This window comes from Kitasatospora sp. NPDC028055, from assembly GCF_040637885.1.
Classification (GTDB): Bacteria; Actinomycetota; Actinomycetes; order Streptomycetales; family Streptomycetaceae; genus Kitasatospora.
This window is the reverse complement of the sequence record NZ_JBEZXE010000035.1, coordinates 1-54,562: the sequence shown is the minus strand read 5'-3', so window position 1 is coordinate 54,562 and position 54,562 is coordinate 1. Positions and strand designations below refer to the sequence as shown.

The 54,562-nt window shown below is 72.0% G+C and carries 55 protein-coding genes and 3 pseudogenes (1 of these 58 cut by a window edge); 32 read left to right on the top strand and 26 right to left on the bottom strand.

Features of this window, described 5'->3' with window-relative positions; translation table 11 throughout:
• A protein-coding gene (locus tag AB0F71_RS28400) for a hypothetical protein (RefSeq protein WP_360239775.1) crosses the window boundary here: on the top strand, window positions 1–149 show its 3' portion. 358 nt of this gene lie to the left of the window's left edge; only the last 149 of its 507 coding nucleotides appear in the window; its start codon lies beyond the left edge, outside the window; the stop codon is at window positions 147–149.
• 4 nt (window positions 150–153) lie between these two features.
• On the opposite strand, the gene AB0F71_RS28395 is transcribed toward AB0F71_RS28400, so the two are convergent.
• Window positions 154–3,033, bottom strand: a complete 2,880-nt coding sequence (locus tag AB0F71_RS28395) for an FAD-binding and (Fe-S)-binding domain-containing protein (protein WP_360239772.1) — start codon at window positions 3,031–3,033, stop codon at window positions 154–156.
• 390 nt (window positions 3,034–3,423) lie between these two features.
• On the opposite strand from AB0F71_RS28395, the gene AB0F71_RS28390 reads away from it, so the two are divergent.
• Both AB0F71_RS28390 and AB0F71_RS28385 read left to right on the top strand, forming a co-directional pair.
• Window positions 3,424–3,795, top strand: coding sequence for a hypothetical protein (locus AB0F71_RS28390; protein WP_360239769.1), 372 nt, complete (start codon window positions 3,424–3,426; stop codon window positions 3,793–3,795).
• Window positions 3,792–3,992 (top strand): hypothetical protein, encoded by a 201-nt coding sequence (locus tag AB0F71_RS28385; RefSeq protein WP_360239766.1) that lies wholly within the window; start codon window positions 3,792–3,794, stop codon window positions 3,990–3,992. The genes AB0F71_RS28390 and AB0F71_RS28385 overlap by 4 nt, the downstream gene beginning before the upstream one ends.
• Window position 3,993: 1 nt before the next feature.
• Here the strand turns inward: AB0F71_RS28385 and AB0F71_RS28380 are convergent, their stop codons facing one another.
• The 3 genes from AB0F71_RS28380 to AB0F71_RS28370 form a co-directional block, all read right to left on the bottom strand.
• Window positions 3,994–4,998, bottom strand: coding sequence for a glycosyltransferase family 2 protein (locus tag AB0F71_RS28380; RefSeq protein WP_360239763.1), 1,005 nt, complete (start codon window positions 4,996–4,998; stop codon window positions 3,994–3,996).
• A gap of 246 nt (window positions 4,999–5,244) precedes the next feature.
• Window positions 5,245–5,901, bottom strand: coding sequence for a transglycosylase SLT domain-containing protein (locus AB0F71_RS28375; protein WP_360239760.1), 657 nt, complete (start codon window positions 5,899–5,901; stop codon window positions 5,245–5,247).
• Between the two features lie 725 nt (window positions 5,902–6,626).
• Window positions 6,627–7,952 (bottom strand): amino acid permease, encoded by a 1,326-nt coding sequence (locus AB0F71_RS28370; protein WP_360239918.1) that lies wholly within the window; start codon window positions 7,950–7,952, stop codon window positions 6,627–6,629.
• A gap of 403 nt (window positions 7,953–8,355) precedes the next feature.
• Here AB0F71_RS28370 and AB0F71_RS28365 point away from each other — a divergent pair, with 403 nt between their 5' ends.
• Both AB0F71_RS28365 and AB0F71_RS28360 read left to right on the top strand, forming a co-directional pair.
• Window positions 8,356–9,387 (top strand): Ku protein, encoded by a 1,032-nt coding sequence (locus AB0F71_RS28365; protein ID WP_360239757.1) that lies wholly within the window; start codon window positions 8,356–8,358, stop codon window positions 9,385–9,387.
• 49 nt (window positions 9,388–9,436) lie between these two features.
• Window positions 9,437–9,718, top strand: coding sequence for a hypothetical protein (locus AB0F71_RS28360; protein WP_360239754.1), 282 nt, complete (start codon window positions 9,437–9,439; stop codon window positions 9,716–9,718).
• Window positions 9,719–9,802: 84 nt separating this feature from the next.
• Here AB0F71_RS28360 and AB0F71_RS28355 read toward each other — a convergent pair whose 3' ends face one another.
• Entirely contained in the window at window positions 9,803–11,191 is a 1,389-nt protein-coding gene (locus AB0F71_RS28355) for an NADP-dependent succinic semialdehyde dehydrogenase (RefSeq protein ID WP_360239751.1), read from the bottom strand.
• Between the two features lie 123 nt (window positions 11,192–11,314).
• Window positions 11,315–11,596, bottom strand: coding sequence for a DUF6158 family protein (locus AB0F71_RS28350; protein ID WP_360239748.1), 282 nt, complete (start codon window positions 11,594–11,596; stop codon window positions 11,315–11,317).
• 160 nt (window positions 11,597–11,756) lie between these two features.
• On the opposite strand from AB0F71_RS28350, the gene AB0F71_RS28345 reads away from it, so the two are divergent.
• From AB0F71_RS28345 to AB0F71_RS28330, 4 genes are read left to right on the top strand one after another with little or no spacing between them, the layout of a single operon-like run.
• Window positions 11,757–12,350, top strand: coding sequence for a metalloregulator ArsR/SmtB family transcription factor (locus AB0F71_RS28345; RefSeq protein ID WP_360239745.1), 594 nt, complete (start codon window positions 11,757–11,759; stop codon window positions 12,348–12,350).
• A complete protein-coding gene (locus tag AB0F71_RS28340; RefSeq protein ID WP_360239742.1) occupies window positions 12,347–13,672 on the top strand; it encodes an MFS transporter in 1,326 nt (441 codons plus the stop codon). The genes AB0F71_RS28345 and AB0F71_RS28340 overlap by 4 nt, the downstream gene beginning before the upstream one ends.
• 47 nt (window positions 13,673–13,719) lie before the next feature.
• Entirely contained in the window at window positions 13,720–14,718 is a 999-nt protein-coding gene (locus AB0F71_RS28335) for an adenosine deaminase (protein ID WP_360239739.1), read from the top strand.
• 56 nt (window positions 14,719–14,774) lie between these two features.
• On the top strand, window positions 14,775–15,851 hold the full coding sequence (locus tag AB0F71_RS28330; RefSeq protein WP_360239736.1) for a hypothetical protein: 1,077 nt from the start codon (window positions 14,775–14,777) through the stop codon (window positions 15,849–15,851).
• Between the two features lie 17 nt (window positions 15,852–15,868).
• On the opposite strand, the gene AB0F71_RS28325 is transcribed toward AB0F71_RS28330, so the two are convergent.
• The 5 genes from AB0F71_RS28325 to AB0F71_RS28305 all read right to left on the bottom strand — a co-directional run bounded on the left by AB0F71_RS28325 (window position 15,869) and on the right by AB0F71_RS28305 (window position 20,074).
• Window positions 15,869–16,429, bottom strand: coding sequence for a vitamin K epoxide reductase family protein (locus AB0F71_RS28325; protein ID WP_360239915.1), 561 nt, complete (start codon window positions 16,427–16,429; stop codon window positions 15,869–15,871).
• A 95-nt stretch (window positions 16,430–16,524) separates the two neighbouring features.
• On the bottom strand, window positions 16,525–17,319 hold the full coding sequence (locus tag AB0F71_RS28320; protein ID WP_360239733.1) for a thioredoxin domain-containing protein: 795 nt from the start codon (window positions 17,317–17,319) through the stop codon (window positions 16,525–16,527).
• 188 nt (window positions 17,320–17,507) lie between these two features.
• Complete coding sequence (locus tag AB0F71_RS28315) at window positions 17,508–18,167, bottom strand: hypothetical protein (protein ID WP_360239730.1); 660 nt, start codon at window positions 18,165–18,167, stop codon at window positions 17,508–17,510.
• Between the two features lie 63 nt (window positions 18,168–18,230).
• Window positions 18,231–18,728, bottom strand: coding sequence for an SRPBCC family protein (locus tag AB0F71_RS28310; protein WP_360239727.1), 498 nt, complete (start codon window positions 18,726–18,728; stop codon window positions 18,231–18,233).
• 737 nt (window positions 18,729–19,465) lie between these two features.
• Complete coding sequence (locus tag AB0F71_RS28305; protein WP_360239724.1) at window positions 19,466–20,074, bottom strand: TetR/AcrR family transcriptional regulator; 609 nt, start codon at window positions 20,072–20,074, stop codon at window positions 19,466–19,468.
• 110 nt (window positions 20,075–20,184) lie between these two features.
• On the opposite strand from AB0F71_RS28305, the gene AB0F71_RS28300 reads away from it, so the two are divergent.
• Both AB0F71_RS28300 and hutH read left to right on the top strand, forming a co-directional pair.
• Entirely contained in the window at window positions 20,185–21,351 is a 1,167-nt protein-coding gene (locus AB0F71_RS28300) for a macrolide family glycosyltransferase (protein WP_360239912.1), read from the top strand.
• A gap of 97 nt (window positions 21,352–21,448) precedes the next feature.
• Window positions 21,449–23,032 carry a histidine ammonia-lyase gene (gene hutH, locus AB0F71_RS28295; protein ID WP_360239721.1) on the top strand — a complete coding sequence of 528 codons (1,584 nt, stop codon included), beginning with the start codon at window positions 21,449–21,451 and terminating at the stop codon, window positions 23,030–23,032.
• 28 nt (window positions 23,033–23,060) lie between these two features.
• Here hutH and AB0F71_RS28290 read toward each other — a convergent pair whose 3' ends face one another.
• Entirely contained in the window at window positions 23,061–23,498 is a 438-nt protein-coding gene (locus tag AB0F71_RS28290) for a hypothetical protein (protein ID WP_360239718.1), read from the bottom strand.
• Between the two features lie 251 nt (window positions 23,499–23,749).
• Here AB0F71_RS28290 and AB0F71_RS28285 point away from each other — a divergent pair, with 251 nt between their 5' ends.
• Window positions 23,750–24,619 (top strand): MurR/RpiR family transcriptional regulator, encoded by an 870-nt coding sequence (locus AB0F71_RS28285; RefSeq protein WP_360239715.1) that lies wholly within the window; start codon window positions 23,750–23,752, stop codon window positions 24,617–24,619.
• Window positions 24,620–24,789: 170 nt separating this feature from the next.
• Complete coding sequence (locus AB0F71_RS28280; RefSeq protein ID WP_033350007.1) at window positions 24,790–25,113, top strand: hypothetical protein; 324 nt, start codon at window positions 24,790–24,792, stop codon at window positions 25,111–25,113.
• Window position 25,114: 1 nt separating this feature from the next.
• Here AB0F71_RS28280 and AB0F71_RS28275 read toward each other — a convergent pair whose 3' ends face one another.
• Window positions 25,115–25,684 (bottom strand): Uma2 family endonuclease, encoded by a 570-nt coding sequence (locus AB0F71_RS28275; RefSeq protein ID WP_360239712.1) that lies wholly within the window; start codon window positions 25,682–25,684, stop codon window positions 25,115–25,117.
• Between the two features lie 172 nt (window positions 25,685–25,856).
• Here AB0F71_RS28275 and hutU point away from each other — a divergent pair, with 172 nt between their 5' ends.
• The 4 genes from hutU to hutI are packed head-to-tail and all read left to right on the top strand — an operon-like array spanning window position 25,857 to window position 31,289.
• Window positions 25,857–27,527: a urocanate hydratase gene (hutU, locus tag AB0F71_RS28270; protein WP_360239709.1), complete on the top strand. Its 1,671-nt coding sequence runs from the start codon at window positions 25,857–25,859 to the stop codon at window positions 27,525–27,527.
• Between the two features lie 17 nt (window positions 27,528–27,544).
• Window positions 27,545–28,726, top strand: coding sequence for an allantoate amidohydrolase (locus AB0F71_RS28265; RefSeq protein WP_360239909.1), 1,182 nt, complete (start codon window positions 27,545–27,547; stop codon window positions 28,724–28,726).
• Window positions 28,723–30,078 (top strand): formimidoylglutamate deiminase, encoded by a 1,356-nt coding sequence (locus AB0F71_RS28260; RefSeq protein WP_360239906.1) that lies wholly within the window; start codon window positions 28,723–28,725, stop codon window positions 30,076–30,078. The genes AB0F71_RS28265 and AB0F71_RS28260 overlap by 4 nt, the downstream gene beginning before the upstream one ends.
• Before the next feature lie 35 nt (window positions 30,079–30,113).
• Window positions 30,114–31,289 carry an imidazolonepropionase gene (gene hutI / locus AB0F71_RS28255; RefSeq protein ID WP_360239706.1) on the top strand — a complete coding sequence of 392 codons (1,176 nt, stop codon included), beginning with the start codon at window positions 30,114–30,116 and terminating at the stop codon, window positions 31,287–31,289.
• A 107-nt stretch (window positions 31,290–31,396) separates the two neighbouring features.
• Here the strand turns inward: hutI and AB0F71_RS28250 are convergent, their stop codons facing one another.
• Together AB0F71_RS28250 and AB0F71_RS28245 are read right to left on the bottom strand one after the other, a co-directional pair.
• Window positions 31,397–31,546, bottom strand: a complete 150-nt coding sequence (locus tag AB0F71_RS28250) for a hypothetical protein (protein WP_360239703.1) — start codon at window positions 31,544–31,546, stop codon at window positions 31,397–31,399.
• Between the two features lie 87 nt (window positions 31,547–31,633).
• Entirely contained in the window at window positions 31,634–32,227 is a 594-nt protein-coding gene (locus AB0F71_RS28245) for a DUF6461 domain-containing protein (protein ID WP_360239700.1), read from the bottom strand.
• 106 nt (window positions 32,228–32,333) lie between these two features.
• Here AB0F71_RS28245 and AB0F71_RS28240 point away from each other — a divergent pair.
• Both AB0F71_RS28240 and AB0F71_RS28235 read left to right on the top strand, forming a co-directional pair.
• Window positions 32,334–32,465 (top strand): annotated as a pseudogene (locus AB0F71_RS28240) (imidazolonepropionase); the annotation flags it as partial.
• A gap of 150 nt (window positions 32,466–32,615) precedes the next feature.
• Window positions 32,616–33,155: a hypothetical protein gene (locus tag AB0F71_RS28235; RefSeq protein ID WP_360239697.1), complete on the top strand. Its 540-nt coding sequence runs from the start codon at window positions 32,616–32,618 to the stop codon at window positions 33,153–33,155.
• A 59-nt stretch (window positions 33,156–33,214) separates the two neighbouring features.
• Here AB0F71_RS28235 and AB0F71_RS28230 read toward each other — a convergent pair whose 3' ends face one another.
• The 3 genes from AB0F71_RS28230 to AB0F71_RS28220 form a co-directional block, all read right to left on the bottom strand.
• Entirely contained in the window at window positions 33,215–33,412 is a 198-nt protein-coding gene (locus tag AB0F71_RS28230) for a DUF397 domain-containing protein (RefSeq protein WP_360239694.1), read from the bottom strand.
• Window positions 33,413–33,473: 61 nt separating this feature from the next.
• On the bottom strand, window positions 33,474–33,674 hold the full coding sequence (locus AB0F71_RS28225) for a DUF397 domain-containing protein (protein WP_360239691.1): 201 nt from the start codon (window positions 33,672–33,674) through the stop codon (window positions 33,474–33,476).
• On the bottom strand, window positions 33,667–34,530 hold the full coding sequence (locus tag AB0F71_RS28220) for a helix-turn-helix transcriptional regulator (protein ID WP_360239688.1): 864 nt from the start codon (window positions 34,528–34,530) through the stop codon (window positions 33,667–33,669). Before AB0F71_RS28220 ends, AB0F71_RS28225 begins: the two co-directional genes overlap by 8 nt.
• Window positions 34,531–34,812: 282 nt before the next feature.
• On the opposite strand from AB0F71_RS28220, the gene AB0F71_RS28215 reads away from it, so the two are divergent.
• The 4 genes and pseudogenes from AB0F71_RS28215 to AB0F71_RS28200 all read left to right on the top strand — a co-directional run.
• Window positions 34,813–35,175 (top strand): ATP-binding protein, encoded by a 363-nt coding sequence (locus tag AB0F71_RS28215; protein ID WP_360239685.1) that lies wholly within the window; start codon window positions 34,813–34,815, stop codon window positions 35,173–35,175.
• Window positions 35,172–35,423 (top strand): hypothetical protein, encoded by a 252-nt coding sequence (locus AB0F71_RS28210; RefSeq protein ID WP_360239682.1) that lies wholly within the window; start codon window positions 35,172–35,174, stop codon window positions 35,421–35,423. The genes AB0F71_RS28215 and AB0F71_RS28210 overlap by 4 nt, the downstream gene beginning before the upstream one ends.
• A complete protein-coding gene (locus AB0F71_RS28205) occupies window positions 35,411–35,542 on the top strand; it encodes a hypothetical protein (RefSeq protein WP_360239679.1) in 132 nt (43 codons plus the stop codon). The genes AB0F71_RS28210 and AB0F71_RS28205 overlap by 13 nt, the downstream gene beginning before the upstream one ends.
• A 252-nt stretch (window positions 35,543–35,794) precedes the next feature.
• A pseudogene (locus AB0F71_RS28200) lies at window positions 35,795–36,334 on the top strand (NUDIX hydrolase); the annotation flags it as partial.
• A gap of 21 nt (window positions 36,335–36,355) precedes the next feature.
• On the opposite strand, the gene AB0F71_RS28195 reads toward AB0F71_RS28200, so the two are convergent.
• Window positions 36,356–37,501, bottom strand: coding sequence for an XRE family transcriptional regulator (locus AB0F71_RS28195; protein ID WP_360239676.1), 1,146 nt, complete (start codon window positions 37,499–37,501; stop codon window positions 36,356–36,358).
• A 430-nt stretch (window positions 37,502–37,931) separates the two neighbouring features.
• On the opposite strand from AB0F71_RS28195, the gene AB0F71_RS28190 reads away from it, so the two are divergent.
• The 3 genes from AB0F71_RS28190 (at window position 37,932) to AB0F71_RS28180 (ending at window position 40,109) form a co-directional block, all read left to right on the top strand.
• Entirely contained in the window at window positions 37,932–38,102 is a 171-nt protein-coding gene (locus AB0F71_RS28190; RefSeq protein ID WP_360239673.1) for a hypothetical protein, read from the top strand.
• An 82-nt stretch (window positions 38,103–38,184) separates the two neighbouring features.
• Window positions 38,185–39,378 carry a cupin domain-containing protein gene (locus AB0F71_RS28185; protein WP_360239670.1) on the top strand — a complete coding sequence of 398 codons (1,194 nt, stop codon included), beginning with the start codon at window positions 38,185–38,187 and terminating at the stop codon, window positions 39,376–39,378.
• Window positions 39,312–40,109, top strand: coding sequence for an aldo/keto reductase (locus tag AB0F71_RS28180; RefSeq protein ID WP_360239667.1), 798 nt, complete (start codon window positions 39,312–39,314; stop codon window positions 40,107–40,109). The genes AB0F71_RS28185 and AB0F71_RS28180 overlap by 67 nt, the downstream gene beginning before the upstream one ends.
• Here AB0F71_RS28180 and AB0F71_RS28175 read toward each other — a convergent pair.
• From AB0F71_RS28175 to AB0F71_RS28165, 3 genes are all read right to left on the bottom strand, one after another.
• The gene (locus tag AB0F71_RS28175; protein ID WP_360239664.1) at window positions 40,097–40,924 is read right to left on the bottom strand and encodes a hypothetical protein; all 828 of its coding nucleotides are present in this window, start codon (window positions 40,922–40,924) and stop codon (window positions 40,097–40,099) included. The genes AB0F71_RS28180 and AB0F71_RS28175 overlap by 13 nt on opposite strands.
• 204 nt (window positions 40,925–41,128) lie before the next feature.
• Complete coding sequence (locus AB0F71_RS28170) at window positions 41,129–43,162, bottom strand: prolyl oligopeptidase family serine peptidase (protein ID WP_360239661.1); 2,034 nt, start codon at window positions 43,160–43,162, stop codon at window positions 41,129–41,131.
• Between the two features lie 267 nt (window positions 43,163–43,429).
• On the bottom strand, window positions 43,430–44,953 hold the full coding sequence (locus AB0F71_RS28165; RefSeq protein WP_360239658.1) for an oligopeptide:H+ symporter: 1,524 nt from the start codon (window positions 44,951–44,953) through the stop codon (window positions 43,430–43,432).
• Window positions 44,954–45,283: 330 nt separating this feature from the next.
• Between AB0F71_RS28165 and AB0F71_RS28160 the strand changes: the two genes are divergently transcribed.
• Both AB0F71_RS28160 and AB0F71_RS28155 read left to right on the top strand, forming a co-directional pair.
• Window positions 45,284–45,958, top strand: a complete 675-nt coding sequence (locus AB0F71_RS28160; RefSeq protein WP_030290974.1) for a response regulator transcription factor — start codon at window positions 45,284–45,286, stop codon at window positions 45,956–45,958.
• 63 nt (window positions 45,959–46,021) lie between these two features.
• Window positions 46,022–47,269 (top strand): ATP-binding protein, encoded by a 1,248-nt coding sequence (locus tag AB0F71_RS28155; RefSeq protein ID WP_360239655.1) that lies wholly within the window; start codon window positions 46,022–46,024, stop codon window positions 47,267–47,269.
• Between the two features lie 77 nt (window positions 47,270–47,346).
• Here the strand turns inward: AB0F71_RS28155 and AB0F71_RS28150 are convergent.
• Both AB0F71_RS28150 and AB0F71_RS28145 read right to left on the bottom strand, forming a co-directional pair.
• Window positions 47,347–47,643: pseudogene (locus AB0F71_RS28150) on the bottom strand (ester cyclase); the annotation flags it as partial.
• 136 nt (window positions 47,644–47,779) lie between these two features.
• Complete coding sequence (locus AB0F71_RS28145) at window positions 47,780–48,262, bottom strand: GtrA family protein (RefSeq protein WP_360239652.1); 483 nt, start codon at window positions 48,260–48,262, stop codon at window positions 47,780–47,782.
• Window positions 48,263–48,534: 272 nt separating this feature from the next.
• Between AB0F71_RS28145 and AB0F71_RS28140 the strand changes: the two genes are divergently transcribed.
• Genes AB0F71_RS28140 through AB0F71_RS28130 form a run of 3 tightly spaced genes read left to right on the top strand, consistent with a single transcriptional unit; the run spans window position 48,535 to window position 51,617 of the window.
• Window positions 48,535–49,779 (top strand): 5-(carboxyamino)imidazole ribonucleotide synthase, encoded by a 1,245-nt coding sequence (locus tag AB0F71_RS28140; protein WP_360239649.1) that lies wholly within the window; start codon window positions 48,535–48,537, stop codon window positions 49,777–49,779.
• A complete protein-coding gene (gene purE, locus AB0F71_RS28135) occupies window positions 49,776–50,312 on the top strand; it encodes a 5-(carboxyamino)imidazole ribonucleotide mutase (protein ID WP_360239646.1) in 537 nt (178 codons plus the stop codon). Before AB0F71_RS28140 ends, purE begins: the two co-directional genes overlap by 4 nt.
• A 33-nt stretch (window positions 50,313–50,345) precedes the next feature.
• Window positions 50,346–51,617 carry a dipeptidase gene (locus AB0F71_RS28130; protein ID WP_360239643.1) on the top strand — a complete coding sequence of 424 codons (1,272 nt, stop codon included), beginning with the start codon at window positions 50,346–50,348 and terminating at the stop codon, window positions 51,615–51,617.
• A gap of 10 nt (window positions 51,618–51,627) precedes the next feature.
• Here the strand turns inward: AB0F71_RS28130 and AB0F71_RS28125 are convergent, their stop codons facing one another.
• Together AB0F71_RS28125 and AB0F71_RS28120 are read right to left on the bottom strand one after the other, a co-directional pair.
• Window positions 51,628–52,041 carry a CoA-binding protein gene (locus tag AB0F71_RS28125; RefSeq protein ID WP_360239640.1) on the bottom strand — a complete coding sequence of 138 codons (414 nt, stop codon included), beginning with the start codon at window positions 52,039–52,041 and terminating at the stop codon, window positions 51,628–51,630.
• Between the two features lie 50 nt (window positions 52,042–52,091).
• Window positions 52,092–53,429, bottom strand: coding sequence for a UDP-glucose/GDP-mannose dehydrogenase family protein (locus AB0F71_RS28120; RefSeq protein ID WP_360239637.1), 1,338 nt, complete (start codon window positions 53,427–53,429; stop codon window positions 52,092–52,094).
• Window positions 53,430–53,648: 219 nt separating this feature from the next.
• Between AB0F71_RS28120 and AB0F71_RS28115 the strand changes: the two genes are divergently transcribed.
• Window positions 53,649–54,562 (top strand): acyl-CoA dehydrogenase family protein (locus AB0F71_RS28115; RefSeq protein ID WP_360239634.1); only part of this gene is annotated, 914 nt, incomplete at its 3' end.

Here is a 54,562-nt window from a genome sequence, read left to right as displayed (position 1 = left end):
CCGCTGAGTTGCTGCGGGACGAGGCCGCTGGGGGCTGGCGCTGGACGGGGGTCGGTGCCGACGGGACGCGCGGTGAGGCGGCCACCGGCCACCCGACCCGGGAGGAGGCCGCGGCGCACGCCGGGGCCTTTCTCGCCGAGCACGCGTAGGCACTCAAAGGGCTCGGGCGATCAGCTCCGCCAGGTGCAGGGCCCGTCGGCCGTCCGCGAGTTGGGCGATCTGGGTGCGGCAGCTGAAACCGTCCGCCAGTACCACCGTCTCCGGCCCGGCGGCCCGGACCTCGGGCAGCAGGACGCGCTCGGCGATCGCCTGGGACACCTCGAAGTGCCCGCGTTCGAAGCCGAAGTTGCCCGCCAGCCCGCAGCAGCCGGAGTCCAACACCCGGTTGTCCAGGCCCAGTCGGGCCTCGACCCGGCGGTCGGCGGCGCTGCCGAGCACCGCGTGCTGGTGGCAGTGGGTCTGGGTGACGGCCTCCAGCCGGACCCGGGGGAGCGGCGCCTGCGGGGCGTACTCGTCGATGAACTCGGCGAAGGTGCGCGTCCGTTGGGAGAGTGGGCGGCCGTCGGCGCCGAGCAGCCGGGGCAGGTCCTCGCGCAGGGTGGCGGTGCAGCTGGGGTCCAGGCCGACCACGGGGGTGTCGGCCGGGAGCCCGGTGGCCGTCAGGGTCGCCAGGCTGCGCCGCAACACCCGGCGGGCGGTGCCGAGTTGGCCGGTGGAGTACCAGGTGAGGCCGCAGCACACCGGCCCGTCGGGCAGTCGGACGTCGAAGCCCAGGTGTTCCAGCACCTCGACGGCCGAGCGCAGCACGTCCGGCTGGAGGTGGTCGGAGAAGGTGTCCGGCCACAGCAGCACCGGCCGGGCGCCCGCCGGGGCGGGGTGGGCGGCGCGGTGGCGCCGGTACCACCGGGTGAAGGTCTCGGGCGGGAGGACCGGCAGCACCCGGCGCCGGTCGATCCCGCCGAGCCGTTTGAGCAGGGCGCCGGCCCGGGAGCGGGCCAGCGTGTTGGCGGCCGCGGGTGCCAGCGCGGCCGCGCGCAGCCACAGCGGCAGCCAGCCCATCGAGTAGTGGGAGAGCGGGCGGGGCCGGTGCCGGTAGTGCTGGTACAGGAACTCGGTCTTGTAGGTCGCCATGTCGACGTGCACCGGGCAGTCGCTGGCGCAGCCCTTGCAGCTCAGGCAGAGGTCCAGGGCCTCCCGCACCTCCGCCGAGCGCCAGCCGTCCGCGATGGCCTCGCCGCGCAGCATCTCGGCGAGCAGCCGGGCCCGGCCCCGGGTGGAGTGCCGCTCCTCGCCGGTGGCCATGTAGCTGGGGCACATCACCCCGGTGGTCGGGTCCACGCACTTGGCGACGCCCACGCAGCGGTGCACCGCCTTGGTGAGGCTGCCGCCGTCCTGCTCGTACGGCAGGGCCAGTGGCAGCGGGCGGCGCGGGGCGGTGACGAAGCGCAGGTCGGCGTCGAGCGGGCGGGGGTCGACCAGGGTGCCCGGGTTGAGCAGGTTCTCCGGGTCCCAGATCCGCTTGAACTCGCCGAACAGGTCGATGACTTCGGGTGGGTACATGCGCGGCAGCAGCTCGGACCGGGCCTGCCCGTCACCGTGCTCGCCGGAGAGCGAACCGCCGTACGAGACCGCCAGGTCGGCCGCCTGCTCCAGGAACTCCCGGAAGACCGGGGCCCCGTGCGGCCGGTCCAGTGGGAAGTCGATCCGCAGGTGCACGCAGCCGTCGCCGAAGTGCCCGTACGGCACGCCGTGCAGGCCGTGCCGGCGCAGCAGGGCGCGCAGGGCGCGCAGGTAGTCGCCGAGCCGCTCGGGCGGGACGGCGGAGTCCTCCCAGCCGGGCCAGGCCTCGCCGCCGCCGGGCAGTCGGGTGACGATCCCGGCGCCGGCCTCCCGGACGGCCCACAGCTGGCGCTGCTCGACCGGGTCGGTGACCAGGGCGACGGTGGCCGCGGGCTCCCGGCGCACCGCGTCGGCCAGTCGGCGGGCCGCCTGGTAGGCCTCCAGTGCGGTGGCGCCGCCGGTCTCCAGGAACAGCCAGCACCCGCCGGCGGGCAGCCGGTCCAGGGCGGGCGGGCGCGGGCCGGCGGCGAGCAGGGCGGCGATCAGGTCGGCGGCCATGCCCTCGGCGGTGAGCGGACCGTACGGCAGCAGCGCGGGGACGGCGTCGGCGGCGGCGCCCTCGTCGGGGTAGCCGGCCAGCACCAGGGCGCGGGCCGGCGGGTCCTCGACCAGCCGGACGGTGGCGTCCAGCAGCAGTGCGCAGGTGCCCTCGGTGCCGGTCAGCGCCCGGGCCAGGTGGTGGCCGTGTTCGGGCAGCAGGGCGTCCAGTGGGTAGCCGGAGGTGCGGCGGGGCAGCTGTGGCATGCCCTGCCGGATGACGGCCAGGTTGCGGTCGGTGAACTCCTGGAGTTCGCGGTGCAGTTGGCCCGCCCGGCCGGGCAGTTGCGGCAGCGCCGCGCGCTCGGCGGCGGTGAGCCGCCCGCCGACGGTGAGTTCGGTGCCGTCGGCGAGCAGCAGCTCCAGCCGCTCCACGTTGTCGGCGGTGCGGCCCCAGGCGAGCGAGTGGGAGCCGCAGGAGTCGTTGCCGATCATGCCGCCGAGGGTGCAGCGGCTGTGCGTGGACGGGTCCGGGCCGAAGCGCAGCCCGTACGGCCGGACGGCGCGCTGGAGGTCGTCCAGCACGGTGCCGGGCTGGACGCGCGCGGTGCGGGCCTCGGCGTCGACCTCCAGCACCGCGCCGAGGTGGCGGCGGAAGTCCAGCACCACCGCGCCCGGGCCGATCGCCTGCCCGCCGATGCTCGTCCCGGCCCCGCGGGCCACCACCGGCACACCGTACTGCCGGCACAGCGCCAGCGCGGTGCGCACGTCGTCCAGGTCGGCGGGCTTGACCACCCCGAGCGGCAGGTGCCGGTAGTTGGAGGCGTCGTGGCTGTACACCGTGCGCTCGGCGGCGCCGAAGCGGACCTCCCCGCGCAGCACGGCGGCCAGTTCACGGGCCAGTTCGGCCCCGGGGACGGCGGACGGACGGCTCACCAGGGCCTCCCAGGAAGTGGACTCCGCCGATGATCGCAGCCGGGCCGCCGCACCGGTACCGGGCACGACGGGGGTACCGCCGACGGGGTGTCATGTGGCAGTCTCGGCAGTCATGATCGACGACTCCGTGGACCTCGCCGGCCCCGACGCCTACCTCGCCCGGCTGCCGATCGGCGAGCCCCAGGGCGTGTCTGACAATTCGCGTCGGATCAGCGTGCGGCGTTGGGGTGCGTGCATCGCAAGGCGGAGGAGGGAGTCCCTGCGGTGGGGGCACCTCCCGGCCGAAGGCTGGGGGCCATCGGCGACTGACGACAACGCGGCGAGGTGCGCTTGTGCCCTGGGGGTACCTCCCGGCCGAAGGCTGGGGGAGCGTCGCGCGCCCGGCGGGAATTGTCAGACACGCCCCAGGCCGTCCCCGCCGACGGCGCGCCGTCCTGGGAGATCTTCCCGTACGACGGCGAGCTGACCGTACGGGAGCTGCGCGCGCCCGAACTGCCCGAGCCGCCGCGCCACGGCGAGGAGGGGCCGGAGCACTGCCGGGAGTGCGCCCGCCCGGACTCCGACTTCCTCTGGACCGACGAGCACTGGCGCCTCGGCGGCGCCGACGTGCCGAGCGGCCTGCCCGTCACCCTGCTGCTGTGGCCCCGGGCCCACCACGACCTGCTGGACCTGCCGGTCGAGCTGTCCGCCGGGCTCGGCCCGATGCTCCAGCGCGTCGAGCGGGCCGTGCTGTCGCTCGGCGGCATCGGCCGGTCCACGTGAACCGCTGGGGCGACGGCGCCGCGCACCTGCACCTGTGGCTGATCGCCCGGCCCGAGGGCATGCGGCAGCTGCGCGGCTCCACCCTGCCGCTGTGGATGGACGTGCTGCCGCCGCTGCCCGCCGAGCTGTGGGCCGAGCGGGCCCGTCGGATCGCCGCCGCGATGGCCGCCGGGGGCGGAACCGCGCACGCCGGCTGAGCTACTTGCGGCCGGTGAGGGTGCCGCGGGCGATGTGGGAGAGCTTGGCGACCTCGAAGGCCGGGTAGGCGCCGCCGGCCAGCAGGGAGAACTTGATGCCCTCACGGCCGGCCGGCTTGCGGTGGCCGGGCGGCTGGAAGCGGCGGTGGTGCTCGGCGGCGCGGTGGAAGAACTGGGGGCGTTCGGCGCGGGAGACGCAGCCGGCGAGGTCGAAGACGAACAGGTAGTGCCGGATCATCCGGACGAACAGGGCGTCGCGGACCGCGTAAAGGTGGGGCTGGTCCTCCAGCAGGGCGAAGCTGCGCTCGTACTGCTCGAAGAGGTCGAACACGCTGCTGCCCGGCCCGCCGGCCGGGTGGACGGTCTCCCGGCGGCGCAGCTGGACGCACTCGCGGGCCAGGACGGCGGCCTTGCGGGCGCCGAGCAGCGCCGCGTGCACCACCGGGATCTCCTCGTAGCGGCCGTTGGGGAAGGCGAGCCCGAGCTCCTCCCAGTGGCCGCGGCGGATCAGCCGGTCCCAGATCAGCGGGGGTGCGCCGAACAGCTCGGGCCGGTCGAAGGGGGCGAAGGGCTCGGGGCCGGCCTCGGCGAGCAGGGCCTCGGCGCCGCCCGGCCAGTCGCGGTCGTTGTGGCGGCGGGAGTGGCCGAACAACAGGACGTCGACCGGGCCGGTCTGCCGGAGCCGGTCGGCGAGCGCCTGGAGGGCGTCCCGGGGCAGCAGATGGTCGGCGTCGAGGAACAGCAGGTGCTCGCCGGTGGCCCGCGCCGCGCCCGCGTTCCGGCTCACCCCGACCCCGACGGCCGCGTTCAGGTGCAGCACCGACACCCGGGGGTGCCGGGCCGCGTAGGCGTCGGCCAGCCCGCCCGCGGTCTCGGGGGAGCGGTCGGCGACCACGATCACCTCGACGTCGGCCAGGGTCTGGGCGAGCAGCGAGTCCAGGCAGTCGGCGAGCTGTCCGTGCTGGTCGTAGGCGGGGAGCACGACGCTGATCAGGGGTGAGGGCATGACGCCGGAGCGTAAGAGGGCGCGCGAACCGTGGCAAAGGGCTGACGGTGCGTAATTGCGAGCAATCAGTGGCAAATCGTACGAGCGTACGCCATATCTTCACGCCGCCTTCCGGACGCGTCCACGCCAGGTGGCGACAGGCCGGGCAGGACGCGCGCCGGGCCCGCGACGCGGGGTGCGTCGCGGGCCCGGGGCGGGTACGGCGGAGGGCAGGGCCGGGTCGGCCTATACCTTCCGCAACAAGCTTTAGTACCAGTGGTGGCTCTGCCAGAACGCCCAGGCGCCGCACGGGCTGCCGTAGCGCGAGTTCATGTAGTCCAGGCCCCACTTGATCTGGGTGGCCGGGTTGGTCTTCCAGTCGGAGCCGGCCGAGGCCATCTTGCTGCCCGGCAGCGCCTGGACCAGGCCGTAGGCGCCGGAGGAGGCGTTGACGGCCATCGGGTTCCAGCTGCTCTCGCGGGCCACGATGTTGCTGAAGCACTGCAGCTGGCCGGCGGGCACGATCTGGGCGGCGATCTGCTGCGGGGTGCCGGTCGGGGCGGCGAGGCTCTGGCGCTGCTGCGAGCGGGAGGCGGCGGCGTCGGCCTGGGCCTTCGCGTCCGCCTGGGCCTTCGCGTCGGCTGCGGCCTGCGCCTGGGCGTCGGCCTGGGCCTTGGCGTCCGCCTCGGCCTTCGTCTGGGCCTCCTGGGCCGCCTGGGCGTCCTGCTGGGCAGCGGCAGCGGTGTCGGCCTGCGCCTGGTCGGCCACCGGCTTGCCGTCCACCGAGACGGCGGCCGCGGGGGCGGCGGCCTCGGCGGTGTTCCCGGCCTGCGGGATGGCGAGCGCGGCGGTGGCGGCGCTCGCGACCACGAGGGTGGCGATGCCGGTGATCAGGGAGTTGCGGCGGGCATGGCTGAGCTGCATGGAGCGGGCGGTCCTTTTCCGTCGGGGGCCGTGCCGGGGCACTGGGCGCGGGGCATCGCACGGGCTCCGGGTGAGCGGGGCCCGCGCGGCCGTCCGGGACGGCCGTGGCGCCCCGGCCGAGAGCGGCGGGGCGGGCGGGCTGCGCACGGCGGACGGGGCCGGCCGGCGCTGCCTGGCGACGGGCCATTCTTGGCAGGGCCGGGGACGGGTGGCAAAGGGGCTCGCTACTACGACGAGTAGTGGCCGGGCGGGCGGTTGCCAGCCGGTGTGTCGGTGTGTTTGTGGCGCTTTGTCCGGTTTGGGTGTTCGGGGGTCGAGGGCTGGGGTGCCGACGGAAGGCGGGGCCGGAAGGCTCCATGGCCTGGGTTCTTCGGGGCGGACCCGGCGGCCGGGCGGGCGGTCGGGGTGCGGCGTTCGGTGCCCGGGGCGGTACGGGCGGAGCGCGACAACTATCCAGGACCGTAGATGCGAAACCCCCTGTGGGCGGGCTCACACGTTCGTGGTGCCGACATCGACGCAGCGTGACCGACCGGTTGCCGATCGCCGGTCGGGCGGCGGGCGACCGGCCAGCCCGGCCTCGTCCGCGCCCGGCCTCGTCCGCGCATGCACTCGTCCGCGGATGAACTCGTCCGGGCACGCACTCGTCCGGGCATGGAACGGCACCGGGCCCGGGAGCCTCCGCAACGGCTCCCGGGCCCGGCGTTCCCGCGCGGGGGCGGACGGGTTCAGGACCCCGCCGCCACCGCCGCCCGTCGGCGCCGGCGGCCCACCACGGCCGAGGCGCCGAGCACGATCGCCGCGGCCACCAGCGACAGGTACATCTGCTTGCGTCCGTCGCTGTCGGTGAACATGTACGCCACGACGAAGCCGATCATGCCGATGGCCACCCAGGTGAGATAGGGGTACAGCCACATCCGGACGGTGTGCCGCTCGGGCATCTCACGCTCGATGATCTTGCGCATCCGCAGCTGGGTCGCGCAGATCACCAGCCAGACGAACAGCGCGACCGCCCCGGAGGAGTTCAGCAGGAAGGCGAACACGGTGTTCGGCGAGGTGTAGTTGAAGAAGACCGCGATGAAGCCGAAGACCACCGAGGAGAGGATGGCCACCATCGGCACGCCGCGCGAGTTCACCGTGGCGAAGACCTTCGGGGCGTCGCCGCGCTGGCCGAGCGAGAAGGCCATCCGGGAGGCGGTGTACATCCCGGAGTTGAGGCAGGAGAGCACCGCCGTCAGCACGATCACGTCCATCACCTGGCCCGCGTGCGGGATGCCCACGTGGTCGAGGACGGCCACGTACGGGCTGTCCTTCACCGCGGCGGAGTCCCACGGCAGCAGGGTGACCACCAGCAGGATCGAGCCCAGGTAGAAGATCCCGATCCGCCAGATCACGCTGTTGGTGGCCTTGCTGACCGCCTTCTCCGGGTCCTCCGACTCGCCGGCCGCCAGGGTGACGATCTCGCTGCCCATGAAGGCGAAGACGACCGTGAGCATGCCGGTGAACACCGCGCCCACGCCGTGCGGCAGGAAGCCGCCGTGGCCGGTCAGGTTGCTGGCGCCGACCGCGTGGGTGTCCGGCAGCACGCCGAAGACGGCGAGGGTGCCGATCACCAGGAACGCGGCGATCGCCACCACCTTGATCCCGGCGAACCAGAACTCGAACTCGCCGTAGGAGGCGACCGAGAACAGGTTGGTGGAGGTCAGCACCGCCATCACGATCAGGGCCCAGCCCCACTGCGGCACGCCCGGCACCCAGTGGTTGAGGATCTTGGCGCCGGCCGTCGCCTCGACGGCGAGCACCACGACCCAGAAGAACCAGTACAGCCAGCCGATGGTGAAGCCGGCCCAGCGGCCCAGCGCGCGGTCCGCGTACGCCGAGAACGAGCCGCTCTGCGGGTCGGCCGCCGCCATCTCGCCGAGCATCCGCATCACCAGCACCACCAGCACGCCGGCCAGGGTGTAGGAGAGCAGGATGCCGGGACCGGTGGAGGCGATGCCCGCGCCGGAGCCGACGAACAGGCCGGCGCCGATCACGCCGCCGATCGCGATCATCGACAGGTGTCGGTTCTTGAGCCCGGCCTTCAGGTGGCCGTCGCCGCCGTGTCCGACCGGGCCGAGCTGGTGGGGGACCTGGGTGGTGTCCGCCGCCTGCTTGGTGGTGTCCGCACTCATGGAGGGTGCCTTCTGCCTTTCCAGCGCGGCATGACCCTCGGCTCGTCGTGCCGAAAGGTGGGGGACAGACCCGCGCATTGCGGTGCAACCTAACTTCTACGCCCGGGTATCGGAACAGCCGAGAGATAACTGTTCGCTCACCGGACACAAAAGGCCAGGTCAGAGCGGGTGGAGAAGTGGCGGGAAAGCCTCAAATCTGACGCAGCGTCACCCTGGCGGGAACCCGCCAGGGCCCTGCCGGAGCAAGTGGCCGATCCGGCCGATCGCGCGCACAGTGGGAACCATGCAGACCACCTGGAAGGGGACGATCAGCTTCGGACTGGTCAGCATCCCCGTCCACCTCTACTCCGCGACCCAGGAGCACGACGTCCCGCTGCACCAGGTGCACGCCAAGGACGGCGGACGGGTGCGGATGAAGCGGTACTGCGAACGGGAGGAGAAGGAGGTCCCGTACGCGGAGATCGCCAAGGGGTACGAGTCGCCCGACGGCCGGACGGTCACGCTCAGCGACGAGGACCTCGCCGACCTGCCGCTGCCCAGCAAGAAGATCATCGACGTGCTGGCCTTCGTGGACGCCACCGAGATCGACCCGCTGATGTTCTCCAAGGCCTACTACGTGGGCGTCGCCGACAAGGCCGCCGCCAAGCCGTACGCCCTGCTGCGCGACGCGCTGGTGGAGTCCGGGCAGATCGCCGTCACCAAGATCGCGCTGCGCACCCGGGAGTCGCCCGCGGTGCTGCGGGTGCACGACGGGACGCTGGTGCTCCAGACCTGCATCTGGCCCGACGAGGTCCGCCCGGCGGCCGGGATCGCGCCGGAGGAGGACGTCACGGTGCGGCCGCAGGAGCTCAAGATGGCGCGGTCGCTGATGGACACCCTCTCCGAGGACTTCGACCTCTCCCAGCTGCACGACGACTACCAGCAGGCGCTCCAGCAGGTGATCACCGCCCGGCTGGAGGGCGTCGAGCTCCCGCACGAGGAGGAGCCCGGCGAGGCGCCGGACAACGTGATCGACCTGATGGAGGCGCTGCGCAGCAGCCTCAAGCGGGCCAAGGGCGGCCGGGCGTCGGCGGCCACGGCCGAGGAGGAACCGGCGGAGGAGGAACCGGCCGAGGAGGAGCCGGCGCCCCGCAAGCGCGCCGCCGCGAAGCGGACGACCACCGCGACGAAGACCGCCACCGCGACGAAGACCGCGACGAAGTCCGCCACGGCGAAGAAGACCGCCGCCGGCGGGAAGGCCGCGGGCACCGGCAAGGCCACCACGGCGAAGAAGACCACCACCCGCAAGTCCGCGGCTCCGCGCAAGGCCTCCTGACCGCGCGGGCCGGCCCCTCCCCCTCACCCAGCACCGGAGGCGATCCCGAATGGACCTGCTCACCTACAAGGAACTCGAAACCGGGCCCGAGGCCCCGAAGAACCCGAGCCTGGGCCACCGGGCCTGGCGCTGGCTGCTCAGCCTCAGCCCCACCGTGGTGACCTTCATGGTCGCGCTCTCGATCGGCCTGCTCATGGTCGAGGTCCAGACGGAGTGGGACCCGATGATCGGGCTGATGGCCTTCTTCTGGCTGCTGACCTTCATCGCGCTGGTCGGCATGGTCGCCCGCTGGGCGACGCCCGGCCGGGGCAGGCATCGCACGGTGGCCTGACCCGACCGGCCCGAGACCGAGCCCGCGCCCGAGCCCGCACCCGCGCCCGGACCCGCACCGGAGGCGTCGCGGCTCCGGGAGGGATCAGCCGATCCACACCGTGGTGACGTTGCAGAACTCCCGGATGCCGTGCCCGGACAGCTCCCGCCCGAAGCCGGAGCGCTTGACCCCGCCGAAGGGCAGCGCCGGGTGGGAGGCGGTCATGCCGTTGAAGAACACCCCGCCGGCCTGGATGTCGCGGACGAAGCGCTCCTGCTCACCCGGGTCGGTGGTCCAGACGTTGGAACTGAGCCCGAAGGGCGTGTCGTTGGCGAGCGCCACCGCCTCGTCCAGGTCGGCGACCCGGTAGACGGTGGCGACCGGGCCGAAGGTCTCCTCCTGGTGGATCCGCATCGCCGGGGTGATGCCGGTCAGCACGGTCGGCTCGTAGAACCAGCCGGTGTCCCAGCCCATCGGGCGGTTGCCGCCGCACTCGACCCGGGCGCCGTGGGTACGGGCGTCCTCGACCAGTTCCTCCAGGTCGTCCCGGCCCTGGCGACTGGCCAGCGGGCCGACGTCGGTGGCCTCGTCCATCGGGTCGCCGATCCGCAGTGCGCGCATCGCCTCGGTGAAGGCGGCGGTGAAGCGGTCGTAGACGTCGGTGTGCACGATGAAGCGCTTGGCGGCGATGCAGGACTGGCCGTTGTTCTGCACCCGGGCCCGGATCGCGGTGGCGACCGCGGCGTCCAGGTCGGCGCTCGGCAGGACCACGTACGGGTCGCTGCCGCCCAGCTCCAGTACCGACTTCTTCACCTCGTCCGCGGCGGCGGCCGCGACCGCCCGCCCGGCCGGCTCGCTGCCGGTGAGGGTGACGGCGGCGACCCGGCTGTCCCGGACCACGCCCTCGACCGCGCCCGAGCCGATCAGCAGGGTCTGGAAGCAGCCCTCGGGGAAGCCGGCCCGGCGGAACAGCTCCTCGATCGCGAGCGCCGTGCGCGGCACGTTGGAGGCGTGCTTGAGCAGGCCGACGTTGCCCGCCATCAGGGCCGGCGCGGCGAAGCGGATCACCTGCCAGAACGGGAAGTTCCACGGCATCACGGCGAGCACCGGGCCGAGCGGGCGGTAGCGGACATACGCCCGGGAGGCGCCGCTGTCGGCCACGTCGGCGGGGGCCGGGTGCTCGTCGGCGAGCAGCGCCTCGGCGTGGTCGGCGTACCAGCGCATCGCCTTGGCGCACTTGGCGGCCTCGGCCCGGGCGGCGGCGAGCGGCTTGCCCATCTCCTCGGTCATGGTGCGGGCGAGCGCGTCCTGGTCCTGGTCCAGCAGGTCCGCCGCCCGGTGCATCAGCTCGGCGCGGACGGTGAACGGGGTGCTGCGGTAGCTGTGGAAGGCGGCTTCGGCGCGGGCCAACCGCTGCTCGATCCCGGCCGCGTCGAGCGGTTCGAAGGTCTGGATGATCTCCCCGGTCGCGGGGTTGACGCTGGCGATGGGCATGCGGGGCTCCCAATGGGGGTCGGGTCCGGTGCTCTGCCCTCACACCCTCCCCGACGCCCCGCCCCGGGGCGAGCCACCGCCGCCCGGCGTGTCCCGCCGGGTGCCGGCGGGTGCCGGCGGGTGTCACTCGGGCAGCGACTCCACGCGGGCGGCCGCCTCCCGGGCCCGGGCTCCGGCCCTGGTCCGGGCCGCGGTCACCTGGCGGAGCGGGAAGCGGTGCAGGTACTCGGCCTCCAGCTGGCCGGTCCGCAGGGTGTGCCGTTTCAGCGCCTCCTCCGAGCCGTACAGGAAGGTCTCGTGGCGGGTGCGGTGCAGTTGCTCCAGCTCGTGCAGCAGGGTGTCGTTGCCCAGTGCGTGCGGGGAGATGCCCGCGGGTCGGATGTGCGGGTCGTCGGCGTGCTGCATCGCGGTGCCTCCTCGGCGGAAGTCCCCTTCCTCCAGGGTGCCCGCCGACCGCCGCCGGTGCACGCGATCGTCCGGGGCGAACCGGATGGACAAGGGGAATTGTAGAAGCGGAATTGCAAAAGAGCTGTCGTACAAGAGCTCTTTTGGATACCCTCCCGGCATGAACGAGACGACGGACGAACCGCGCGGCGCCCGGGAGATCCAGGACTCCCGGGTGCTCGCCGCCCTCACCCACCCGCTGCGCCGCCGGTTGATCGACCTGCTCAAGGTCGACGGCCCGGCCACCGTCGGGAGGCTGGCCGAGCGCACCGGGCAGGCGGTGGGCAATGTCAGCCACCACCTCAAGGTGCTGGCCGAGAGCGGACTGATCGAGGAGGCGGCCGAGCTCGCCCGGGACCGGCGGGAGCGCTGGTGGCGGCTGGCCGACCGCGAACTCAGCTGGACCAGGGCCGACTTCGACGGCGACCCGGTCACCGAGGCGGTCGCCGAGGCGGCCGGATCGATCCTGCTGGAGCGCCAGGTCGAGCTGGTCCGCGAGTGGTCCGCGCGACGCGGCGGGTACGGCCCCGACTGGCGGGACGGCTGCTCGGTGGCCACCCAGGCCTGGCTGCGGCTCACCCCCGAGGAGGCCCGGGAGCTGGCCGCCGACCTGCACGAGGTGATCCAGAAGTGGGCGCGGCGGCCGGTGCCCGAGGACGGGCGGGAGCGCGAGACCGTCCTGGCCTTCGCCCACAGCGTCCCGGCGCGGCCGTGACCGCCACTCTCGCCCGGTCCGCCGCGGGCCCCGAACTCCGTTCGCGCTGGGGCCTGTTCGCCCAACGGGACTTCCGGCTGCTGTGGGCCGGGCAGACCGTCAGCCGACTGGGCAGCAGCGTCACCACCGTCGCGCTGCCGCTGGTCGCGGTGCTCACCCTGGGGGCCGGGCCGCTCGCCGCGGGCCTGCTGACCAGCGCGATCTGGCTGCCCTGGCTGCTGTTCGGCCTGCCGGCCGGGGTCTGGGTCGGCCGGGCGCCCCGGCGGAGCGTGATGATCGCCTGCAACCTCGGCTCCGCGGTGCTCCTCGCCAGCGTGCCGGTGGCGGGGTGGCTCGGCGTCCTCACCCTGGCGCAGCTGCTGGCCGTGGCCTTCCTCGGCGGGGTCTGCTCGGTGTTCTTCGACGCCGCCGACCAGGCGTACCTGCCCGAGCTGGTGGCCCCGGCGGACCTGATCGAGGCCAATGCCAAGCTCCAGGGCAGCGGTTCGGCGGCCGAGGTCGCGGGCCGCGGGCTGGCCGGGCTGGCCGTCCAACTCGTCGGCGCGGCAGCCGGGTTGCTCATCGACGCGGTGAGCTTCCTGATCGCGGCCGGCACCCTGCTGCGGATCCGCGCCCGGCCGGAGCCGGCGGATCGGGCGGAGAGCATGGAGCCGGCGGAGCAGGCGGAGCGGGCGGGCCTGCGCCGGCAGGTCCGCGAGGGGCTGTCCTTCCTGCTGCGCGACCCCTACCTGCGCGCCTTCCTCTGCTTCGGCGCGGCCGCGAACTTCGCGCTCATGGGCTACCAGGCGATCCTGGCGCTGTTCCTGGTCCGGGAGGCCGGGATCGCTCCCGGCTGGGTCGGCGCGCTCGCCTCCGCCGCCGCGGTCGGCGGGGTGCTCGGCGCGGCGGCGGCCCGCCCGCTGTGCGGCCGGCTGGGTACGGCCCGCGCGGTGCGGACCGTACTGCTCGGCGCCGTCCCGCTCGGGCTGCTGATGCCGCTGGCCGGGCCGGGGCTCGGCACGGCGCTGTACGTCCTCGGCGCGCTCGGGGTGGTCGCGGCCGTGGTGTTCTGCAACGTCGTGCTCGGCAGCTTCCGGCAGTCCTACACCCCGCCCGGGCTGCTCACCCGGGTGGCGGCCGGTTCGATGTTCGCCGTCCACGCCACCATCCCGCTCGGCGCCCTGGCCGGCGGCGCGCTGGGCGAGGCGATCGGCCTGCGGCCCACCATGTGGGTGATGACCGGCCTGCTCGTGGTGGCCGGTGCGCTGCCGCTGTTCTCGCCGCTGCGCACCCTCCGGGAGCTGCCCACGGCGCCCCCGAAGATCGGGGAGATCATAGGATGAATTCCGTATCTTCACGTCCAATCCCCGACAGCTCGGACAGATCGCACATGCCGCTTCCCAAGGCCGAACTCCACCTGCACATCGAAGGCACCCTCGAACCCGAGCTCGCCTTCGCCCTCGCCGCCCGCAACTCCGTCGACCTGCCGTACGCCGACACGGAGGACCTGCGGAAGGCGTACTCGTTCAGCGACCTCCAGTCCTTCCTCGACCTCTACTACGCGCTGATGGCCGTGCTGCGCACCGAGCAGGACTTCGCCGACCTCGCGGACGCCTACCTGGCCCGGGCCGCCGAACAGGGCGTGCGGCACGCGGAGATCTTCTTCGACCCCCAGGCGCACACCGCGCGCGGGGTGCCGCTCGGCGTGGTCGTGGACGGGCTGACCAGGGCGCTGTCGCGCAGCGAGCAGCGGTACGGCATCAGCACCCAGCTGATCATGTGCTTCCTGCGCGACGAGTCCGCCGACTCCGCCCTGGAGACCTTCGAGGCCGCTCGCCCGTACTTCGACCGGATCGCCGGCATCGGCCTGGACTCGGCCGAGGTCGGCAACCCGCCGGCGAAGTTCCGCGAGGTCTACCGCCGGGCCTCCGAGGCCGGGCTGCGCCGGGTCGCCCACGCGGGTGAGGAGGGCCCGGCCTCGTACATCACCGAGGCGCTGGACGTCCTCGGCGTGGAGCGGATCGACCACGGCCTGCGCTGCCTGGAGGACGGCGAACTCGTCGCCCGACTGGCCCGCGAGCAGATCCCGCTCACCCTCTGCCCGCTCTCCAACGTCCGGCTGCGCTGCATCGACACCCTCGCCGACCACCCGCTGCGGGAGATGCTGGACGCCGGCCTGTTGGTCACCGTCAACTCCGACGACCCGGCCTACTTCGGCGGCTACGTCGAGGACAACTTCCGCGCCGTCCGGCAGGCCCTGGCCCTCGACCAGGAGACCCTGCGCCGGCTGGCCGCCAACTCCTTCCGGGCCTCCTTCATCGACGACCGCCGCCGGGCCGAACTCCTCGCCGAGGTCGAGCGGTTCACCTTCGACCCGATCGACGGCTGAGTGGCGATCCGGGCAAACCCCTGATCCGGACGGGCTGGTCTCACTAGCCTGTCCGGGTGACCACTCCGCCGCCGGAGCACCCGGCCCAGTTCGGTCTGCTGGACCTGGCCGTCGACCTCTCCGTCCCGCAGGTGTACTCGGGCACGGACTTCACGGTCTACCTGCACGTCAAGAACCCGTTCTCGGTGCCGGTGTGGCTCGACGCGGTCGAGCTGAGCCTGCCGACCCAGCTGGAGTGGCGGGCGCCGGAGCCTCCCGCGAAAGCGCCGGAGGCCGCGGCCCCGGTGGTCCCGGAGGAGGAGCTCGAACGGTTGAGGGCCACCCTCCTGGACCTCCGGAGCCGGAGGCGGCGAGCGGTGCAGCGCCTGTCGCCGCAGCTGCCATCCGAGGAACGGCTGGCGGTCGAGGACGAGATCGCGGCGCTGGACGAGGCGATCGCGCGCCACCAGGCACGCCTCGACGGTGCCGATGACCAGCTCAACCTCCACGCCTACGGCAACTCGACGGTGTTCCTGCACGGGCGGGCCGGGCAGACCAACGTCCACGCCTACGACCAGACGACCCTGACCATGTACCTGAACCGGCCGGCCGAGCAGGAGCGCGTCCCACTGATCGGCTCACTCCCGCAGGGGGCGGCGCTGGAACCCGGGTCGACCGATGTGTGGACCATCCGCCTGGGCACCGGCCGCAGCCCGTTCTTCGTCCCGGCCAGCTACCGCCTGCAGTTCACCGTCGTCTACGGGCTGACCCCGCGCCAGGACACCGCACCGCCGCCCGGGGCGGAGCGCCGCAGGGTGCTCTCCAACACCACCGCGCTGACCGTCCCGCTCAAGGCCGCCCTGTGGAACGTGATGACCGGCGGGGTCACCGGCGGCCTGGTCGGCAGCGTCGCCCGCTCGCTCCAGGAGGCGCAGAGCCTCGGCGCGCTGGTCGAGCAGCACCTGGGGACGGCGATCGGCTCCCTCGTGCTGGCAGTCATCCTCAGCGGCGCGGCGATCGTGTTCGCCGCGCGGAAGTCGGAGGCGCCGTCCTTCGTCACGGTCGAGGACTTCTGGGGCGGCGTGCTGGTGGGCTTCCTGGTCGGCTACTCGGGCACCGCCGCGTTCGCCCAGCTCACCGGGGTGCCCAAGTAGCCTCGCGGTCCCGGGCGTCAGATCAGGGTGCTCCAGTAGTACCAGAACCGGTTGAGCACCAGCAGTGCGATCACCGCGTACCAGAGCGCCGGGACGACCCAGTGGTAGCGCACGGCCTCCCGCACCACCGTCCGCATCCTCGGCCCGACCGGGATCACCCCGGACCGCAGGTTGTGCAGGGTGGTGTACCAGAACAGCGGGATCATCGCGGCCCAGACCACCATGCAGTACGGGCAGAGCGCGTTGATCCGGTACAGCGCCTGGTACATCAGCCAGGTCACGAAGCCGATCCCGAAGACCGTTCCGGCCTGGAGGCCGAGCCAGAACCAGCGCCGGAACGACGCCCCGGCCAGCAGCCCGGCGCCGATCGCGATCACCACCCCGAAGGCGACCAGGCCGATCAGCGAGTTGGGGAAGCCGAAGGCCTCCGCCTGGTCGCTGCGCATGACCGAGCCGCAGCTGATGATCGGGTTGATGTTGCAGCTGGGGACGTACGACGGGTCCTTGAGCAGCCGGATCTTGTCCAGGGTGAGGACGGCCGAGGCGAACAGGCCGACCGCGCCGCCGAGCAGGAGCAGCCAGGCGAAGGGGCGGCTCGCGCCGAAGGTCCGGGTGGCGGGGGCGGGTGCGGCCGGGGCGGGCTTGGCGGGGGCGGGCGTGGGTGCGGAGTGGGTCACCCGGTCACCTGCTTGACCAGGGCGGTGAACTGCTCGGGCGAGACGGCCTTGCCGTTGGTCAGGACGTCCAGCTTCCTGCCGTCGAGCTTGACGGTCGGGGTGCCGGTGACGTCGCTGTTGTTGAACTCCTCGTTCACCTTGGCCGCCCACGGCGCGTAGGTGCCCTCCTGGACGGCCTTCACGAAGCCGTCGGTCTTGAGGCCGGGCACCTGGCCGGCCAGGTCCAGGAGGTGGTTGACGTCGCCGAAGTCGTCGCTGCGCTCGTCGGGCTGGTGGGCGTACAGCACGTCGTGGAAGGCCTTGAACTTGTCCACGCCCTCGTTCAGCGCGGCGCCGGCGGCGGCCAGTGCGGTGCGCGAGCCCTTGCCGCCGAGGTTCTTGTCCAGGAACGTCGCGAGGTGGTACTCGATCTTGTAGCTGCCGTTGTCGGCGAGCTGCTGGATCGTCTTGCCGGTGGTCGTCTCCAACTGCTCGCAGAACGGGCAGCGGAAGTCCTCGTAGATCTCCAGGGTGTGCGGCGCGTCGGCCTTGCCGTAGGTGATCACGGTGCCGTCGGTGCCGGTCGCGTTGGCGGGGACGACCAGCGGGCCGTCGGCCCCGGCCGTCGAGGAGGAACCGGAGGAGCCGCCGACGGCGAAGGCGACGCCGGCCGCGAGGGCGAGCACGGCGACGGAGGCGCCGCCGACCACCACCCGGCGGCGGATCCGGTCGGCGCGCTGGGCCTGGGCGCGGGCCTCGCGCATGCGCTCGGTGGCGTTGGTCTTTCGGTCGGTCTTACGGGTGTTGCTCATGGGGTGTCGTCCTGTGCTCTCGGGCGTACGGAAGGGCGGCGCGACCGGGCAGACCGGGTCGGCGCGGGGCGAGAGAGGACCGCTGGGCGAAGGGGGGGGCTCAGGTGCTCAGGTGCTCAGGCGTTGAGGCGCAGAGGTGCTGAGGTGCTCAGGCGTTGAGGTGCTGAGGCGCTGAGGTGCAGGGGTGCTCAGACGGTCAGGGCGAACACCGGCGGACCGCGCCGGACGGCCGGGCGCACCACCACGTCCTCGGCCGGGACCAGCACGCGGCTGGCCCGGGGGAAGGGCACCCGGATCACCGGACGGGCCGGGACGGGCGCGGCCAGCAGCCGCAGCCAGCGGGCGGCGGCGGGGAGGTGCCGGTGCAGGAACTCGCCCAGCATCCGGAGGGCCCGGGTGAGGCCGCTCAGCGCGGCGTCCGCGCGGCGCAGCCAGAAGGCCCCGGCCAGGGCGATCACGGTGTGCAGGAGGAGCAGCAGGACGACGCCCGTCTGCTCGGACACGCCGTGGCCGAGCAGGAACCCGCCGAGCGAGCCACCGCCGCAGAGCAGTGGGCGCAGGCCATCTCCGGCGTCGGGCGGCAGGGACGGGCAGGAGCGCTGGGCCAGGTCGAACAGGGCGCTGACGCCGAGCTGCAGGGGGAGGAACGCCGCCGCGATCGCCGGGTAGCCGCGTTCGCGGCCGGCCAGGGCGAAGGCCAGGACGAAGACGGCGGCCGAGGCCAGGCCCATCGTCCCGAGCGGCAGCGTACGGCCGGTGACCAGCACCTGGCCGAGCCCGGCGAGCAGCACGACCAGCGCGGCGAAGACCGCCGCGCGGAGCGTCCTGGTGACCGGGCCGATGTCCATGGCATCCGAGTCTGCCACAGGTTGAAACTGGAACGGCCCTGCTGAGCTGGGCTTATGTGGTTCTTACGGGGTGTGGGGGTGGCCGTTGGGGAGGGAGGTGGGGGCGCCGTCGGGGTGGGTGTCGTTGGTGTGCACCCGGGCTTCGAGCAGGTCCCGGAAGTGTTCGAGGTCCCCGCGTACCGTGCGTTCGATCGCTCCGGCCTGGGCGAAGCCGCGGGGGCCGCCGAACTCCTGGTGCACGGCCTCCGGGTCGTACTCCACCCGGATCTGCAGGCGGGTGTGCCGGGGGTCCAGGGGCAGCAGGGCGAAGGCGCCCCTCAGGTGGACGGAGTCCAGGGTCCGCCAGGCCATCACCCGGCCCCGGCCGCGGTCGGTGATCTCGGTGTCCAGGGACCGTTCGGTGTCGCCGACCCGGACTCCTAGGTGGGCGAGGTTGCGGCCGTGGGGGTGGGCGGTGCGGACTCCGTCGAGGAAGCGGGGGTACTCGTGGACGCGGTGCAGTTGCTCCCAGGCGGCGAGGACGGGGGCGGCGATGTCGATCTGTTCCTCAAGGGTGGTCATGGGGGGGCCTCCGGAACCAGCCTGCGCCTGGTTGGGGGGTGGGGCAAAGGGGGCCGCTGCGCGGGGCTGGGGTGGGGGTGTGGGCTTTCGGGAGGGTGGGTGACGCCGGGGGCGGTTCCGGGGGTGGGCGCTCCGGGGGCTGGGTGATTTTCCGACCGCCGACTCTCATCGATGAGTGCTGGGCGCCGTTGGCGGTCTGAAAATCACCCGTCACGCCCCTCTCCGCACCCACCCCCTCCACCGCCCCCTCCCGCAGCGCGTCCCTCTCGCCTGGGGTGGGTGGGGAGGTGGGTGGGTGGTGGGGGTGGGTGGGTTGGTGTGGGGGTGGGTTGGTGCGGGGTGGGGTGGGGTTTTGGTGCGGGGGGTGGGTGCCGGGGTGGGGGCGGGTGGTGGGAAGGTGGCGGGGGTTTGAAGGGGAGTGGGGGCGACGGTGGGCGGACGGTTGGTGGGTGCGGTGGTGGCCGGGGTGTTGGTTGTGGGGGGTGGGGTGGCCTCGCCGGCTTCGGCTGTGCCGGTGGTGCGGCCTACGGCGTCGGCGGGGGTGGGGGTCGGGCGGGGGCATTCGGTGCGGACCGGGTTGAGGGCGCATCAGATCACCGAGCACTCCGCCGCTGTTTCGCGGCACAAGCGGAAGGTGCGGCGCAGTGTGGTCGGGCGGGCGCTCGATGCGGCGTTCGGGTGGGTCGCCCTCGTCGTGGTGGGGGTGCTGGTGGCTGTGGTGGTGCTGGTGTACGTGCTCAGGCGTCGGCGGCAGGTGGGTTGAGGGCCCGTAGGGCGGCGTCGACCAGGCGGTCGGCGTGCTCGTGGGTGAGCGGGCCGAGCCGGTACTGCCAGCGGTAGTAGATCGGGCCGTAGAGCAGTTCGACGGCGAGGTCGAGGTCAGCGTGGGGGGCGAGTTGGCCGGCCTCGCGGGCGGTGCGGAGGCGGTCGCGGGTGACCTCCAGCAGGGGGTCCAGCAGGCGGGTGCGGTACTCGGCGTGCAGCGCCGGGTCGTTGAGGATCTCGGCGATGATGGCGCGGTAGGAGCGGTCGGCGCCCGGGTCGGTGAGTTCGTCGCTGGTGGGGCGCAGGACGGCGCGTAGGTCGGCGGCGAGGTCGCCGGTGTCGGGGAGCGCCAGGCCGCCCTCGTGCTGGTTGACGGCCAGGAAGGCGTCGAAGACGACGGCCCCCTTCGAGGGCCACCACCGGTAGATGGTCTGCTTGCCGACGCCGGCCCGGGCGGCGATCGCCTCGATGGTCAGCTTGCCGTAGCCGATCTCGGCGATGAGTTCGATGGTGGCGGCGAGGACGGCGGCGCGGGCGCGCTCGCTGCGGCGGGCGGGGTCGGGGGCGGTTCTGGAGGCCATGGAAAAAGTCTAGGCGAGATGGCGAGACGAGACGTATTGTCTTGGAAGCGAGACGGGACGTCTCGTCTTGTTCTTTGGAGGTGACTGTGAACCGCCCTGCACACATCCTGATGGTCTCCGTCCCGGCGCACGGACACGTCAATCCCAGCCTCGCGGTGATCACCGAGCTGGTCGCCCGGGGGCACCGGGTCAGCTATGTCAACGACCCGTCCTTCCGCGGGATCGTCGAGTCCACCGGCGCGGAGTTCGTCCCCTATCCGAGTGCGTTGCCGCTCGCGGACGACCCGGCCGGCTGGCCGGATGAGCCGGTGGCGATCCAGGACGTGTTCCTGGACGACACGCTGGCGATGTGGCCCGTGCTGCTGGAGGCGTTCGAGGGCGACCGGCCCGACCTGGTGCTCTACGACATCGCGGGCTTCGCCGGGCGGGCGTTCGGCGAGCGGCTGGGGGTGCCGGTGGTGCAGCTGTCCCCCTGCTTCGTCGGCTGGGACGACATCGAGGGGGACCTGGCCGAGGTCTTCGAGGCGATCCGCAACGGCCCCGGCGGCCCCGAGCACTACCGCCGGTTCGGTGAGTGGCTGGCCGGGGCCGGCGCGGTGGAGCGTGATGTGGAGGCCTTCAAGAACCGCCCCGAGCGGTGCATCGCGCTCGTCCCGCGTGCGCTCCAGCCCCATGCGGACCGGGTCGACGAGCGGCGGTTCAGCTTCGTCGGCCCCTGCTTCGGCGACCGCTCCCACCAGGGGCGGTGGGAGCGCCCGGCGGATGCCGAGAAGGTGCTGCTGGTCTCGCTGGGCTCGGCCTTCACCGATCGGCCGGCCTTCTACCGGGCCTGCGTCGAGGCCTTCGGCGACCTGCCCGGCTGGCACGTCGTGCTCCAGGTCGGCAAGCACACCGACCTGGCGGAGTTGGGGGACGTGCCGGACACCGTGGAGGTGCACCGGTGGGTGCCGCAGCTGTCGGTGCTCGCCCAGGCGGACGCCTTCGTCACCCACGCGGGCATGGGCGGCTCCAGCGAGGGGCTGTTCCACGCCCTGCCGATGATCGCGGTGCCGCAGGCCGTCGACCAGTTCGCCAACGCGGACGCGCTGGTGGCTCTCGGCGTCGCCCGTCGGCTGGACACCGAGGAGGCCACCGCGGCGGCGTTGCGGGCTGCGCTGATGGAGCTGGTCGGGGATCCGGCGGTGGGTGAGCGGCTGGCGGTGCTGGCCGCCGCGGCTCGGGCCGAGGGGGGTACGGCGCGGGCGGTGGACCTGATCGAGGCCGAGTTGAAGGGGTAGGGCGGCCCCCGGGCGTGCGGTCGGGATCGGGACGGCGGAGAATCCGGATGGCGAGCAGCTGTTGTCATATCTTCATTCACCTGGTGTGATTGTGTATATGGATATGCACAGTGCTGTGGCCCCCGACGCTCCGCTGGTCCAGGTCGGCAAGGCCGACGTCAGTGCGGAGGACGTGCTGGCCGTCGCCCGGGGCAACGCCCGGGTCGAGATCGGCCCCGACGCGCTCGCCGAGATGGCGGCCGCCCGCGCCCGGATCGACGCCCTCGCGGCCGAGCCGCGCCCCGTCTACGGTGTGTCGACCGGCTTCGGCGCCCTCGCCGTCCGGCACATCAGCCCCGAGCTGCGCGCCCAGCTGCAGCGCTCGCTGGTGCGCTCGCACGCCGCCGGGATGGGCCCGACGGTCGAGCGCGAGGTGGTCCGCGCGCTGATGTTCCTGCGGATGAAGACCCTGGCCTCCGGCCGTACCGGCGTCCGCCCGCTGGTCGCGCAGACCATGGCCGCCCTGCTCAACGCGGGCATCACCCCCGTGGTCCGCGAGTTCGGCTCGCTCGGCTGCTCCGGCGACCTCGCGCCGCTGTCGCACTGCGCCCTGGTGCTGATGGGCGAGGGCACCGCCACCGGCCCGGACGGCGAGGAGAAGCCGGTCGCCGAGCTGCTCGCCGCCGCCGGGATCGAGCCGGTCGAGCTGCTGGAGAAGGAGGGCCTGGCCCTCATCAACGGCACCGACGGCATGCTCGGCATGCTGGTGATGGCCATCGCCGACCTCCAGCGGCTGTTCACCACCGCCGACATCACCGCCGCGATGACCCTGGAGGCGCTGCTCGGCACCGACAAGGTGCTCGCCCCCGAACTGCACGCCCCGATCCGCCCCCACCCGGGCCAGGCGCTCAGCGCCGCCAACATGCTCGCCGTGCTCAAGGGCTCCGGCCTCACCGGCCACCACCAGGACGACGCGCCGCGGGTCCAGGACGCCTACTCGATCCGCTGCGCCCCGCAGGTCGCCGGGGCCGGCCGGGACACCCTGGCGCACGCCCAGCTGGTCGCCTCGCGCGAGCTCGCCGCCTCGGTGGACAACCCGGTGGTGCTGCCGGACGGCCGGGTGGAGTCCAACGGCAACTTCCACGGCGCTCCGGTCGCCTACGTGCTGGACTTCCTCGCCATCGCCGCCGCCGACCTCGGCTCGATCTCCGAGCGCCGCACCGACCGGCTGCTCGACAAGGCCCGCTCGCACGGCCTGCCGGCCTTCCTGGCCGACGACCCGGGCGTGGACTCCGGCCTGATGATCGCCCAGTACACCCAGGCGGCGCTGGTCAGCGAGAACAAGCGGCTCGCCGTCCCGGCCTCGGTCGACTCGATCCCGTCCTCCGCGATGCAGGAGGACCACGTGTCGATGGGCTGGTCGGCCGCCCGCAAGCTGCGCCAGGCCGTCGACAACCTCGGCCGGATCCTGGCCGTCGAACTGACCGCCTCGGCCCGCGCGCTGGAGATCCGTCAGCAGGCCGACTCGGCCGGCCGGATCGCCCCGGCCACCGCGGCCGCGATGGCCGCCGCCCGCGAGGCGGGGGTCGGCGGGGCGGGCCGGGACCGCTTCCTCTCGCCGGACCTGGAGGCCGCCGCCGCGCTGGTCGCCTCCGGGGACCTGGTGCGGGCGGTGGAGCGGGTCACCGGTCCGCTGGCCTGAGGTGTCCCGGGAGCGGGGCGGCCGGGGTTCAGTCCCAGTCGTCCCGCGACCGGCGGCCGTCCCGCTCGTCCCGGTCGCGGCGGTTGCTCAGCGCAGCCGCGAAGTTGACCCCGACGATGCCCGCCCAGCAGGCCAGCAGCCCGGCGAAGCCGCCGCTGGTGGGGTTGCTGGCGATCGCGGTCAGCGGGATGCCGAGGGCCAGCGAGATCACCGCCAGCCGGTTGCCGGGCCGGCCGGGTGCCCAGCCGCGGCGCGCGCGGTCCCGGTCCCGGCCGCGGTAGCCGGGCTCGTAGCCCTCGGCGTCCATCCGCGCGGCCACCGAGCGCTCCACCCGGGCGTCCAGGCGGGCGTCGAGGCGCTTCATGAAGGAGTCGAGGAGCGCGTCCTCGTAGTCCTTGCCGAGCTCCTTGCGGGCCTGCAGGGTGGCGTCGAGGTCGCGCCGCAGTTCGTCCTGGCGAGTGTCCATGCCAGTAGCGTGGCGCCGCCGCCCGGCCCGGTCCATCCGTTCGCGGGGGGAATCCGGGCGGGCTCAGGGAGAAATCAGGGTTACCCCGAGGCCGTGCCCAGGACGTCCGCTCTTCGGCGTGTGCCGTCCGGGGCCCCGTCCGAACCGTGGGACGTCTCATGAGGCGTCCCGTCGTACGAGACGTCTTTGCCAGCGGCGGCGCTCTGCTGCACAGTCGTCGTCCGAACCGCACGCATCCGGAGGTACCGCTGATGACCGCCACCGACGAGGCCGGCACCGTCGGCCCCTCCGCCCGGCTGCTCCAGCTGTTCGAGGGCCACCGGCTGACCCCCACCCAGCGGCGGATCGCCCACTCGCTGGTCCGGCACGCCAACGAGGCCCCGTTCCTGTCCAGCGTCGAGGTCGCCGAACTCGCCGGGGTCAGCCAGCCCTCCGTCACCCGCTTCGCCGTCGCCCTCGGGTACGACGGCTACCCGGCGCTGCGCAAGCAGCTGCGTGAACTCGGCGCCGGCGAGCCCGCCGCGCCCGAGACCCCGGACGACGCGGTGCGCAACGAACACCAGCAGGCCGTCCTCGCCGAGATCGCCCACCTGCGCCACCTCGCCGAGCTGCTCGCCGACCCCGAACCGATCACCCGGGCCGCCCGGCTGCTCGCCGCCTCCCGCCCGCTGCCGGTACTCGGCCTGCGGGCCGCCTCGGCCCAGGCGCGCGGCTTCGCGTACTTCGCGGCCAAGGTGCACCCGGACATCCGGCTGCTGGACGAGGGCGGCAGCATGCTCGCCGACCGGCTGGAACAGGCCACCGCGGCGGGCGCCACCGCGCTGCTCTGCTTCGCGCTGCCGCGCTACCCGCGGGAGTTGATGGACGCCCTGGTGGTGGCCCGGGACTGCGGGCTGACCGTGCTCACCGTCGCGGACAGCGCCTTCTCGCCGGTCGCCAAGCTCTCCGACCTGATGCTGCCGGCCGCCGTGGGCACCGGGCTGGTCTTCGACACTGCCTGCGCGCCGATGATGCTCGGCCGGGTGCTGCTGCAGAGCATGTGCGACGAACTCCCGGGCGCGGAGGCCAGGTTGGAGGCGATCGAGCAGTCCGCGGCGGCCCGGGGCCTGTTCCTGGAGTAGGGACAGGTTGGAGTAGGGACAGGCTGGTACAGGCGGGGCCCGGAGTAGGAACGGCCTGGAGTGGGCGCGGCCTGGAGTAGGAGCGGCCTGGAGTGGGCGCGGCCCGGAACAACGGCCGAAGGACTACTCGTCACGAAGCCGGGCATCCCCTAGTGCAGGGGGTGCCGCCCATGCGCGTGATCCACGAGATGAAGTTCGTCGCCCGCCTGGCCTCGGGTGCCGACGAATGGTCCTGCCCCGCCTGCGGACGCCGCGTCACCCTGCGGCGCCTGCCCGAACCCGAACTGACCGTCCTCGACCCGGGCGACGAGTCCGCCGTGCACGTCGGCGTCATCGAACCCGACGCCCGCGCGACCGCGGCCGCCGAGAAGTACGGCCTCGGCCCCGTCCAGAACATCCCCCGCCCGCCGTCCCCGCCCGCCCCCGACGCCGCCGACCGCCGCTGGCTCGCCGAGATCGGCATCGACTGGGACGGCGGCGACGCGGCGGCGTGACTCAGCGGCGAGGGGCGTAGAGCGGGAGGCCGGAGGTGTCCAGCTCGGCGGGCAGGGGTGCGGTCAGTGGGACGGGCTCGCCGTACTTGCCGTGCAGGACGCCCTGGTACTCGCCGTCGCGAGGGTGGGTGTAGAGCATCCAGGCGCCGTCGCGGGGGGTGAGTGCGAGGAAGGCGGCCACGCCTGCGGCGGCGTACCAGGCGGCCTTGGTGGCGACATGGCTGACCGGCGAGGGGCCGGGAGCCACCTCGACGGCGAGGGCGACATCGCGAGGATCGGCGAGCCAGCCGTCCTGCTGCTCCCATTCGACGGGCAGTACGAGCAGGTCGGGTGTCGCGTAGTCGTCCCCGTCTCCCGGCAGGGCGACGGACGACGTCTCGTACGCGCCGAGGCCCGGCAGACGTGCGCCGATCCGTTCGCGCAGGTGTCGCACTGTTCCGGCGTGTTTGCCGCGTCGGGGCGGCGACATCAACAGGATGCCCCCGATGATCTCGACACGGAGCCCGGTGCTCCCCTGGATCGCTTCCGCCGCGTCGCGAAGCTTCGCGGGTCGCACGGGGGTGGTGACCATCGCGTCCTCTGCTGGGCCGAGTGGCTGGTGTTCGCCCGGGTTCAGGCTAGCGCGCCAAGTCGGCCGGTGCCGTTGCTGATCGGATTGTTTCAGGGTCTGGTCGAAAGCCGGTTGTTTAGTTATATTCAGCCGAGCAGAACTTGAATGAATCCATCCGCAGGGAGGCCGGGACATGGTGCAGCAGCAGACGAGCGGGCCGCGCGAGGTGCGTGCGGCGCGCGGGACGGGGCTCACGACGCAGGGGTGGCAGCAGGAGGCTGCCCTGCGGATGCTGATGAACAACCTCGACCCCGAGGTGGCCGAGCACCCGTCGAAGCTGGTGGTGTACGGCGGCACCGGCAAGGCCGCGCGGGACTGGCGCTCCTTCGACGCCATGGTGAAGACGCTGCAGGGCCTGAAGCAGGACGAGACCATGCTGGTCCAGTCCGGCCGCCCGGTCGGCGTGATGCAGACCCACGAGTGGGCGCCGCGCGTGCTGATCGCCAACTCCAACCTGGTCGGCGACTGGGCCAACTGGGAGGAGTTCCGCCGGCTGGAGAGCCTCGGGCTCACCATGTACGGCCAGATGACCGCCGGCTCCTGGATCTACATCGGCACCCAGGGCATCCTCCAGGGCACCTACGAGACCTTCGCCGCCGTCGCCAACAAGCGGTTCAACGGCACGCTGGAGGGCACCATCACCCTCACCGCCGGCCTCGGCGGGATGGGCGGCGCCCAGCCGCTGGCCGTCACCATGAACGGCGGCGTGGCGATCTGCATCGACTGCGACCCGTCCCGGATCTCCCGCCGGATCGAGCACCGCTACCTGGACGTCGAGGCCAAGGACCTCTCCCACGCGCTGGAGCTCGCCACCGCGGCCCGCGACAAGCGGCAGCCGCTCTCCATCGGCCTGCTGGGCAACGCCGCCGAGCTCTTCCCGCAGTTGCTCGCGATGGACGCCCCGATCGACATCGTCACCGACCAGACCAGCGCCCACGACCCGCTGAGCTACCTGCCGCTCGGTGTCGACTTCGACGACATGGCGGACTACGCGGCCGCCAAGCCCGCCGAGTTCACCCAGCGCTCGCGCGAGTCGATGGCCCGCCACGTCGAGGCCATGGTCGGCTTCCAGGACCGCGGCGCCGAGGTCTTCGACTACGGCAACTCGATCCGCGGCGAGGCCCAACTGGCCGGCTACGACCGTGCGTTCGCCTTCCCCGGTTTCGTCCCGGCGTACATCCGCCCGCTGTTCTGCGAGGGCAAGGGCCCGTTCCGCTGGGCGGCCCTGTCCGGTGACCCGAAGGACATCCACAAGACCGACAAGGCCGTCCTCGACCTCTTCCCGGAGAACGAGTCGCTGCACCGCTGGATCAAGATGGCCCAGGAGAAGGTGCACTTCCAGGGCCTGCCCGCGCGCATCTGCTGGCTCGGCTACGGCGAGCGCGACAAGGCCGGCGAGCGCTTCAACGACATGGTCGCCTCCGGCGAGCTGTCCGCGCCGATCGTGATCGGCCGGGACCACCTGGACTGCGGTTCGGTGGCCTCCCCGTACCGCGAGACCGAGGCGATGCTGGACGGCTCGGACGCGATCGCCGACTGGCCGCTGCTCAACGCCATGGTCAACGTCGCCTCCGGTGCCTCCTGGGTGTCCATCCACCACGGCGGCGGCGTCGGCATCGGCCGCTCGATCCACGCCGGCCAGGTCACCGTGGCCGACGGTACGGCGCTCGCGGGCGAGAAGATCCGCCGCGTCCTCACCAACGACCCGGGCATGGGCGTCATCCGGCACGTGGACGCCGGCTACGACCGGGCGGTCGAGGTCGCCGACGAGCGCGGCGTGCGCGTGCCCATGGGTGAGCTGTGAGCTCTTCGTTCAACGAGATGTGGGCGGAGCTGCTCCCCGTGGGCCGCTCCGCCGCCTCCGGCGGCTACCGCCGCTTCGCCTGGAACTCCGCCGACGCCGAGTGCCGCGCCTGGTTCGAGCAGCAGGCCCGCGACCGCGGCCTGACGTACGAGCTGGACCGCAACGGCAACCAGTGGGCCTGGCTGGGCGACCCGCACGGCCAGGGCGCGGTCGTCACCGGCTCGCACCTGGACTCCGTCCCGGACGGCGGCGCCTACGACGGCCCGCTCGGAGTGGTCTCCTCCTTCGCCGCGCTGGACGAACTGCGCGCCAGGGGAGCGGAGTTCACCAAGCCGCTGGCGATCGTCAACTTCGGTGACGAGGAGGGAGCCCGGTTCGGCGTGGCCTGCATCGGCTCCCGGCTGACCGCCGGGCTGCTGTCCCGCAGGGCCGCGTACGAGCTGCGCGACGCCGACGGCCTGCGGCTGCCCGACGCGATGGAGAAGGCCGGCTACGACCCGACCGCGATCGGCGCGGACGAGGAGCGGCTGTCCCGGATCGGCGCCTTCGTCGAACTCCACGTCGAGCAGGGCCGCTACCTCACCGAGGAGCAGCCGGTCGGCGTGGCCGGGGCGATCTGGCCGCACGGCCGCTGGCGCTTCGACTTCCACGGCGAGGCCAACCACGCGGGCACCACCCGGATCGAGGACCGCCGCGACCCGATGCTGACCTACGCCAACACCGTGCTCGCCGCCCGCAAGAAGGCGAAGCTGGCGGGCGCGCTGGCCACCTTCGGCAAGGTCGCGGTCGAGCCCAACGGCACCAATGCGATCGCCTCGCTGGTGCGCGGCTGGCTGGACTCCAGGGCCGCCGACGAGCGGACCCTCACCGAACTGGTCGCCGAGATCGAGCGGGCGGCCGCCGAGCGCGGTGAGCGCGACGGCGTCCGGGTCGAGCTGACCCGCGAGTCGTACACCCCCGTGGTGGACTTCGACGGCCCGCTGCGCGACCGGCTCGCCAAGCTGCTGGACGCCCCGGTGCTGCCCACCGGCGCGGGACACGACGCCGGGATCCTGGCCTCCGCGATCCCGACCGCCATGCTGTTCGTGCGCAACCCCACCGGGGTCTCGCACTCCCCGGCCGAGCACGCCGAGGAGGCCGACTGCCTGGCCGGGGTCGCCGCCCTCGCCGACGTACTGGAGGACCTGGCGTGTCAGTGACCGCTTCGGTGACGTACTGGGCGCAGTACGCCTGGCTGCCGCACCACAACGGGCCGGTGGTCGAGCCGGACGTGCTGATCACCACCGGTGCGGACGGCCGGATCGCCGCCGTGACGCCGGACAGCGGGCCCTGCCCGCCCGGCGCCGTCCGGCTCGACGGACTGCTGCTGCCCGGCCAGGCCAACGCCCACTCGCACGCCTTCCACCGGGCGCTGCGCGGGCACGTCCAGGTCGGCTCCGGGACGTTCTGGACCTGGCGCGACACCATGTACCGGTTCGCCGGCGCGCTCGACCCGGACAGCTACCTGGAGCTCGCCACCGCCGTCTACGCCGAGATGGCGCTCGCCGGGATCAGCGCCGTCGGCGAGTTCCACTATCTGCACCACGCGCCCGGCGGCGCCCGCTACACCGACCCCAACGCGATGGGCGAGGCGCTGATCGAGGCCGCCGCCCGGGCCGGCATCCGGATCACCCTGCTGGACACCTGCTACCTGTCCTCCGGCTTCGGCGCCGAGCCGACCCACCCGCAGCTGCGGTTCAGCGACGGCGACGCCGAGGCCTGGGCCGCCCGCGCGGACGCGCTCAAGCCGCGCGAGCACGCCCGGATCGGCGCCGCCATCCACTCCGTCCGGGCCGTCCCGGCCGAGCAGCTGGGCACCGTCGCGCACTGGTCGGCGATGCGCCGGGCGCCGCTGCACGTCCACCTGTCCGAACAGACCGCGGAGAACGACGCCTGCCTCGCCGCGCACGGCGTCACCCCGACCCGGCTGCTCGCCGACCACGGCGCGCTCGGCCCGCGCACCTCGGCCGTGCACGCCACCCACCTCACCGACGAGGACGTCGAACTCCTCGCCGACTCCTCCACCACCGTCTGCATGTGCCCCACCACCGAACGGGACCTCGCCGACGGCATCGGCCCGGCCCGTCGGCTCGCCTCGGCGGGCAGCCCGATCTCCCTGGGCAGCGACAGCCACGCGGTGATCGACCCGTGGGAGGAGGCCCGGGCGCTGGAGCTGGACGAGCGGCTGCGGACGCGCACCCGCGGCCATTGGACGGCGAACGCGCTGCTGCGGGCGGGCGGCGAGGACGGCCACGCCTCGCTCGGCTGGCCCGAGGCCGGGCGGATCGAGGCCGGGGCGCTCGCCGACTTCACGGCGATCGCGCTGGACTCGGTGCGCACGGCGGGGCCGCCGCCGCGGCTCGGCGCCGAGATCGCGGTGTTCGCGGCCTCGGCGGCGGACGTCCGCCACCTGGTGGTCGGCGGACGGCACGTCGTCCGGGACGGCGTGCACCAGCTGGTGGCCGACGTGCCGGGGGCGTTGCGCTCGGCGATCGGCGCGCTGGACTACTGATTCCCCCTGTTCGACCTCACGCGGAAGGCGTTGTCTTGAGCACCAGGACCACCTTGATCACGGGCATCGGCAGCCTGGTCACCAACGACCCCGGGCAGGGAGCCGGGCCGCTCGGCCTGCTGGCCGACGCGGCCGTGGTGGTCGAGGGCGGCACCGTCGCCTGGGTCGGCCCGGCCGCCCAGGCCCCGGCGGCGGACGAGCGCTTCGACGCCGAGGGCCGGGCGCTGCTGCCCGGCTTCGTCGACTCGCACGCCCACCTGGTGTTCGCGGGGGACCGTACGGCCGAGTTCAACGCCCGGATGTCCGGGCAGGTGTACAGCGCGGGCGGCATCCGGACGACGGTGGCGGCTACCAGGGCGGCTTCGGACGCTGAGCTGGACGCCAACCTGGCCGGGTTCGTCCGGGAGGCGCTGCGGCAGGGCACCACCACCATCGAGTGCAAGTCCGGCTACGGGCTGACGGTCGAGGACGAGGCCCGGGCGCTGCGGATCGCGGCGAAGTACACCCCGGAGACGACGTACCTGGGCGCGCACATCGTGGCCCCGGAGTACGCCGAGGACCCGGCGGGGTACGTGGAGCTGGTGACCGGCGAGATGCTGGACGCCTGTGCGCCGCACGCCCGGTGGGTGGATGTGTTCTGCGAGAAGGGCGCGTTCGACGGGGACCAGGCGCGGGCTGTTCTGACGGCGGGGATCGAGAAGGGCCTCACGCCGCGGGTGCACGCCAACCAGCTCACGTACGGGCCGGGCGTGCAGCTCGCGGTGGAGCTGGGGGCGGCGTCGGCGGACCACTGCACCCACCTGACGGACGAGGACGTGGCGGCGCTGGCGGGGTCGGCGACGGTGGCGACGCTGCTGCCGGGGGCGGAGTTCTCGACGCGGGCGGAGTACCCGAGCGGGCGGAGGCTGTTGGACGCGGGGGCGGTGGTGGCGCTGTCCACCGACTGCAACCCGGGCTCGAGCTTCACCAGTTCGATGGCGTTCTGCATCGCCGTGGCGGTGCGGGAGATGGGGATGACGCCGGACGAGGCGGTCTGGGCGGCCACGGCCGGCGGCGCCCACGCGCTGCGGCGCACGGATGTCGGGACGGTCGCGGTGGGCGCGCGGGCGGACCTGCTGCTGCTGGACGCGCCCTCGCACGTGCACCTGGCGTACCGCCCGGGCGTGCCGCTCACGGCGGCGGTCTGGCGCGCGGGCGTCCGGGAGGTCTGAGCCCTCGGACGACGGACGGCCCCCGCGCCCCCGGGGTGGCGGGCGCGGGGGCTTTCCGAGAGCGCCCGCTCCCTGCACGCAGGGAGCGGGCCGCTTCGGTGTGTCGGTCAGCCGAAGGGCAGGACCTGGGTGCTGCCACCGGCCAGGATGCGCTGGTACTCGCTCTCGCCGTTGAGTGGGCGGTAGTTGATCACCGGATCGCCGGCCCGTACGAGGGCGGTCGCACATCCGGGGCACCAGGGCCGTGGCGGCTGCACGTCGATGTCCTCGATCGGAGCGGTGAGCCCGGATCCGCAGCCGTGCCGCCCGCGCCGGGGCCGCGCTCCTCAGATCGGTCGAACGGATCACCGGATCACGAACCCGGGTAGGGGCCGCTCCTCGACGTCTCGGGGCAGGGCGAGGCCGAAGCGGGCTTCGAGGACCGCCAGCGTCGCACGGTCCGCGTCCCCGAAGGGTTCCTCCTCCGGGCGGCCTGACTCGCCGTCCGGGCGGAGCACGCCGGCCCGTACCAGGTCGTCCAGCAGGAAGTCCGGCTCCTGGCCCCACCGCCAGACCTCCTCGCCGATGCCGAAGGAGCAGACGGCCACCCCGTTCCTCGCGTAGGCGAACTGCGCCGGTGGATGGTCCGGCTGAGGGTCCAGGTGGACGACCTCCACCCCGTCCCGCGACACCTCGACCAGCCGTTCCGCCGCGCTGGGGAGGCCGTACTCCAGGGCGAAGGACCACCCCCCGTACGCGCCGACCCGCACCACGTCCTCGTCATCCGTCCCGTCGTCCATGACCACGTCCCACGCCTGCGCCCCCGTCAGGGACGACGGAACGGATCCCGGCACACCGCCCAGGCGCCGGGCGAGCTCCTGCGGCGTGATGCCTCGGGCGAACACGATGCCGTACCGCCAGTCGTCGCAGTCGACCAGCCACCGAAGACCGTCACCCATGACGCGGGCCCCCTCTTTGCGAGCGCGGGCCGTGATCTCCGCGCATCCGGGTGACCAGCCTAGGCAGTGGCGCTGACAGGCCTACAAGTCCTCTGACGACTGCGCCGTGGCGTTGCCCACGGGCTGCAACCCGGGCTCCAGCTTCACCAGTTCGATGGCGTTCTGCATCGCGGTGGCGGTGCGGGAGTTGGGCATGACGCCGGACGAGGCGGTCTGGGCGGCCACGGCGGGCGGCGCGCAAATTACCGGTGGCCGGCACCAGGCAGCCGGTGGCATGCTTGCCACTCGTATGTGATCAATCGGTGTACCTGTGCCTGCAGGGCCATCAGGATCCGACCATTCCTCGGCGACACCGAGGCCTGAGGCTCTGGCAGAGAGGTTGCCTCCGGTGGACGATGCCGACCGAATTCCCGAGGACCTGACCGAACTCGGAAGGCTGCTCATGCGCGGCGCATCCACCATCCGGTGGGTGGAGGCGGCCGAGCGGCTTGTCCTGCAGGTGGACAACCTGCGGGACTGGCTCATCAAGAACCACTTTCTTCGTATGTACATGAGCGAGTCCGGCCCGTATGCCGCCACGGATTTCGCCGAAGCCTTCAACGCCGCGTGCGAGATCTCCCGCGGCGGCAGCAGCGCCCTCGATGCCTCCGGCCTGCACAGGTCAAGCTTCGCTGCTCTCGGCGTCGCCGCCAACCTCTGTGGCCGTGTGCAGAACTCGTTGCGTTACGCCGTCCACGAGATCGACGAGAGCGATGCCCGGGCGGTGGCGTTGGCGGTGCTTTATGCCATGGGATACATGGACGCCACCGTGGACGTGAACGGCGATGAGGTGGACGGTTGGGGGCCGAACTCGCTGGCCTACGAAGACCGGTTGTCCCAGCCCGATCGGATTCCTCCGACCGGCGCACCCGCGCGGTCAGGCACGTGATCATCGGCTTCCGCACCGCGGACGGCCGGGACATCCGCTTCGAAGACTCCAGCGGCGTACTAGCTGGTGGTGAGGTGGTCGAACTCGCCTGCCTTGGCGGCCTGGAGGAACGTGGCGAACTTGAGGCGGGTGGTTCGGACGATAACGTCGCCGTCGTCGGACTCCCGGAGCTCGACGATCCCGTCGACGGTACGGACCTCGACGCAGTCAGAGTTGGCGCCGGAGTAGCTGGACTTCTGCCACGCGGCGCTGGTCATGAAGCCAGGCTAGCGACCGGCGGCCTCTTGCGGGGAGCAAGAGGCCGCCGGAACGATTCGCTCAGGGGGCGGTGGTGAGGTGGTCGAACTCGCCTGCCTTGGCAGCCTGGAGGAAATTGGCGAACATGAGGTGCGTGGTGCGGACGATGACATCGCCCTCGTCGGACTCGCGAAGTTCGATCACCCCTTCACGTGCTCGCACCTCGACGCAATTGCTGGCTGCTTCGCTGAAGCTGGATTTCTGCCACTCGGAGCTATTCATACCTGTCGTTCAGTTCCTTCATGATCGAGCGAATGTAATCTCGCGACTCGCTCTCCGGGAGCGCGATGGCTTCGATGCGCTCAAAGATTGCGCGATAGCCCGCCAGCTGGGCGGGCGAGTCGAAGATGTGGGAGCCATGGGACGAGTCAGCCTGGACCGTATCCAGCTCCGGCACCGGCCCCTCCGCGTAGATCAGGTTCTCACTGGGGCCAGGGAAGTCAGCCGTATCGAACGGTACGACTCGCAGTGAGACTCCTGGAAGCTGCGAGTCTTCGACGAGGGAACCAAGCTGTTCCTTCAGCACTGCGGGACCGCCGTACTGAATTCGCAGCGCTGCCTCGTGGACCAGTGCCACGTACGGCGTTTCACCGGATCGAATGGTCTGCTGCCTGCGTAGGCGGAACCCCACCCTGCGATCGACCTCGCGACCGGGAAGGGGAGTGAAACCTCTCGCGAACACGGCGGCGGCATAGGTGACCGTCTGTAGCAGCCCCGGGATGAAGCCGATGTTGAAGCTCTTGAGCCTCTTCGCATGTCCCTCCATTTCCGCCACATCAATGGGGGCGGCTGTGAGGGCGTTGCGATACTCATCCCACCAGGCCCGATCTCGCTCCCTGGCCATCTCGGCGAGCGCGTCAACCAAGGGCGCGTTGGCGCACATGCAAGCCTCTGCGATCTCGTGCAGGCGCTCCACGCTGACGGCGGACTTCCCGTTCTCCATCTGCGTCACCAGAGCTGGAGTCACACCGAGCAAGCGGGCGAGGTGGCTGCCTGCGAAGCCGGCCTGCTCTCGCATCCTCCGCAGTTCAGCGCCGAGTCGGCGCTGGCGAAGGGTCGGGTTCTGGCGGTTGGCCATGGCGTCCTTTCTGCGGGTGCAGGCGCCAGTCTGCCGTGCCGCGCACAGGGGTGGCCATCCGGGGCATGACTCCATCGGGGGAACCTTCGCGCATCGCGCTTAACGTTAAGCCGTGATGCGCTATCGTCGTTCACAGCTCGATCCGACGGATCGTCAGTAAAGCCTGCATCCAGGGCAGTAGGCGCCTGCTGCCCGCGCACCGAAGAGCAACCGCCGCCCCGGCCTGGCTCACGGTGACGACCGTCATCACCTCTCCCACACCACAGCCTCACGGAGGTTCCCGTGTGTACCCGTAACACCCCCTCGCTCGCGCTCGCCCGCCAGGCCCTGCGGGACGCCCTGGCCCGTAGCGGCTGGGACGCCGACGCAATCCACGACGCCGAACTCGCCCTCGTCGAGCTCATCTCCAACGCCTGGCGGCACGGCGGCACCCCCGCGCCCGTCGTCTGGTTTTCCCTCCTCGGCGGCACCCTCCACGTCTCCGTCGCCGACGAGAGCGACGCCCTCCCCCAGCCCCGCAGCCCCGCCGGCCTCGCTGAGAGCGGCCGTGGCCTCCAGCTGGTCGAGGGCCTCACCCACCGGTGGGGCGTCGACCCCCAGAAGTACGGCAAGAGCACCTGGTACGAGCTGGACGCCGCCTCGTGACCCGCGACCCCATCGCCCCCGACGACCCTCGCATGCGCGACTACACCGAGGCCCAGATCACCACCCTCCTCGGCGAGTTGCACCGCCGCGGCCTCCCGCACGGCCTCCTCTGGGGCTCCGCCGCCCCCGGCGAGACCACCCTCGACGGCCGCATCCTGATCGACTTCGGCAACGCCCCGGTCAGCACCCTCCTCAACCTCCTCCACCTCCTCCGCGACCTGGAGCGCGACCAGCCGTGGCACCGGTGAACCTCCTCGTCGCCGCGATCCTCCTCACCCTCCTCGCCCTCGCCATCACCACCGTCGCCCTCGGCGTCCTCGCCACCCTCAAGATGCCCCGCCCCGAGAACCGCGACGACCAGCCCTGAACCAACGCGAAGGCCCTCGCCCACCCAGGGCGCGGGCCTCGCGGGTGCCGCTGTCAGCCGAGGTGAGGGATCGCCCTGTGCTCCAGGAGCAGACGTCGACCTGCTGCCGGACCCCGCCGTCCGAGTATGCGATCACGCGCCGTGGGCCGGTATGGACGAGGGCCCGAACACACGTCCTCGGCTCGGTGAATGTGGTCAACTATGCCCACCTGCCGCCTTCCCAGGATGTGATTGCTGATGAGTGCTCAGGCCGATGGGCTCGAGCCGTGGAAGATCTACGGCGACCGCTTGGTCTATGACAATCCATGGGTACAGCTGGCCCTCGTGGACGTTGAGCCTCCTGGTGTGGCTCGCTTCGAGCATCACGTGGTGCGCTTGAAGCGCGTGGCCATAGCCGCGGTGCTGGATTCCGACGACCGCGTGTTGATGCTGTGGCGGTACCGCTTCGTGCCGCAGTCCTGGGGCTGGGAACTTCCCGGTGGCATCGTTGATCCCGGAGAGAATGGCCTGGGGGCGGCTCTGCGTGAGGTCGAGGAGGAGACCGGCTGGCGACCGAATCACCTCGACCACGTGGTCACCTTCCAGCCGATGGTCGGCATGGTGGACTCGCCGCACGAGGTGTTCGTCGGTCATGGAGCGACCATCGTGGGCGAGCCGGAGGCCGGCGAGGAGGCCGGCCACGTCGCGTGGGTGCCGATGTCCGAGATCCCGGCGCTCATGGCGGAGGGGAAGCTCATGGGTTCGGGAACCCTGGTCGCGCTCTTGCACATCCTGGCTTCCCGCAAGCAGTGATGCCCGAGGAGCCTGCCATCCTCATCGCGATACTCCGAATTCCTCGATCAGTTGGTTGACTCGGGCGCGTTGGCGGGCTGATCCCGTGCGATTGGCCAGCAGCCGTGCCTGCCGTAAGTGGTTCACCGCCTCGTCCTGTTCCTCTCGGGCGAGGTGTGCCTGGGCGAGATCGCAGTGCAGGCCGGCGGTCGCTCTGGTGAAGGTGGCGTCCATGGTGGCGAGAGCGCCGTACAGGTCACTCATCGCGGCGTCGTCTCCAAGGCGGGCGAGGATGTTGCCGCGCCACCGGGCCAGGTGGCTGTCGTTGAGGAAGATGCTCAACATGTCGGGGTCGCGGTCCGACGTTCCAGCTGGGAGAGAGGCCGCTGCCAGGTCCAGGGACCGTCGGCAGGCGTCTGCCTGGCGTGCCTGGGCAAGGAGTTCGGCCTCGGCGGCGTACAGCCATGCGGCCAGCCGAGCGGAGGCCTTGGTGCCAACGGAGCGGTGCGCCTCCTGAACGAGCTGTACGGCGAGTTCGGTCTTCCCGGCGGCCGACAACACGTACGCCTGCTCGGCCATGGCGTGCGCCAGGTACATCGGCTCCTTTGCCTCGGCTGCGGCCCGCTTGCCCAGCTCGTAGTGACGCCAAGCTCGTTCAGTTGCACCGACGTCGAGCGCCTGCCACGCCGCCAACGTGGCTGCCCCGGCGAGCGCCAGGGCGATGGGTCCCCTGGTGGTGGGCAACACGGCGAAGGTCAGCGATTCTTCCAGGGCTGTCAGGTGTGCCTGCATCTGGTCGACCAGCGCGGCCGCCCCCATCTGGCGGTCCACCGTGCGCAGGAGCTCGGTCTGGGCCATGAAGGTCTTCACCATGCCAAGGCTGAGGCTGTGGGCCGCCTCGATGCGGCTGACCAGTTCGTCATAGCCGGCAACGGTCAGTGCCTGGTCACCTGTCGCGTGGCCGCCGAGGAGCTCTCGGTTGGTGAGCCCGAGCAGCGTGCGAAGCAATGAGGCGTACAGGGGGCCGATCGGTCGGCGGCCGTTCTCCCATTCCGAGACGTAGACGCGCAGGCTCGCGGTCGAGGCGATGTCGAGGAGGTGCTGCCGGGCGTGCCGCTCCATCTCGTGGACAAGCCGCTCTTGTGACCAGCCCCGCTCCTTTCGCGCCTGCCGCAACTGAGCTGACATATCCCTCGGCCCCATCCCGTGATCGTGGCAACTGATGCGTCCTGACCGTGTTGCCACAGGTCAGAGAGGGTTAACTCGTAGACGTTAACGGCGGTTGGCTACTGATCTGGCGTTACGTCAACTTTCATTGTTCTCAGGCTAATCACCGAGCCGGTTGTCGATCCGAGGTTTCGATCGATCGGAGCTTCATCGGCTCCGGCGGACCGGCTCGGGGCTGCCGCCGAGGTCTGAAAGGGCGCCATGGCGCCAATCCACACTTCGATCTGGCCGTGCTGAGGAGTCCCCGGCCGGGTGGATCGGCGGCGTCGATCGGGCATCCCCTGCGGCCGGAGCAGTCGATGGATCCAGAGCCAGTGCCCGAGGCGTAGGGGACGGTTCACCTCAGACCTCCGCCCGGAGTCGGGCGGAGCCGAGAAGGAAGGAGCGCCACGTGGACGACACCACGAAGAATCCGCCGACGAAGACGAGCAGGCTGCTGGTCGCGGTCGAGGAGTTGATCGCTGTCCAGGACAGGTACGACAGCCTCCGCTCCGACAACGCCGGATCGTCCGGCGACGCGCCGTGGCCCGGTGGTGACGGCAACCTGACCGACGTCGCGTAGGACCCGGTCATCCCCAGGGGCGGGAACTCGTGCACCCGCGCGAGTTCCCGCCCCGCTCCAGCACACTCCTACGGAGGTAGCAGTGGAACACCGACTGGTCACCGCCATCGAGACGGCCCTGGGCTGGCGCAGTTCCGAGCCGCTCGGCACCGGCTTCGTGCTCGGGCGGATCGAGGACGACGCGCTCCTGTCGCGCATCCTCACCCCGAACAAGCTGCTCGACATCGCGATGCGTCGCAGCCTCAACCGGCCGCAGTTCCGAGCGTTTCAGAAGGGCGAGGAAGTCCACCCGGCCGTGTACTTCACCGACACCGTGAGCCCGCGCGGGCAGTCCGTCCCGATGGCCAACATGCACCGTCTCGGCGACCTGCTCCGCCAGGGGGCGACGCTCATCATGGACCAGGTCAACGTCTTCGACCCCACCATGGAGATCACCTGCCGAGCCTTGCAGTGGTGGGCGCACGAGCGCGTGCAGGTGAACGCATACCTCACCACCAACGACGCCGCCGGGTTCCCGCTGCACTGGGACGACCATGACGTGATCATCGTCCAGCTTTCGGGAGAGAAGGACTGGGAGGTTCGAGCTACCTCCCGCACCGCCCCTATGTACCGGGACGCGGATTCCAACAGCACGCCCAGTGAAACCGTGATCTTCAACGGCACGCTCCAGGCCGGCGACGTCATGCACATTCCGCGCGGCCACTGGCACCAGGCCACTCGTACCGGAAGCGGAGCCGGTCACAGCCTCCACGTCACCTTCGGCATCACCAAGCGCACCGGCGCTTCCTGGATGGCCTGGCTGGCCGACTGGTGCCGCGAGCAGGAGGTCTTTCGTATTGACCTCGACCGGAGGGGCGCTGGTAGTTCGGTTCTGGTGGAAGCCGCCACCCGCCTCGTCGGCCAGCGTGGTCCGGAGGAGTTTCTCACCGCCTACGGGCAGCAGACCACCCCCGGGCGCCACGTGCCCTTCCTCGGCATCTTCGGCCCGCCTCGTGCCGTGGTGTGCACCACCCACTTCCCGCCCCGGATCGAGGAGAACGGGGACACCGTGGATGTCACGGCGGCCGGGAAGAAGCTCACCGTCGCAGCCAAGGCCCTCCCTGCCCTGTGGCTGCTGCTCAGTGGCCGGCCGGTCCTGCTGGAACAGGCGGCGGCGACCGTCGGAGACGAGATCCACGAGGTTGCCGAGATCCTGATCAAGGAGGACCTGTGCGCACCGCTGACCGACGAGCTGTCCTCGGGCTACACCGGTCTCGTCACCAACGCGACCTCCTGAGCGGCGCCCTGGACCTCGGCGTCACCACGATCGACACGGCCTCGAACTACCTTGGCCATTGCTCCCACCGGACCCTCGCGGCAGTCGCCGGCGACCTGCTCCCGAAGTTCTCGATCTCGACCAAGGTCGGATACTTCGAGGACGGGCACAGCCTCCTCCCGGTACGGCTTCGTCGCGCTGTCGAGAAGGCGGTGAAGGATCTCGGCCGCGAACCGGACACGGTCCTCCTGCACAATCCGGAGCATTCCGCCCCGACCGCCGAGGCTTTGACGCACGCGTGCACGGTCCTGGCTGAGGCGGCAGGGACCGGGCTGTGCGGGCGCTGGGGGATCTCCACGTGGGACCCGCGCCCGCTGGTCGGCCTCGACGTACCCCGACCGGACGCCTTGATGGTCCGATCCGGCCTTCTGGTCGGCAACAGCGTCCTCGACGCCGCCGAGGCACTGGTGACCGGGTGGCGACCGGTTGCGGTGTGGGGCATGAGCCCGTTCGGCGGCAGCACGACCGCACCCATATGGGCAAGGGTGGATCCGAGGACGTTCCTACGGGTACCAGCTGCCACGGCGGTGCAGGCAGCATTCCGGGTCGCCTTCGTGCTCCCCAGAGTGGACGCGGTGGCGGTGGGCACCGACGATGTCGTGCACCTACGGGAACTGCTCGGTGGCCTCGCGTACGAGATCGACACCGAGGTGCTCCGGTCGTACCGGCAGCTCCTGTGTCAGTCCGCCTGAAGCTCCTTCACCACCCGCTCCGCCACCGCTCGGGCGGCCTCACGGCGGGGGTCCTCCGGATGCGCGTGTGGGCCGAGGATCTTCGCCGCGACGAACAAGGTCATCAGCTTGCCGTCCCGGCTCGCGAAGTCGCCGCTCCGCTCGACGCGGACGCGATCGGCCAGCTCCGGTACGGCAAGCGATGCCGCCCACAGCGTGGCAGCGTCCAGACCGCGTGGGGCCATGCCCCAGTCTTCCCAGTCGAAGACACAGAACTCGGGTGCTGTCACGTTCGCCCAGTTCAGATCCGCGTGCGCCGGACACCACTCGCGCACCGTGGCATCGACACCCGGAAACACCCGGCGAATCGTCCGAGTCACCAGCTCCTGGGTGATCGTCTCCGTGTCCGGCGTGGCGATCCGGTTCGTCCGCTGACCGGCGAGCGCATCGAGAGATGCGCTCAGCTCCGACCACCATCGGGGCGGCAGCCTGGGTTCCTCGGCCACCACTGCGGATCCTGCTGGGGTGGAAGGCAGCAGTTCGGTCTCATCGGCCCGCCACATCACCGGCTCGGCCTCGTCCCGCCAGGCGACGCCGGCGAGCCACGCGGGCTTCGCGATCCCCCGCAAGGCCTCAGCGGAGGGAGTGCCGTCCCCGCCCTGGACGCCGATCCGGTCGAGCCCTCGTCGCTCGATGCGCACCCACGTGCCACGCCCCGTGCGGGCTCCCACGGATCGGCGTTTGCGGACCACCGTCGCCCTGTCGAGCTGCATCCCCAAGGCCGTCTCGACACGTACCAGCACCTCGTCCACCGGTGCCCGGCGCAGATCCGTCATGGGACAACGGTAGCGATGCCCGGCGGAGTTGGAGCCGCTCTCCGAAGGGCGAACCTCGCCATCGCACAGACCGGCCCCGGCGCCCTCGTGGGCCACCAGGCGATCAGGCGGGCGCAGGAAGTCGGCTCAGCCGACTTCCTGCGCGTGCAGGTGCTTTCTAAGCGCCAGTGACCAGGCTCCGGCGCTCGGTGGCGTGGGCTTCGCTCACCTCTCGCCCAACGATCGGCGCAGGAAGGCCAGTTCGTGCAGTAGCAGGTTCTCCGCCACCGCCTCGTCGGTCGGCCGGTGTCCGGTGCCGCGCAGCGGCAGGACCTCGTGCGGGCGGCCGGCGGCGAGCAGGGCGGCGGAGAGCCGCAGGGTGTGGACGGGGAAGACGTTGTCATCCGTCAGGCCCTGAATCAGCAGAAGGGGGCGGCTCAGCTTCGGCGCCTCGTTGACGAGGTCGCAGGAGTCGTAGTGCTCGGGGTGCTCGTCGGGGTGGCCGAGGAACTTCTCCTGCCAGTGGGTGTCGTACAGCCGGTGGTCGGTCGGCGCGGCCCCGGCGGAGGCGGCGTGGAAGACGTCCGGGCGGCGCAGCACCGCCAGGGCGGCGAGGAAGCCGCCGTAGGACCAGCCCCGGATGGCGACCCGGTGCAGATCGAGCAGCCCCGGCCGCAGCCGGGCGGCTTCCTGCAGGCCCTCGATCTGGTCCTCCAGCGCAGGCCCGGCCTTGTCGCCCCAGACCGCCTTGTCCCAGCGCGGCCCGCGCCCCGGGGTGCCGCGGCCGTCCACCACCAGCACCGCGAAGCCCTGGTCGGCGAACCACTGGGAGACCTGCTCGTACCAGGCGCCGCCGGTGGTGACCTTCTGCATGGCCGGCCCCGCGTACGGGTCGAGCAGCACGGGCAGCGGGCCGTCGCCCGGCCGGTGGTCGGTGGGCAGGAAGAGGTGGGCGCGCAGTTCGCGCGGGCCGAGGCGGAGCAGCTCGGGCCGGGCGGTGACGACGGGCTGCTCGGCGTACGAGGTGAGCGGGTGGGCCGGACCACCGGGCCGGAGAACGGTTGCGCGGGTGCCCGTGGTGAGGACCAGCGTGCCGCCCCGCTCGGTGCCGCCGTGGACGCCCGGTCCGCTGCTCAACTGCCGTATGCCGGAGCCGGGTTCGTAGGCCCACAGGTGGGTCTCGGTCGGCTCCTCGGAGGCGGTGAACAGCACCCGCTCGCCCTCCGTCCCGAGCACGCCCCGCAGTTGCAGCCCGCCCGGGGTGACCGGTTCGCCGTCGACGGTCAGGTACCGGGTGTCGCCCTCGTCGGCGGTGTCGACCAGCGCCCCGCCCGCCGTCCGCACCGGCAGGCCGGGCAGCAGCTCCACCCAGTGCGGGTCGGTCCGTTCGGCGAGCACCCGGGTCGCGCCGTCCGCCTCGATCGCCAACGTCCGTACGGTGCGCTGGTCGCGGCTCTGCACGGCGGCGTACGGCCCGTGGTCGTCCCAGCTGGCGGCGGTCACATACTCGAAGGCGGCGCGGTCCCAGCGGACCTCCGTACGGGTGCGGCGGCCGTCGAGGCCCAGCAGCCAGAGGGTGACCTCGGCGTTGGCGGTGCCGGCCAGCGGGTAGCGGACGGCGCGCGGGGAGTGTCCCGGCTCGGTGGGGTCGGCCAGGAACCACCGGGCGACGGCACGTTCGTCGACCCGGGCGACCAGCAGCGCGGTGCCGTCGGGGGACCACCAGTACCCGCGGTCGCGGTCCATCTCCCCGGCGGCGACGTACTCGGCGAGGCCGTACGTGACGTCCTCGGCCTCGGGCTCCGCCACTGCGCGGTCGTCCGTGCCGTCCGCGGCGACCGTCCGCAGGGCGCCGTCGCTGACGTAGGCGATCCGGCGGCCGGTCGGGTCGAGCCTTACCTCCCGCGGCTCACGGGCGGTGGCGATCGGGCGGGCCGAACCCGTGGCGGTGTCGGCCAGCCACAGCGTGCCGTCCAGCGCGAAGGCGGCGTACCGGCCGGTGGCGTCGGTGCTGTACGAGTCGATGCCGCTGGTGCTGCTGAGCGCGGTCGGGTCGATGACCAGCCGCTCCTCGCCGGTCGCGGTGTCGAGGGCCCAGAGGCAGGTGACCGGGTCGGTGCCGGTCCAGCTGCGCAGGAACAGCACCGTCGAGCCGTCGGCGGAGGGCTCCGGTCGGGTCGGGACGCCCAGGGTGAAGCGCTGGGTGCGGGCCAGCTGGCGGGGCAGCGAGTCGGCCGCCGGGCCGGGGAGAGTCGTCATGCCGGGACCATAGGCACACCCGGCCCGGCCCCGTCGAGGCAATTACCGACCCCGTCGAGGCAACCCCCGACCCGTCGAGGCAACCCCCGACCCGTCGAGGCAACCACCGACCCCGTCGCGCAGCCCCCGACCCCGTCGCGGCAACCACCGACCCGTCGCGGCAACCCCCGCCCCCGCCGAGGCAGGAGAAACGACCGAGGCCGCCGCGGATCTCAGGAATCCACGGCGGCCCCGGGGCCTCAAGGGCCCGGCCTCATCGGAGCGGCGTCAGTGCACGCCGCCCATGAGCGACTGGACGCGCTTGCGGTAGCTGTAGACCGCGAAGCCCGCGAGGCAGGCGAGGGCGGCCTGCATCGCGATGATGCCGGTGCCGTCCAGGTTGACGCCGGCCAGCGACAGGAGGCTGGTGGTGCAGTCACCGGCGGTGACGGCGAGGAACCAGACGCCCATCATCTGGGAGGCGTACTTCTGCGGCGCCATCTTGGTGGTGACCGAGAGGCCGACCGGGGAGAGGCACAGCTCGCCGATGGTCTGGATCATGTAGATCGAGACCAGCCACATCGGGGAGACCTTGGTGCCGTCGCCGGCCATGTGCATCGGGACGATGAAGATGAAGAACGAGGCGCCGATCAGGACCAGGCCCATCGCGAACTTCGTGATGGTGTTGGGCTCCTTGTTGCGGCGGGCCAGCCACAGCCACAGCCAGGCGAAGACCGGCGCGAGCGCCATCACGAACAGCGGGTTCAGCGACTGGTACCAGGTGGACGAGAAGCCGAAGCCGAGGACCGAGTCCGCGGTGTTCTTGTCCGCGAACAGGGACAGGGTGGACCCGCCCTGGTCGTAGATCATCCAGAACGCGGCGGCCGCGACGAAGAACCAGATGTAGGCGGTCATCTTGGACTGCTCGCCGGCGTCCAGCTGCTTGTCGCGCTTGATCCGGACCAGTACGACGACCGGGATGGCCAGACCGGCGATGGTCAGCGGGACGAGCGCCCAGTTCAGGGTGTAGACACCGAGCGCGATGACGGCGGCGTAGAAGACGACGCCCGCCAGGATCACGGCGCCGGCCTTCATCAGCAGGCTCTTGCGCTCCGCGCCCTGCAGCGGGTTGGGGACGACGCTGCTCTTCGGGCTCAGGTGGCGGGTGCCCATGAGGAACTGGGTCAGGCCGAGGCCCATGCCGACCGCGGCCAGCGCGAAGCCCAGGTGCCAGTTGTACTCCTTGCCGACCGTTCCGATGATGAACGGGGCGGCGAAGGCGCCGAGGTTGATGCTCATGTAGAAGACGGTGAAACCACCGTCGCGGCGCGGGTCCTCGGGGCCGTCGTACAGGTGGCCGACCATCGTGGAGATGTTGGCCTTGAGCAGCCCGGAGCCGACCGCGACCAGGAGCAGGCCGACGAAGAACGCCGCCTGGCCCGGAACGGCCAGCGCGAGGTGGCCCGCCATGATCACGAAACCGGCGACGGTGACGGTCTTGCGGGCGCCCCAGACCCGGTCGCCGAACCAGCCGCCCGGGTACGCCATGAGGTAGACCATGGAGACGTAGACGGAGTAGATGGCCGTGGCCATCGTCGCCTTCATCGCGAGGCCGCCGCCCTGGCTGCCGGCTGCCGCGTCGGCACCGCCGGAGACCAGGTAGTAGATCAGCAGGGCGCGCATGCCGTAGTAGGAGAAGCGCTCCCACATCTCGGTCATGAACAGCGTGGCGAGACCTCGGGGGTGCCCGAGGAAGGTCTTGCCGCTGGGGGAGGCCGACGCGAGGTCGGCGGCCCGGGTGGTAGACGCCATGTGTAGTCGTTCCTTGCCTGACAGCGTCCGCCTAGGGGGGTGGCGGCGGACGTGGACCTGAACCACTCTACGTGGCGATATTTGGCGTTATCAGATGACAAACATCGCGAATCACTCTGCTTAATAACAAAGTTGGCAACAGATCTGCCCGATTGATCCATGGTAGGCGGGCGTGTCTTCCTTCGGTTCAAAGATCCAATCGGGGATTCTTCGCCGAACGGCCGGTCGGCAGCGCCCTATTGGCCTCCGAAGGGCCCTTCTATAACGATCACGCTCTGTGAACTACCTCACAGGGGGTACGGGCATACGCGAGACGACTACCATCACCACATGACCTGTGTGCTGCTCGCCGAGGACGATCCGGCGATCTCCGAACCTCTCGCCCGGGCCCTGCGACGCGAGGGCTATGAGGTGCTCGTCCGCGAGGACGGGCCGACCGCACTCGCCGCCGGCCTCACCGAGGAGGTCGACCTCGTCGTCCTCGACCTCGGCCTGCCCGAGATGGACGGCCTCGAGGTCTGCCGCCGCCTGCGCGCCGACGGCAAGAGCTGCCCCGTCCTGGTGCTGACCGCCCGCGCCGACGAAGTGGACACCGTGGTCGGCCTGGACGCCGGCGCCGACGACTACGTGACCAAGCCCTTCCGCCTGGCCGAGCTGCTCGCCCGCGTCCGGGCCCTGCTCCGGCGCGGCAACGTCGACCAGCTCACCACCGGCGCGCACGGGGTGAAGATCGACATCGAGTCCCACCGCGCCTGGCTCGGCGAGGAGGAGCTGACCCTCTCCGCCAAGGAGTTCGAGCTGCTGCGCGTCCTGGTCCGCGACGCCGGCCGGGTGGTCACCCGCGAGGAGATCATGCGGCAGGTCTGGGACACCACCTGGTGGACCTCGACCAAGACCCTGGACATGCACATCTCCTGGCTCCGCAAGAAGCTCGGCGACGACGCGGCCAACCCGCGCTACATCGCCACCGTGCGCGGGGTCGGCTTCCGGTTCGAGAAGAATTAGCCGCGTACGGAGATCGTGGCCGGTTGGCGGCCGGTGCAGTGGAACACCTCGGGGAGCAGCAGCGTGAAACGCAGGATGATCAACTCGCTGCTGGTCGTCGTCCTGGTGGTCGTCGTGGTGTTCTGCGTGCCGCTCGCCCTGGTCGAGAAGCGCAGCATCGTCGACGCGGCCCAGGACCGGGTGGACGCGACCGCCGTCCGGGTGCTCGCCCTGGTCGAGAGCCGGCTCGCCGCCGGTGAGTCGGTCAAGGAGGGGCGGGTCTTCGAGAGCCAGGTCACCGAGGGCAGCTACGTCGAGGTGCAGATCCCCGGCCAGCAGGTGCTCTCGGCCGGTCGGCCGCCCGCCGGGAACCACCTGCTGCGGGCCGCCGAACACGGCACCAGCGGCGAGATCGTCACTGTCGAGCAGTCCCGCGAGGACGTCGACCACGACATCGCCAACAACCTGCTGCTGCTCGGCGTGGTCGCCCTGCTCGCCGTCCAGGCCGCCGTCGCGCTCGCCGTCTGGCAGGCCAAGCGCCTCGCCCGGCCGCTCACCGACCTCGCCGAGACCGCCGAACGGCTCGGCTCCGGCGACCCGCGCCCGCGCAACCGCCGGTACGGGGTGCCCGAACTCGACCGGATCGCCGAGGTGTTGGACACCAGCGCCGAGCGGATCGCCCGGATGCTCACCGCCGAACGCCGGCTCGCCGCCGACGCCTCGCACCAGCTGCGCACCCCGCTCACCGCGCTGTCGATGCGGCTGGAGGAGATCACCGCCCTCGCCGAGGAGCCGGAGACCGTCAAGGAGGAGGCGACCATCGCCCTCCAGCAGGTCGAACGGCTCACCGACGTGGTCCAGCGGCTGCTCACCACCCAGCGCGACCCGCGCAGCCCCACCGCCGTCGCCTTCGACCTGGACGAGGTGATCAAGCAGCAGGTGGAGGAGTGGGGCCCGACGCTGCGCGAGCAGGGCCGGGTGCTGTCCCTGGAGGGCCTGCACGGGGTCACCGCGGTCGGCACCCCGGGGACGGTCGCCCAGGTGCTCGCCACCCTGATCGAGAACTCACTGATGCACGGCGCCGGGACGATCACCCTGCGGGTGCGGCCCTCCGGCACCTCGGTGGTGGTCGAGGTGCAGGACCAGGGCGCCGGAGTGCCGGCCGACCTCGGCAACCGGGTGTTCGAGCGGGCCGTCAGCGGCCGCAACTCCACCGGCATCGGCCTGGCCGTCGCCCGCGACCTCGCGGAGGCGGACGGCGGGCGGCTGGAGCTGCTCTCGTTGAAGCCCCCGGTGTTCGCGCTGTTCCTCGGGCGCAGCCACGAGGACTGAGCGGGGCAGGCGCACGGGGACCGGGCGGGGTGCGAGCCCCAGGGTGGGGCAAGGAATGGGCGGGGTCAGTGGGCCCCGTCGAGCCGGACGTCGCGGACCACGTCCAGGTCGGTGAAGGTGGGCGGCGCGTCGCAGAGCGCCACCATCTCGCGGAAGATCCGGTCCGTCTCGGGGAGCTTCGAGTTGCGCATCGCCTCCTCGTAGGAGGGGAACTCCACGATCTCCACCACGTGGCGGGCATCCGAGCGGTCGGTGCCGACGACCGCGTGCGAGGCGGTCCGCCGGCCCTGGGAGGCCTCGACCCAGGTGTCCATGAGCCGGTTGAGGTCGTCGAGCCGGTCGGTCTTGCAGTCGATGATCTGGACGAACGCCATGGCGAGCCTCCTGGGACCCCCTCGGCCTCTCGATCGTCCGCCGGCCGTACTCGCCCTCGGTAACCACTGTCCTCTCGCGGGGGCGGGCCCGGCAAGCGGACCCGGCGAGGGGAGGGGGAGTGGGGTGCCTGCCCGGCTACTCGGCCTTGGCGTAGCGGATCTGCTCGGCGGCCAGCATCAGCTCGGCCTGGGCGGCCAGCTCCTGGCCGCTGGCGCCCTCGGTGGTCGGCTGGACCGGCTCGGGCAGCGCCTTGAAGACCCAGGTGCGGTACGAGACGAAGCGGAACACGGTGGCGATGGCGAGGCCGACGACCTTGGCGCCCATCTTCTCGAAGTTCGAGTCCAGGCCCAGGATGTACTGGGAGAAGCCGAGCACACCGGTCTCGATCAGCATGCCGAAGCCGCTGAACACCAGGAAGAGGGTGATCTCCCGCTTGCGCGAGGCGGCGTCGCGGTCCCGGTACAGCCAGTAGCGGTAGCCGAGGTAGTTGGTGGCGATCGCGATCACCGTCGCGGCGATGTTGGACCGCAGCGAGGCGATGCCCAGGCCGATGTTGCAGACCCAGAAGACGGCGAAGTTGACCACGACCCCGCTCAGGCCGACGATGCCGAACTTCACGACCTCGCCCCTGATCCCACGCACCCTCTGCATGAGTGAGGGGTTCGAAGCTGTGGTCGTCGCCATACCGGGTGGCCTCCATGTACCTGCGGGGAAAAGGGCGTCCCACTGGGCCGGGGACACCCCTTGAGCCCTGCGTGCACGCACATGATCCGACCGCGCGGACGAGGACCTAGCCGTCCAGGCTACCCGCTTCCACCGAACGGCTCAGCCGTCCGGGGGAGGGGTTGACATCTACGCGCGTCCACTACTCACACCCCCACCGCGGCTCCATGGCCCCCCACCGGCCCGGATATCCTGGCGAGGTGACTTCCCCGGGCAATGTGAATTTTCCAGTGGTGGGCATGATCGGTGGCGGGCAGCTGGCCCGCATGGCACACCAGGCGGGCATCCCGCTCGGGGTCAGGTTCAAGCTCCTCGCCGACACCCCCCAGGACTCCGCCGCACAGGTGGTCTCCGACGTCGTCCTCGGTGACTACCGGGACCTCGACACCCTGCGCCGCTTCGCGGCCGGGTGTGACGTGATCACCTTCGACCACGAGCACGTCCCCACCGAGCACCTGCGGGCCCTGGAGGCCGACGGCATCGCCGTCCGCCCCGGCCCGGAGGCGCTGGTCAACGCCCAGGACAAGGGCGTGATGCGGGCCAAGCTCGACTCCATCGGGGTGCCCTGCCCCCGGCACCGGATCGTCGCCGACCCGGCCGACGTCACCGCCTTCGCGAACGAGCTCAAGGCGGACCAGGGCGAAGCCCTGTCGGCCGAGGGTGGGGGTGGGCGACGGGCGGGCGGGTACCCCGTCGTGCTCAAGACCGTGCGCGGCGGCTACGACGGCAAGGGCGTCTGGGTCGTCGGCGACGAGCAGGAGGCCCAGGCGCCGTTCCTGGCCGGCGTCCCCGTGCTGGCCGAGGAGAAGGTCGACTTCGTCCGCGAGCTGGCCGCCAACGTGGTCCGCTCGCCCAGCGGCCAGGCCGTCGCCTACCCGGTCGTCGAGAGCGTCCAGGAGAACGGCGTCTGCGCCGAGGTCACCGCCCCCGCGCCGGACCTCGACCCCGCCCTGTCCGACGAGGCCCAGCAGCTCGCCCTGCGGATCGCCGGCGACCTCGGCATCGTCGGCCACCTCGCCGTCGAGCTGTTCCAGACCCGGGACGGCCGGATCCTGGTCAACGAGCTGGCCATGCGCCCGCACAACTCCGGGCACTGGACCCAGGACGGCGCGGTCACCTCGCAGTTCGAGAACCACCTGCGGGCCGTCCTCGACCTCCCGCTCGGCGACCCCCGGCCGCGCGCCAAGTGGACCGTCATGGTCAACGTCCTCGGCGGCGAGTACCCGGACATGTACCACGCCTTCCTGCACTGCATGGCCCGCGACCCCGGGCTGCGGATCCACATGTACGGGAAGGACGTGAAGCCCGGCCGCAAGGTCGGCCACGTCAACGTCTTCGGGGACGACCTCGACGACGTCCGCGAGCGCGCCCGCCACGCGGCCGCCTACCTGCGAGGAACGATCACCGAATGACCTCCACCGCTACGAGCCCCGTCGTCGGCATCGTGATGGGCTCGGACTCCGACTGGCCGGTCATGGAGGCCGCCGCCCAGGCCCTGGACGAGTTCGAGATCCCGTACGAGGTGGACGTCGTCTCCGCCCACCGGATGCCCCGCGAGATGGTCGCCTACGGCGAGCAGGCCCACCGGCGCGGCCTCAAGGCGATCATCGCCGGTGCCGGCGGCGCGGCCCACCTGCCGGGCATGCTGGCCTCCGTCACCCCGCTGCCGGTCATCGGCGTGCCGGTGCCGCTGCGCTACCTGGACGGCATGGACAGCCTGCTGTCGATCGTCCAGATGCCGGCCGGCGTGCCGGTCGCGACCGTCTCGGTGGCCGGCGCGCGCAACGCGGGCCTGCTCGCGGTGCGGATGCTCGCCGCCTTCGACCCGGAACTCACCGAGCGGATGGCCGAGTTCCAGGCCGAGCTGAACAGCCAGGCCACCGAGAAGGGCAAGAAGCTCCGCGCCAAGGTGGCCGGCTCGCCGTCCTTCGGCTTCGGCAAGTAAGCGCCCCGGTGGGGGTGGGGTAGAACAGCCGGTATGACTTCGGACTCCCTCACCCCCCAGGACCGCTCTGACCTTTCGGAGCGCTCGGACGGCCCGGACCTTTCGGAGCGCGCCGACCTTTCGGAGCGCCTGGACCGCGCCCGCGCCCTGCTGCGCACCGCCCCCGTGGTGGACGGCCACAACGACCTCCCCTGGGCGATGCGCGAGCAGGCCGGGTACGACCTCGGCGCGCTCGACCTCGCCGCCGACCAGAGCGACCGCCTGCACACCGACCTCGCCCGCCTCGCCGAGGGCGGGGTCGGCGCGCAGTTCTGGTCCGTCTACGTGCCCGCCTCGCTGGCCGGCGACCACGCCGTCAGCGCCACCCTGGAGCAGGTCGACTTCGTCCACGCCCTGGTCGAGCGCTACCCGGACCGGCTGCGCCTGGCCCGCACCGCCGCCGACATGGAGGCCGCCCGCGCCGAGGGCCGGATCGCCTCGCTGATGGGCGCCGAGGGCGGCCACTCGATCGACTGCTCGCTCGCCACCCTGCGCGCCCTGTACGAACTCGGCGTGCGCTACCTGACGCTCACCCACAACGACAACGTGCCGTGGGCCGACTCCGCGACCGACAAGCCGGTGGCCGGCGGGCTGACGAAGTTCGGCGAGGAGGTCGTCCGGGAGATGAACCGGCTCGGCATGCTGGTCGACCTCTCGCACGTCTCCGCCGACACCATGCGGGACGCCCTGCGGGTCACCGAGGCGCCGGTGATCTTCTCGCACTCCTCCTCGCGCGCGGTCTGCGAGCACCCCCGCAACATCCCGGACGACGTGCTGGCCCAGCTGCCCGCCAACGGCGGCGTCGCGATGGCCACCTTCGTCCCGAAGTTCATCCTCCCCGCCGCCATCGAGTGGACCCTGGCCGCCGACGAGAACCTGCGCGCCCACGGCTTCCACCCGCTGGACACCACCCCGCCCGCGATGGAGCGCCAGCGCGCCTTCGAGGCCGCCAACCCGCGCCCGATCGCCACCCCGTCGACCGTCGCCGACCACCTCGACCACATGCGCGAGGTCGCGGGCATCGACCACATCGGCATCGGCGGCGACTTCGACGGCACCGCCTTCCTGCCCGACGGCCTCGACTCGGTGGCCGGCTACCCCAACCTGGTCGCCGAACTCCTCGGCCGCCACTGGTCGGAGGCCGACCTCGCCAAGCTCACCTGGCACAACGCCGTCCGCGCTCTGCGCGACGCCGAGTCCGTCGCCGCCACCCTGCGCACCAGCCGCCGGCCCTCCATCGCAACCATCGCCCAGCTCGACGGCTGACCCCGGAGCCCTAATCCAGCAGCGGGATCTCGATGGCCGGGCACTTGTCCATCACCATCGAGACCCCCGCGGCCCGGGTCCGGTCGTACGCGGCCTCGTCGACGACCCCGAGCTGGAACCAGACCGCCCTCGCCCCGACCGCCACCGCCTGGTCGGCCACCTCCCCGGCCAGCGCGCTGTTGACGAACACGTCCACCACGTCGACCGGGAACGGGATCTCGGCGAGCGAGGCGTACCCGGGCTCGCCGAGGACGGTCTCGGCCTTCGGGTGCACCGGGACGATCCGCTTGCCGTACTTCTGCAGCACCCGGGCCACCCCGTACGCGGCCCGGGCGGTGTTGTTGGACAGCCCGACCACGGCCCAGGTGTCCCCGGTGCCGGTGAGGATCTCGCGGACGGTTGCTTCATCGCCGTAGTTCGTCATGCCGGTGCCAACCACGGCCGCGGCCGGAGGATTCCGGCGCGGCTCGGGTGTCAGCTGGGGCGGCCCAGGGCGCGGTAGGTCCAGCCGGCGGCGCGCCAGGCGTCGGCGTCGAGGACGTTGCGGCCGTCGAGCAGCCGGCGCTCGGCGACCACGGCGCCGAGCTCGGCCGGGTCGAGCTCGCGGAACTCGGCCCACTCGGTGAGGTGGAGGACGACGTGGGCGCCCTCGGCGGCCTCCAGGGCGGAGTCGGCGTAGGCCAGGGAGGGGAACATCTTGCGGGCGTTCTCCACGGCCTTCGGGTCGTAGACGGTGACCTGGGCGCCCTGGAGCTGGATCTGGGCGGCCACGTTGAGTGCGGGGGAGTCCCGGATGTCGTCCGAGTTGGGCTTGAAGGCGGCGCCGAGGACGGCGACCCGGCGGCCCAGGAAGCCGCCGCCGCACTGCTCGCGGGCCAGCTCGACCATCCGCGAGCGGCGCCGCATGTTGATCGAGTCGACCTCGCGCAGGAAGGTCAGCGCCTGGTCGGCGCCGAGCTCGCCGGCCCGGGCCATGAAGGCGCGGATGTCCTTGGGCAGGCAGCCGCCGCCGAAGCCGAGGCCGGAGTTGAGGAACTTGCGGCCGATCCGCTCGTCGTGCCCGAGCGCGGTGGAGAGCAGCGTGACGTCGGCGCCGGCAGCCTCGCAGACCTCGGCCATCGCGTTGATGAAGGAGATCTTGGTGGCCAGGAAGGAGTTGGCGGCGGCCTTCACCAGCTCGGCGGTCGCGTAGTCGGTGACCAGGAACGGCACCCCGGCCGCGATCGGCTCCGCGTACACCTCGCGCAGCAGCCGCTCGGCCCGCTCGCTCTGGGCGCCCACCACGATCCGGTCCGGCCGCAGGGTGTCCTGGACGGCGAAGCCCTCGCGCAGGAACTCGGGGTTCCAGGCGAGTTCGGCGTCCGTGCCGACCGGCGCCAGCGCGGCCAGCCGCTCGGCCAGCCGGGCCGCCGAGCCGACCGGGACGGTGGACTTGCCGACCACCAGGGCCGGGCGGGTCAGGTGCGGGGCGAGCTCGTCGATCACGGTGTCCACGTACGACATGTCGGCGGCGAACTCGCCCTTGCGCTGCGGGGTGTTGACGCAGACGAAGTGGACGTCCGCGAACTCCGCGGCCTCCTTGGCGGAGGTGGTGAAGCGCAGCCGCCCGGTCGAGCCCTCGTGCCCGGCCACGTGCTTGAGCAGCAGCTCGGACAGGCCCGGCTCGTACATCGGGACCCGGCCCGCGGTGAGCATCGCGATCTTCTCGGGATCGATGTCCAGACCCAGCACCTCGAAGCCGAACTCGGCCATCGCGGCGGCATGCGTGGCGCCGAGGTAGCCGGTGCCGATCACGGAGATGCGGAGGGTCACGGGGTTCCCCTTGAGTTGCGGGTTCGGCCAGTAGCGGGTGCCCTGATGCTATCCGTCCCGCTCGGGTCGGTACCGATCGCCCGCTCGCCGAGGACGCTAGGCAGCCGCAGGTCGGAGCCCTAGGATCTCTACTGAACGGTAGTTAACCGCGATTCGACTCGGATCCGACGCCGATCGGACAACGGTCTGCGTCGGCCACTGGACGACGAGGCAGGCATCATGGCGGGCAGCGCAGGGGCGGCTGACTTCGATCTCTTCCGTATCTCCGAGGAGCACGAGATGCTCCGTGAGGCGGTGCGTTCGCTGGCCGAGGCGAAGATCGCTCCGTTCGCGGCGGAGGTGGACGAGCAGGGGCGGTTCCCGCAGGAGGCGTTGGACGCGCTGACGGGCAACGATCTGCACGCGGTGCACGTGCCGGAGGAGTTCGGTGGTGCGGGGGCGGACGCGCTGGCGACGGTGATCGTGATCGAGGAGGTCGCGCGGGTGTGCGGCTCGTCGTCGTTGATCCCGGCGGTGAACAAGCTGGGCTCGCTGCCGGTGCAGTTGTCGGGTTCGCAGGAGTTGAAGGCGAAGTACCTGGGGGCGCTGGCGCGGGGTGAGGGGATGTTCTCGTACTGCCTGTCGGAGCCGGAGGCGGGCTCGGACGCGGCGGGGATGAAGACCCGGGCGGTGCGCGACGGGGACTTCTGGGTGCTGAACGGGGTGAAGCGCTGGATCACCAACGCGGGTGTCTCCGAGTTCTACACGGTGATGGCGGTGACGGATCCTTCGTTGCGGTCGAAGGGGATCTCGGCGTTCGTGGTGGAGAAGGGCGATGCGGGGGTGTCGTTCGGGGCGCCGGAGAAGAAGCTGGGGATCAAGGGGTCGCCGACGCGTGAGGTGTACTTCGACAATGTGCGGATCCCGGCGGACCGGATGATCGGTGCGGAGGGTACGGGGTTCGCGACGGCGATGAAGACGCTGGACCACACCCGGGTGACGATCGCGGCGCAGGCGGTCGGCATCGCGCAGGGCGCGCTGGACTACGCGAAGGGTTACGTGCGGGAGCGTAAGCAGTTCGGGAAGGCGATCGCGGAGTTCCAGGGTGTGCAGTTCATGCTGGCGGACATGGCGATGAAGCTGGAGGCCGCGCG

Coding starts and splice junctions, on each gene's coding strand:
- AB0F71_RS28380 (WP_360239763.1), bottom strand. CDS start 4,998: ATGCCCTCACCCCTGATCAGCGTCGTGCTCCCCGCCTACGACCAGCAC.
- AB0F71_RS28375 (WP_360239760.1), bottom strand. CDS start 5,901: ATGCAGCTCAGCCATGCCCGCCGCAACTCCCTGATCACCGGCATCGCC.
- AB0F71_RS28370 (WP_360239918.1), bottom strand. CDS start 7,952: ATGATCGCGATCGGCGGCGTGATCGGCGCCGGCCTGTTCGTCGGCTCC.
- AB0F71_RS28365 (WP_360239757.1), top strand. CDS start 8,356: ATGCAGACCACCTGGAAGGGGACGATCAGCTTCGGACTGGTCAGCATC.
- AB0F71_RS28360 (WP_360239754.1), top strand. CDS start 9,437: ATGGACCTGCTCACCTACAAGGAACTCGAAACCGGGCCCGAGGCCCCG.
- AB0F71_RS28355 (WP_360239751.1), bottom strand. CDS start 11,191: ATGCCCATCGCCAGCGTCAACCCCGCGACCGGGGAGATCATCCAGACC.
- AB0F71_RS28350 (WP_360239748.1), bottom strand. CDS start 11,596: ATGCAGCACGCCGACGACCCGCACATCCGACCCGCGGGCATCTCCCCG.
- AB0F71_RS28345 (WP_360239745.1), top strand. CDS start 11,757: ATGAACGAGACGACGGACGAACCGCGCGGCGCCCGGGAGATCCAGGAC.
- AB0F71_RS28335 (WP_360239739.1), top strand. CDS start 13,720: ATGCCGCTTCCCAAGGCCGAACTCCACCTGCACATCGAAGGCACCCTC.
- AB0F71_RS28320 (WP_360239733.1), bottom strand. CDS start 17,319: ATGAGCAACACCCGTAAGACCGACCGAAAGACCAACGCCACCGAGCGC.
- AB0F71_RS28315 (WP_360239730.1), bottom strand. CDS start 18,167: ATGGACATCGGCCCGGTCACCAGGACGCTCCGCGCGGCGGTCTTCGCC.
- AB0F71_RS28310 (WP_360239727.1), bottom strand. CDS start 18,728: ATGACCACCCTTGAGGAACAGATCGACATCGCCGCCCCCGTCCTCGCC.
- AB0F71_RS28305 (WP_360239724.1), bottom strand. CDS start 20,074: ATGGCCTCCAGAACCGCCCCCGACCCCGCCCGCCGCAGCGAGCGCGCC.
- AB0F71_RS28300 (WP_360239912.1), top strand. CDS start 20,185: ATGGTCTCCGTCCCGGCGCACGGACACGTCAATCCCAGCCTCGCGGTG.
- hutH (WP_360239721.1), top strand. CDS start 21,449: ATGGATATGCACAGTGCTGTGGCCCCCGACGCTCCGCTGGTCCAGGTC.
- AB0F71_RS28290 (WP_360239718.1), bottom strand. CDS start 23,498: ATGGACACTCGCCAGGACGAACTGCGGCGCGACCTCGACGCCACCCTG.
- AB0F71_RS28285 (WP_360239715.1), top strand. CDS start 23,750: ATGACCGCCACCGACGAGGCCGGCACCGTCGGCCCCTCCGCCCGGCTG.
- AB0F71_RS28280 (WP_033350007.1), top strand. CDS start 24,790: ATGCGCGTGATCCACGAGATGAAGTTCGTCGCCCGCCTGGCCTCGGGT.
- AB0F71_RS28275 (WP_360239712.1), bottom strand. CDS start 25,684: ATGGTCACCACCCCCGTGCGACCCGCGAAGCTTCGCGACGCGGCGGAA.
- hutU (WP_360239709.1), top strand. CDS start 25,857: ATGGTGCAGCAGCAGACGAGCGGGCCGCGCGAGGTGCGTGCGGCGCGC.
- AB0F71_RS28265 (WP_360239909.1), top strand. CDS start 27,545: ATGTGGGCGGAGCTGCTCCCCGTGGGCCGCTCCGCCGCCTCCGGCGGC.
- AB0F71_RS28245 (WP_360239700.1), bottom strand. CDS start 32,227: ATGGGTGACGGTCTTCGGTGGCTGGTCGACTGCGACGACTGGCGGTAC.
- AB0F71_RS28230 (WP_360239694.1), bottom strand. CDS start 33,412: ATGACCAGCGCCGCGTGGCAGAAGTCCAGCTACTCCGGCGCCAACTCT.
- AB0F71_RS28225 (WP_360239691.1), bottom strand. CDS start 33,674: ATGAATAGCTCCGAGTGGCAGAAATCCAGCTTCAGCGAAGCAGCCAGC.
- AB0F71_RS28220 (WP_360239688.1), bottom strand. CDS start 34,530: ATGGCCAACCGCCAGAACCCGACCCTTCGCCAGCGCCGACTCGGCGCT.
- AB0F71_RS28195 (WP_360239676.1), bottom strand. CDS start 37,501: ATGTCAGCTCAGTTGCGGCAGGCGCGAAAGGAGCGGGGCTGGTCACAA.
- AB0F71_RS28175 (WP_360239664.1), bottom strand. CDS start 40,924: ATGACGGATCTGCGCCGGGCACCGGTGGACGAGGTGCTGGTACGTGTC.
- AB0F71_RS28170 (WP_360239661.1), bottom strand. CDS start 43,162: ATGACGACTCTCCCCGGCCCGGCGGCCGACTCGCTGCCCCGCCAGCTG.
- AB0F71_RS28165 (WP_360239658.1), bottom strand. CDS start 44,953: ATGGCGTCTACCACCCGGGCCGCCGACCTCGCGTCGGCCTCCCCCAGC.
- AB0F71_RS28160 (WP_030290974.1), top strand. CDS start 45,284: ATGACCTGTGTGCTGCTCGCCGAGGACGATCCGGCGATCTCCGAACCT.
- AB0F71_RS28140 (WP_360239649.1), top strand. CDS start 48,535: ATGGCCCCCCACCGGCCCGGATATCCTGGCGAGGTGACTTCCCCGGGC.
- purE (WP_360239646.1), top strand. CDS start 49,776: ATGACCTCCACCGCTACGAGCCCCGTCGTCGGCATCGTGATGGGCTCG.
- AB0F71_RS28130 (WP_360239643.1), top strand. CDS start 50,346: ATGACTTCGGACTCCCTCACCCCCCAGGACCGCTCTGACCTTTCGGAG.
- AB0F71_RS28125 (WP_360239640.1), bottom strand. CDS start 52,041: ATGACGAACTACGGCGATGAAGCAACCGTCCGCGAGATCCTCACCGGC.